This window comes from Mesorhizobium sp. M8A.F.Ca.ET.202.01.1.1 (assembly GCF_004791595.1).
GTDB lineage: Bacteria > Pseudomonadota > Alphaproteobacteria > Rhizobiales > Rhizobiaceae > Mesorhizobium.
Window position 1 is genome coordinate 1 of sequence record NZ_SRUN01000002.1, and the last position, 56,841, is coordinate 56,841.

The window sequence follows — 56,841 nt, forward strand, 5'->3', positions numbered from 1 at the left end:
GGTATCAACGGCCGCAGCCGTTTGGAACACAGCCGCTCCGATGCCTCCCACAAACACCACGAGCGCTTCGCGAACATCGCCGCCGTAGCGAAGGCTGTGCCTCTTGTTGCCAGGTATCTTCGACGCGCGTTGACGGAGCACTCGGATCGCATGCTTGCGCAATGAGATCGAAGCGCAGGCCGACGAGCTGTTGCGGCACAGCCAGGATTATCAGCTCCTGCGACAAATCCCGGGCATTGGACCGATCAACGCATTGACCATCATTGCCGAAGCCGGCGATCTTCGCCGTTTCGCTCATCGTCGCCAGTTTCTAAAGTTCTGCAGGCTGGACCTCTCGACACAGCAGTCAGGCCAATATCGGGGCCAGACCCGCCTTTTCAATTCGGCAATGCTCGGCTGCGCCCTACCCTGTGGATCGCCGGACAAGTCGCGATCCGCCAGCGGGAGAATGGCTTCCGTCATAAGTTCGAAGGCTACATTGCGAGCGATCGCGACAATCCCGATCTACGCCGCAAGGCAATGACCGCTATCACCGCCAAGATGGCCCGCGTCGTGCACGCTGTCGTCAAAGGTGGTTCCGACTTCCGGCCCTTCGTCGTTGAAGGGCGGGTGCCAGGTGGAAGAACCTCTGTCAGCTAGCCGTAAGGGCATCGCTTCGATGACCCTGTAGATAATCTCGGGTCTTCCGCCTGGATCAGAAGCTCGTATCGAGGACGGTGAGGGCCGCTTTCCTGCGGCATCACGAGAAGACGCCGGTAGCCGAACCGGCGACGCTCCTGCGCGATCGCCTTCATCCGCTCGCGAAGCTCGCGGTCGTCCGGCCTGCTGGTCTCGTAGCGAACCGTCATGCGGCAACAGCCGATGGCTTTACACGCCCGCCGTTCGCTCATTGCCCGCTGAAGCGACGGCGCGCTTCGCAGCTGAGACATGCTCAGAGGGGCCTATCTTTGTGTCGGCTCACCGCAAGACCAGAGTGTTCGCGAAGAAGGCGGTAAATCCGCGTCGATTATTCTCCGAATGAATAATTCCAATTAGAGCAAAATTTCGGGAAATCGTTCTGCAGAAAGCGTTGTAATGAATTCTGCGCCGTTCTTTGTCACCACGGCAACCTCCTCCAACTGGAATACTCCACCGCACATTTCGTATTTCGGCTCGACGTGGATGATCATCCCCTCATGAATCACCTCCTTCGAGGTAGCCGCGATCGAGGGTGGCTCCGTCAGGTTGCGTCCGGACCCATGGCCGATCCGGGACGCAGTTGCGCTCGGCAACCCCAACTCAGTTTGCTTGGCAAACGCTTCGAACGCGCCGTAGACATCGGCACCGGTCATGCCCGGCCTAATTGCAGACAAGGTCGCGGTTGTTATGTTTCGAACCTGAGTGTAAATGCTTTGCTCTTCGTCGGTGACGCGGCCGGCCTTCGCAATCCGATTGACGTCTGAAGTCGAAGCCAACATGCAGCAACCGATATCAACCCAAATGAAATCATCTTTTGCCAGCGCCCGATCGCTCGGCGGCAGGCTATAAGCGAAATCCTCTCGTCCAAAACGCACCGGGAGCCACGGAACCGAATCGGCGCCACGTTCGATCAGCTCGAGGGTCAAGGCCTTGGCGAATCGTTTTTCCGTCGTGCCCAGCGTCAAATTGTTCAAGCAATGGTGGAACGCGCCATGCGCGATCCCGAGCGTAAGCCGCTTCTGGGCAATTTCCGCCGGCGTCTTGATCATTCGGATGGGCCAAATGAAATCTGCACCTTCCAAGAGCTGTGCTGCACGAAATTGGGCGTTTAGCTTGTCAAGCAAACTGAGGGAACCGAGGCCGAAACTCTCGAATCCATAATCAAGCGCAATTCTGCGAAGGTCGGCCTGCCCGAGAACTTCGACCACTTTATCAACCGCACCCTCGATGAAGCCGGAATACTGCCGGTGCATCACACCTGCAGGCAGCTCGGGCGTTTGAGAAAATGTCTTCGCTTCGGCAGCGGCTGCCACGACCATCACCGTGTCGCTCTCTTTCAGAACGACCAGAAAGTACGGCCGAGCTTTAGAGATCCAGAACAGGGACTTGTAGCCTGTAAAATATTCAAAGTGGTCTTGGTCTGAGATCACAAACGCATCAAGAGATTGTTCTGCCATGCACTTCCGGAGTGCGTCGATGCGTCTCGCGTACTCATCACTGCGCACGAGTAGTCTATCGGACATGTGTCTCACCTCAATTAAAGGGGCCGGCATTTATACCCGTCTTTGCGCCGCAGCTTGGCGGCCGCCGCTTCCGCCTTGTCAGCAAGCGCTACGCCATACGCCTGCCCAAGGGCAGCAAACCGAAATGGCCCGGCCATTTCCTCCAGATCGACGCCGTCTAGCCGTGTGTTGTCCGCTTCCTCCACTCCGTTCGTCAGCTCAGGGATAGCTTGGCGACCACTTGGCCAGCCATGCTGCGAGATCGCGTCGGTCATAGACCCAGCGCACACTTCCTACATGCAATGCGCCATGCTCCCTACACAGGTGATCGAGCCCTTTTCGGTTGTGTGCGTCAAGTTCTGCAAAAAGGGGCGGCCATGAAGCTGGTCATGCGGCTTGGCGCAAAGCGAGCTTCTTGTGCTCGCGCAGTCGTCCATGTTGATGTAGCGGTTGGCCTCCATCCAGTTTTCGTTGGTTTCGACGGCCAGCGACCTGACCAGGCGCAGGCAGCTTTCGGCGTTCGGGAAGATGCGCACGACATAGGTGCGCCGGCGGATTTCCTCGTTGAGGCGTTCCAGCATTTTGGTGGACTTCAGGTGCTTGTGGTGCTGGCGCGGCAGGCAAAGAAGGTCAACGTGCATTCGATGGTCTCCTCTACCCAGCTCGTCAGGCGCGGATAGCGGCCCGACCATGTGGCAAGCCATGCGGCGAGATCGGCCTTGGCCTCGGCGAGATCGCGCCGGTCGTAGAGCCAGCGCAACTCCTGCAGGCAGTCGTCGCCGTGCTTTCTCGGCAGGTGATCGAGCGCGTTCCTGAGGAAGTGCACGTAGCAGCGCTGCCAGGCGGCTTCGGGGATCACCCCGCCGATCGCCGCGACCAGGCCGGCATGGTCGTCAGAGACAACCAGCTCGACGCCCTTGAGGCCGCGCGTCTTCAGCGCGACGAGGAAATCCCTCCAGGCCGAGCGGCTTTCGCGATTGGCCATTTCCACTGCCAGGATCTGGCGCCGCCCGTCCCAGTCGATGCCGACCGCGATCAGCACCGCCTGGCTCGTGACGATGCCGGCCTCGCGCACCTTCTCGTAGCGGGCATCGAGGATGAGATAGGCAAAGGGCTCCTGAAGCGGGCGCTCGGCAAAGGCCTTCAGGCTCTCGTCCAGCCGCTTGTTGATGGCCGAGATCGATGAGGCCGAGAACGCATGGCCGCACAGCTCTTCGGTGATCGCCTTGACCTTCCGGGTCGACACGCCCTGCACATACATCTCCGCAAGCGTGGCCACCAAGGCCCGCTCGGAACGCTGGTAACGCTCGAAAAGTTCGGTCGAGAAGCGGCCCGCCCGGTCCTGCGGAACCCGCAGCTCAAGCTTGCCGACACGCGTGACAAGGGTACGGCCATAGTAACCCGAGCGATAGCCGAGACGCTCCGGCGTGCGCTCGCTCTTCGAAGCACCCAGCGCCTCGTCCATCTCGGCCTCGAGCACCTCCTGCATCACCGCGCGGATCACCTCGTGCAATCCATCCGGGTTCGAAAGCAGAATGTCTTTGACGGCAGCGCTGGCGGTCTTACTTTCTGTCTTGGTCATGGTGGCGTTCCTTCGCGGGAATCGGTGACGTGAACAATCACCAGCCTGCCATGACCGCCCTCTCTCAGCCGAACCCTCAGCACGCTACCCCTTTCTCCGTTGAAGAGGTCCCTGCCTACCGTTTCAATTAGGAAGTGTTCTATCTTTGCCCACTCGGGTCACCGCCGTGAAGGACAGCTTGGCAGTTCGCATTGAGGAAATGCACCTAAGGGTTCGTTGGTTCTCCGGAGCGCTTCGAGATGCTGAGACGGCGAACCTTTGCTGCACCGGGTCAGCGCGCTGGGGCGACACACGGTTCCACGGATCTCTGGGCGCACAAGGCGGGCCTGGGCGAATGCTTCGCTTAGCCGAGCCGACGTAAGCTAGATCCAGATCAGGAAAGCCGTTGCCCCCAAGCAGCCGTGCTCGGAAATGAGTTCGAACCGGACCCGCTATCATCATAAACGGCCTCTGAAAATGCCAGGCACGAAGGCCTTTATCAGAGCCACGCGACTACGCCCTCATTGCCTCAGATACTTCTTGTATCAGAGGCAGCAATCACAGAAGGCACAACTTACTATTCAGGAGCAATTCAGACGAACGATGCGACAATTGTCGGGTTTGTCGCGGCTGTGACAGGCTTGTTTGGCCGATGGCTCATTTTTCATCCGCAGGTAGACGGCGCAAACTGGTCGAAAATTCTTCGCACCAGTTCGATAGACAAGTTGGCACGATTTTTGAAGCCTTTCTTCCAAGGCAGCGCGCCGGCTGGGCTGCCGGGGCTCATAGCGAATGGCCCGATGTAAGAAGTCAACAACGCAGTGGAGTAGAAGATGGAAGTTACGAGTAGGCGGTCTTTTGGAAGCTTTTCCGAAATAGCGAAGTTTTATCCTGCGTTCCCTCCGTTTTCCCGGCGAGTCCTTCAATCTCTTCTCGATGAAGTAAAGCACTCCGCCGAGCGTCCGATCTTCGGGGATATCGGCGCAGGTACTGGCCAAATTGCCTATGCCTTAGCTGACATGGGACTTTCAGGGTATGCTGTGGAACCTGATAGTCAGATGGTTGAGGTGGGGCGAAAGCTAGGCCCAACTTATCCTGCCGTTTCCTGGATCAATGCACCGGGAGAAAGCACGGGCCTCGCCGACGCATCGCTAGATTGGGTTTGCTACAGCCTGTCGTTCCATTTGACGAACGCGCGCGAAGCACTTCGCGAAAGCATGCGAATCTTGCGGCCTCGCGGGTTTTTCACCATTGTGACCCTTCTTGCAGATCTTGAGAGGGATCCCTTTCAACTTGAAATCGAAAATAGGATACGCGATATGGCACCCGCTTTGCGACGGGCGGTTACTACACTCGTCGGTCAAATGGGAACCTACGAACCGCTCCTCAATCAATATCCCAATCTGGGCAACTGCATCTCTCTCGCTAGCACCGAAGCTGTATCCATGAGCGAAGAGCGGTTTGTCAAGTTTTGGGCTGGGAGACATGATATCCCGAGTCAAGTCTCACCTGAGCATTGGAATTCCATACTGCAAATGATTGCGGAGACGTTTCGAAGGTGGCAGCCGGCCAGCCTGCGATTTCGCTCTATCGCATGGCATGCTCAACGCGGGTGAGGTGATCACATAAAGCTAATCGATTTCGTCATGGAGCCTGGGCTTAGTCAAGAGGTAGAGATGACAAGCTGTATGAACCGCGCCAGGTTTCGGAGGCTGTTTGCTTTGAGACGCGCCGCCATGGCTAGCTTTTCGAGTATGGCCTAGTAGCGTTCCCCTAAGGGCCGGCGGGATGTTGCTGATAAGCTCCAGCAGCCGGCGATTACTGGACCAGTCGATCCATTCCAGCGTCGCGAACGCCACGGCCTCGACGTAACGCCATGGTCCGCATGGAGGGATCACCTCGGCCTTGTGTAGAGCGGTAGTCGTTACGACAGAGCGTTGTCAAGGAAATTGCCGACGCTCCCAACCGAGGTCTCGACGCTGGTCTCCGCCGAGCTCTCAGTGAATTCGATCAAGGCGTATTGGCGAGTTCGAGCGATGGTTCGCAATATCGATTGTGTTCACCCAAAGAAACCGTCCGAGGCGAGAAAAAAGGCATGATCGCATACAAATTGACTTCTCTGATCCTATCGCGGGCCTGATCGCAAAGGACATCACAATGTCCTTAATCCGCCAATAGCTGGGGTATATCTTGCGCCTTGCGGGACAGTTTGGCTCTGCCCTCTAGTGGCTTAAGAAAATGAATCTAAAACAGCTACGTAGCAGTAGGAGTTCTAGATTGGCGCGACCCTTGCTTCGTTAGCACGTATACATAAATTAAAAAATGAAGAGGAAAGCAGAATGTCACGACAAATGAAGTTCGTAGCGTTTCTCATGGCCGGGCCAACTTTCCATCATCACGGCATGTGGCGTCATCCAGAAACAGAAAACAGGTTTCTCGACCCGGCATTCTGGGAAACGCTGGCTCGAACCCTTGAGGTCGGCAGATTTGACGGATTATTCTTTGCCGATACCCTGTGCTTCCACAGCGAAAACGCTATGGCTCGGGGAGGGCAGATGTCGCTACTTGATCCTGTCCCTCTTATCGCGATGATGGCGCGAGCGACGTCGCGCATTGGACTCGGCGTGACCATTTCCACAAGCTTCCAAGAGCCCTATGCGATAGCCCGAGTGCTTTCATCGCTCGATGTGCTGAGCGGCGGCCGCATCGCTTGGAATATCGTGACTTCCTCATACCACCGGGCGGCGCAGAATTTCGGCAAGGATGCGCTCCCGGGGCGCGACGAACGCTACGACCGCGCCGAGGAGGTCCTAAATGTCTGTCTTGACATGTGGACGGGTTGGTCCGATCACGCCCTCGTCATCGATAAGGAAAGCGGCGACTTCATTGACGAAGCGAAGATGCGCCGCACCGAGATCGCCGGGAAGTTCGTCGGTGCGAGTGGCATGTTCACCGTTCCACCGAGCCCTCAGCGGCATCCGGTCATCATGCAGGCCGGATCGTCACTGCGCGGACGCAAATTTGCCGCCACCTACGCCGAGCTCGTCTTTACGCTCCAGCATTCGTTGCCGGACATGCAGGAGTTCTATGCTGACATGAAGCATCGCCTCGACAGCGGGGGGCGGAATCCGGACGATTGCTCTATCTTGGTCTCGGTGGACCCGATCGTCGGCGAAACGGAATCGATTGCGCGCGAGAAGCAGGCTTACATCAATGAACTTGTCGAACCTCGCATCGGGATCCCCTTAATGTCAGCCCATACCGGACTCGACTTGTCACAATGGCCGATAGACAAGCCGATTAGCGACATTCCGGCAGAGGCCGGCTCTCGTGGCTCCTTCGATGTCATCCTGCAGGGGACCAAGGCCGGCAATCTCACGCTCGGAGAGGCGGCGAAGCGCTTCGCCACAAGCGAGCTCTGTCCTCAACTCGTCGGCACGCCCGAGAGCGTGGCCGACCAACTCCAGGAATTTTTCGAGAAGAAGGGCTGCGATGGGTTCATCGTCACGCCCACTGAAATGCCCGGCTCTTTTGAGGCCTTCACTCGATCAGTCGTGCCCATCCTCCAAAAGCGTGGACTCTTCCGCAGGGAGTATCCGGGCTCGACACTCAGAGAAACGCTTAAGGTGTAAGGCCTCCCAAGGGCACCGCAACGTTAACTGAAAACTGAGGGAAATCTGCGGTGTAAAGCGATTCCTCTGACTCTCTGATCCCTGAAAACTGGATCGTTCAAAGTGGAGTTTCCGCGGTAACATCCCTTGGCTGGGAGGAGCTGAAGGCGATGGAGGCATCGAAGTTCTCGGACGCGCAGTAGGCGTTCATTCTGAAGCAGGGGCCGGACGGAATCCCCGTCGCGGAGATCTGTCGTAGGGCGGGATCAGCCAGGCGACGTACTTCAACTGGAAGAGGAAATACGACGGACTGCTGCCCACCAAGATGAAGCGGCTGAAGCAGCTTGAGGACGAGAACTGCAACCTCAGGAAGCTGGTGGCCGATCTGTCCTTGGACAAGGAGATGCTGCAGGACGTCAATCGAACACTGTGAGGCCTGGTCGCAAACGCGAGCTGGTGGCCGAGACGTGTGATGAGTGGAACGTGTCGATCCGGCGAGCATGCCGGGTTCTGGAGTTCGACACGTCAACCTATCACTACAAGTCCCGCCGCCGCGATGTCAGGCCGGCATCGAAGCTCGGATCAAGGACATCTGCGCCACACGGGTCCGCTAGGGATACCGGCGCGTGCACGTGATGCTCACGCGCGAGGGCTGGGACATCAACATGAAGCGAACCTATCGAACTTGCAGGGACTTGGGTCTGCAGCTCAGGAACAAGACGCCGAGCCGGCGTGTGAAGGCGAAGCTGCGGGAAGGCCGGGAGGAAGCCGTCGGGCCGAACGACGTCTGGGGATGGACTTCGTCCAGCTCGCGACGGGCAAGAAGATCCGTGTGCTGACGGTCGTCAACACGTTCTCCCGCCATGTGCCTGTGCTCGACCCGCGGTTCGGCTATCGGGCGGAGGATGTGGTCAGGGCACTGGAACAGGTCTGTCCGAAGATCGGCTATCCGAAGACGATCCGCGTCGACCAAGGCTCTGAGTTCGTCTCCCGCGACCTCGACCTATGGGCTAGGCGAAAGGCGTGACGCTCCACTTCAGCAGGCCGGGAAAGCCCACCGACAACGCCTACATCGAAGCCTTCAACGGCCGCTTCAGGGCGGAGTGCCTGAACGCCCACTGGTTCCTGACCCTTGCCGACGCGACCGAAGGATTGGCGCAGATACTACAACGAGGTGCGCCCGCATGTGGCGATCGGGCACAAGGCCCCGATCTCGTTGCTTCATGCCAATGGCGCCGCCAGCCCGCCATCGTGAGAAAGCCGGGAAACTCTACCTTAAAGGGCTTTCTCGGCGCTTCTGGTGCAGGCATGTATTCGGCCTTTGAGTGCGGCTCGTTCATGTCGCTGGCCCTGATGTAGTCCGCTGATCGGATCCCAGACAGGTTAACGCGCTTTCAAGCGGCACCCACTGAGCGGGTTAGTCCGACCCCGGCTCGACGGTTCGCCATCACACCATCAGCACCTCACCAATCTCTGAATCCTTCGCGACCGGGAGCCTCAAAGCGTTGGCCGGTCGCCATCAACGCCCTGACGGTCCTCGCCATCTTGTTCGCTAAGGCGACGGCGACGACGTTATATGGTTTCTTCGCCAGCAGTTCGGTAGCCCAGCGGGTAGACGCCACTTTGCTTTTTGCGCTGAATCGGAGCACGGCGTGGGCACCGACCACGAGTAGACGACGGAGATATGGATCGCCCTGCTTGCTGATCCTGCCGAGGCGGTCTTTACCACCCGATGAGTTTCGCCGCTACGGTCGCAGCGATCGCTTGCAGTGATTGGACCTATTCGAGGAGTTGTATCGAGCAGACGGCTCAACCGCTTCGCAGATCGCCTCGGGATCCATCGCCTCATTCTTCTGCCTCTTCACATTGACGTACGACGCCGGCATGAGCCGAACCTCGTGACCCAGCGCCATTAGGACCCGAGCCCAGTAGTGTGCGGTCGCGCACGCCTCGATTCCGATCAGGCACGGCGGCAACACCTTGAAGGAACCAGCGACATCGTCACGACGCAGCTTTCGGCGGAGGACTGCCACGCCCAACGCTTCTACGCCGCGGATCTGAAAGACGTGCTTGGCTATATCCAAACCGACTGTGCTAACCTTCTCCATGGACGGCTCTCCCTTATGTGACTTTCGACAGCCACACTTTGGCACATTGCGATGCCGGGAGCGGAGGCCGTCCACCGCATCAGGTCACGATGTTGAAGATTGTTCGAGATCCGCTCTATCGCCGCCATCGTTTTCCTGGCGAGATCATTGCGCATGCAGTTTGGCTGCTACTTCCCTTCTCCAACTGAGCCTTCAGTTAATGATGTCACGGTTCCCGATTGAGATCACTCGCGCGTTTTTGCTCTCCAGTTCATCCAGATAATCGGCCCACCATTGCATCATCTTGACCCGCTCTTCCCAGTGCTCTGCCCGGGCATACGCACGACGAACGTCGTTGTTCTCAATATGGGCCAGCTGACGCTCTATGGCGTCCGGATGCCATTTCCCGCATTCGTTTAGCAGAGTTGATGCCGTTGCTCGAAAACCGTGCGCCGTAGCTTCTTCCTTGCCAATGCCCATACGGCGCAGGGCGGCGTTAAGCGTATTGTCGGAAATCGGACGCGAAACCGATCGAACACTAGGAAACAGCAGCGATCCACCACCAGAGATTTCTTTAAGTGAGGTCAGGACGCTGACGGCCTGCCTTGAAAGGGATACGCGGTGCGGCCGTCGCATCTTCATCCGTCCTTCAGGGATGGTCCACACCGAGCTTTCGAAATCGAACTCGTCCCATCCACTCGCGCGCAACTCGCCGGGCCGGGGAAACAGCAGCGCCATCAGCTTCAGGGCGGCTCGGGTTGTAGCCTGTCCGTCAAATGTATCGATCGCCCTCAGCAAGCCTCCCAAGGCCTTAGGATCGGTAATTGCGGCACGCGACGTGACTGTCGGGCTGATGAGTGCGCCCCTCAAAGCGATAGTCGGATCTGCCTCGGCGCGTGCGGTCGCGATTGCGTACCGCAACACGCTCCCGACGGTGGAGCGCAGTCGCCTGGCCGACTCGTATCGACCGCGAGCTTCCACGCTCCTTAGAGCGGTAAGAATTGTGGCCGAATCGATCTCCCGGACGCCTTTGTCGCCAAAGGATGGATAGGCAAAATCGAGCAACCATTTGACTTTGGTGATGGTCCGATCGGCACGTCCTTCCATCTTCAGCTTGTCGACATATTCCTCCGCGATTGAGCGAAACGTGTCCTTTGCCGAATGGAACTTTTGCAACTTACGCTCCTGTGCCGGGTCGATGCCACGAAGGAGTAGGCGTTTGGCCGTATCGCGCGCCTCGCGTGCCTCAGCGAGGGAGATTAGGGGATAGCTGCCCAACGCCAGAAGTTTCTGCTTGCCGCCAAAACGATAGGCGAGGCGCCAAAGGCGAGATCCGGTAGGCTGCACCCAAAGCTGGAGCCCACCACCGTCAGACAATTTCATGAGCTTGGAAGTGGGTCGGGCATTTCGGCATTTCACATCGGAAAGGGCCATTTTCGGGGCTCCATTTGGCTGGACGATACCATCAGAATGTCCAATACCAGCAGAAATACCAGCCCTCCGCCTCGTTGGACCAACTACCCCGAAATTCTACAAGACCCGACCAACTGCACCTTGTGTGCCAAAATCGGCAACGATTTCCGCTGCTTGCAGAAACAGAAGCGTAGAAGCTTCGGCGAAGGAGATTATCGGGAGAACAGGGGATGGTGCCCAGAGGCGGATTCGAACCACCGACACGCGGATTTTCAGTCCGCTGCTCTACCAACTGAGCTATCTGGGCCTGCTCCGGCTAACGAAAAGTCGTGTTCCGGATTTCATGAAGGCACCGTGGGCGCCCCTTGAAAGCGCGTGGGTTATAGCACGGGAATTCGGCCTGTCCAGCGCCCAGGTGTGGATTTCCCGCAGGAAAAGAAATGCCGCCCGATGGGCCGGTTTGCATGCCGTGCGCCCGCCTATCTGGCGCCTGCCAGGCCTTTGCGGAAGTCGGATGGGGTCATGCCGGCCAGCTTGCGGAAGGATTTGTTGAAGGCGCTGAGCGAGCCGAAGCCGGAGTCCATGGCGACGCGCAGCACGTTGGCGTCCTGGTGCATCAACAGTGCCTGCGCATAGCTCAGCCGCAACAGGTTGACATATTCGTTGAGCGTCATGCCGGTCGATTTCTTGAACAGGCTCATGGCGTATTTGGGGTGGATGTCGGCGGCCGCCGCTATGTTCACGCAATCGATGTCGTAGAGGAAATTCTCGGCGATGAAATCGCACATGCGCCCGACATTGCGCGACGATTGCTGGTCGAAGGGGTTGCCCGCTTCCTGTCCGGCGGTGTTTACCGGCACCAGCCGGTAGGGCTCGAACCTTACCCGTTCCAGCCGCAGCAGAAGTTCGTTGACGGCATGCTCGGCCTTGGCCGGATCGCCCGAGCGGGCATAGCGGTTCCAGCGGGCGAAATTGTCGTTGTCGGATTGATCGGTGGCGCTGGTCACCAGCGTCGCACCCGTCATCAGCCGGTGGCGTATGTCCGCGGGCAGGTGCAGCCGAAAGAAATGCACCAGCGGCAGATGCGCGCCGGCATAGACGGCGTCGTCGCTCAAATCGTCCATCCGGTGCGGCAGGCCACCCCAGAACAGGCACATCTCGCCGGCCGAAAGCGATATTTCGTGCTCGTTCATGCGGTAGTGGACGGAGCCGCGGACGATGAAATTCACCTCGACCTGGGCATGCCAATGCGGCTTCAGCATCACCAGCGGGTTGGTGTGGAACATCTGCAGCAGCAACGGCAGGCCTTCCACGCTGCTGGCACCAGGCTGGTAAAACGGCCGTTCGGGCATCTTACTTTCCGCCAATTTCGTATTCCCTTTGTCGGGGACAGGCCCTTGCCGGTGCCTAGTCTAGCCAGGCTCGCAGAGAGAGCAAATGAAATGGGAGGATTTCAATGCGCATCACACTGTCCTGCGCCGTGCTCGCGCTTGCCTTGGGCTCAGCCCCGGCCTTCGCGCAATCCGGCGAAATCACGATCTGGAGCTGGAATGTCGCCGCCTCGTCGCTGAAGGCAACGGTTGCCGGTTTCAACAAGCTGCATCCCGACATCAAGGTCACCGTCCAGGATCTCGGCAACCAGCCGACCTATGACAAGTCGATCGCCGGATGCGCGGCCGGCGGCGTTGGCCTGCCCGACGTCGTCACCATCGAGAACGGCGAGGCCGAGAATTACTGGAGCCAGTTCCCCGACTGTTTCGTCGACCTGCACACGCTGGGCTACACGGCCGAGGACCAGAAGAAATTCCCCGATTTCAAGCGCACCGAACTCGAAGTCGGCGACAAGGCCTATGCCATGCCGTGGGATTCCGGTCCGGTCGCCGCCTTCTATCGTCGCGACTTCTACGAGAAGGCCGGCGTCGATCCGGCATCGATCAAGACCTGGGACGATTTCATCGCCGCCGGCAAGAAGATCCAGGCCGCCAATCCGGGCGTCTCGATGACCAATGCCGATTTCAACGGCGACAGTGAATTCTTCCGCATGATCGCCAACGAACAGGGCTGCGCCTATTTCGCCGAGGACGGCCAGTCGATCACGGTCAACCAGCCCAAATGCGTCGACGCCATGACCAAGCTCAAGGAGATGAAGGACGCCGGCATCGTCTCGTCGGCCGACTGGGGCACCAAGATCACCAACAACACCGCCGGAACCGTCGCCACCCAGGTCTATGGCGGCTGGTACGAGGGCACCATCCGCACCGAATCGGCGGGCGAAAACGGCAAATGGGGCGTCTACCTGATGCCGAGCCTGACCGCGGACGGCCCGCGTGCGGCCAATCTCGGCGGCTCCTCGCTCGCCATCACCTCGGCGTCGAAGAACAAGGAAGCTGCCTACGAGTATTTGAAATACACGCTCGGCACCAATGAAGGCCAGATCACCATGCTGAAGGAGTTCGGCCTCGTCCCCTCGCTGGTCTCGGCGCTGAACGACCCCTATGTCGGCCAGGGCCTGCCCTACTGGGGTGGCCAGGCGGTGTGGAAGGATATTCTGGGCACCTTGCCCAAGGTTGTTCCGAGCCGCGGCACGCAGTTCCAGAGCGATGCCGAGATCATCGTGCGCGCGGTGCAGACCAAATATCTCGCCGGCGGCTATCCCGACGCCAAGGCGGCACTCGACGATGCCGCCAGCCAGATCGCCTCGGCGACCGGGCTGCCGGTCAAGTCCTGAGGTGCTGACAGCTTCCTTCTCCCCGTCACTATACGGGGAGAAGGTGCCGGCAGGCGGATGAGGGGCGGCGCCTACTTCGGCAATTGCTGCCTCACTAACCGGAAAAACAGAAAGGAGGAGGAGAAAAGATGCGCAACCGCAATGCGACGGCCTATCGCTTTCTCACGCCCTATCTCCTGATCTTCGCCATCTTCTGGGTGTGGCCGATCATCTCCTCTTTCCTGATCTCGTTCCAGGCGACGCGCACCGTGCCCTGGCGCTTCGCGCCCGGCTTCAACTGGGGCCGGCTGATCGGCGACCCCGCCTTCTTCAACGCGCTGAAGAATACGCTGCTCATCCTGGTCATCCAGGTTCCGGTGATGATCGCGCTGGCCATGGTGATGGCGGTGCTTCTGAATTCGCCGCTGCTCAAGGCGCGCGGCCTCTACCGCTTCGCCTTCTTCGCCCCGGTGGTGGTCGGCGAGGTCGCCTATTCCGCTGTGTTCCGGCTGATGTTCAGCCTCGATTTCGGCATCGTCAACAAGCTCCTGAACAGCATCGGCCTGCCCAAGGTCGACTGGTTCTCCAACGTCACGCCGGCCATGGCGCTGATCATGATCGCGGTCACCTGGCGCTGGGCCGGCTACAACGCCATCATCCTGCTGGCCGGCATGCAATCCATTCCCGAGGATGTCTATGAGGCGGCGACGCTCGACCGGGTGAGCAAGCTCAAGCAATTCTTCCACATCACCCTGCCGCTGTTGAAGCCGGTCATCGTCTTCTGCGCCGTGCTGTCGATCATCGGCACCATGCAATTGTTCACCGAGCCGTTCCTGATCACCGAGCGCGGCGGGCCGGGCGGCGGCACCGAGACGCTCGGCCTGCTGCTTTACCGCCAGGGCTTCCGCTCGCTCAATTTCGGCTATGCCTCGGCCGTCGCCTACACCATGGCGGGGCTGGCGATCGCCATCACGCTGGTGCAGCTGTGGCTGACGAGGGAACCGAAATGAGCTCGCTCTCATCGGCAAGACTGAAACGAAGCATCGCGCTGCACCTCTTCCTGACGCCGCTGGCGCTGATCTGGCTGTTTCCGCTGTGGATGATGGTGGTGTTCTCGACCATGCCCGACAATGGCATCTTCAGCCCCGGCATCGAACTGTTGCCGCACGGCAATTTCATCGACAATTTCAACAATCTGCAGCATGACACCGACTTCGTCGGCGCCATCATCATCTCCGTTTGCGTGGCGGTGACCTATACCGTCCTGTCGGTGCTTTTGACCTCGATGGCCGGCTGGGCGCTGGCCCGCTACCAGTTCTTCGGCAAAAGCGTGGTCGTCGCCATCATCCTGGGCACCATCACGCTGCCCTATGCGGTGGTGCTGATCCCGCAATTCATCATGGTGGCGCGCGACTTCAAGCTCGCCAACACGTGGGTGGCGCTGATCGTGCCGCCGCTGTTCAATTCGCTTGGCGTGCTGTTCATGCGCCAGAGTTTTTCCATGATGCCCGATGACCTGTTCGATGCCGCCCGCGTCGAGGGCGTCAAGGAGTGGCGCATCTTCGTCTTCATCGCTTTGCCGTTGGCGCGGCCGATGCTGGCCGCGCTCTGCATCATCCTGTTCCTCGCCTCCTGGAACAATTATCTGTGGCCGCTGCTCATCAACAGCCAGCCGGGTTCGATGACAGCACCCGTGGCGCTCGGCACGCTGATCGGCCTGACCAAAGTCTCGTGGGGCGGCATCATGGCGGGCGCGGTGATGCTGACCGTGCCGATGCTCGTCGTCTTCGTGCTCCTGCAGCGTCATTTCATCGCCGGCATTGCCGCCGGCGCGGTCAAATAGGGAGCAGAATGGCAACCGTCACGCTCACAAACGTCGCCAAGCGCTTCGGCGCCTTCGAGGTCGTCCACGGCGCCAACATCGACATCGCCGATGGCGAGTTCGTCGTCTTCGTCGGCCCGTCAGGCTGCGGCAAGTCCACGCTGCTCAGGATGATCGCCGGGCTCGAGGACATCAGCGGCGGCGAGATCGCCATCGGCGGCAAGGTGGTCAACGATGTCGAGCCGGCCGATCGCGGCATCGCCATGGTCTTCCAGTCCTACGCGCTCTATCCGCATATGAGCGTCGAACAGAACCTCTCCTTCGGGCTGCGCATGACCGGCAACCCCAAGGCCGACACCGAGCGGCGGGTGAAGCGCGCGGCCGAGATCCTGCGCATCAGCGAATTGATGGACCGCCGCCCAAAGAAACTCTCCGGCGGCCAGCGCCAGCGCGTCGCCATCGGCCGCGCCATCGTGCGCGAGCCGCAAGTGTTCCTGTTCGACGAGCCGCTCTCCAATCTCGACGCCGAACTGCGCGTCCAGATGCGGGTCGAGATCTCAAGGCTGCACAAGGAACTCGGCGCCACCATGGTCTATGTCACCCACGACCAGACCGAAGCGATGACGCTCGCCGACCGGATCGTCGTGCTGCGCGGCGGGCATGTCGAGCAGATCGGCCGGCCGCTCGATCTCTATGACAATCCTGACAATATTTTCGTGGCCGGCTTTGTCGGTTCGCCGAAGATGAACTTCATCAAGGCCCACATTGTCGGGCGTGATGCAAAAGGCGTCGTGGTCGAGCTGGCGGGCGAGGAGAAAACCCGCATCACGCAGCCCCTGAAGGTTGCCGCGCCTGAACCTGGGAGCAAGGTCATCGTCGGCGTGCGGCCCGAACATTTTGGCAGCGCCGGTGAAGGCGATGCCGACCTCACCGCCGCCATCGACGTGGTCGAGCACCTCGGCGGCACGAGCTTCCTTTACGCCAGGACGACCCATGGCGAGGACGTGGTGATCCAGCGCGACGCGGCAAGGGTCCCCGAGACATCGGAGGTCACCGTTTCCATCCGCAAATCCTACCTGTTCGATGAAAAGGGGCTGCGGCTGCGCTGACTGGCCGCCCCTTTCCAAGCCCGCAAGGAGAATGACATGACTGAATCAACGCCCATTCGCTGGGGCATCCTCGGGCCGGGGGGCATTGCCAAGGCCTTTGCCGGCGGCGTCGCCGGGTCGCGCACAGGGACACTGGTCGCCATCGGCGCCCGCAACCCCGGCAAGCCGGGCCTGGCCGAGAGCTTCCCTGGCGCCCGCATCCTCGAAGGCTATGAAGCGCTGCTTGCCGATCCGGAAATCGACGCCATCTACATCGCGGTACCGCATCCCGGACACGCGCAATGGGCGATCAGGGCCGCGGAAGCCGGAAAGCACGTGCTGTGCGAAAAGCCGCTCGCGCTGACCGCCTTCGAGGCCGACGCCATGATGCATGCGGCGCGTAAAGCCGGCACCTTCCTCGGCGAGGCCTTCATGTACCGGCTGCACCCGCAGACGCTGCAACTGGTGGACCTGGTCAAGTCGGGCGCCATCGGCGAGATCCGGATGATCAAGTCGAGCTTCGGCTTTGCCATGCCTGATTTCATGCCGGGGCATCGGCTCTATGCCAACGATCTTGCCGGCGGCGGCATCCTCGATGTCGGCGGCTATCCCGTCTCGATGGTGCGCCTCATTGCCGGCGCCGCCGCGGGAGAGCCATTCGCCGAACCCGACAAGGTCGCCGGCACCGCCCATCTTGGTCAATCCGGCGTCGACGAATGGGCCTCCGCTGTCCTGCATTTTCCAGGCGGTATCGTCGCGGAAGTTTCCTGCAGCATCTCGCTCAACCAGGACAATGTGCTGCGTATCTTCGGCACAAAGGGGCGTATTGAGGTTCCCGACTTCTGGTTCGCCGGCGGCGACCGCGATGTCGGCCTCGGCCGGATCGACGTGATCGGCGCCGACGGTACGCGCGAGACCATCAGCGTCAACGAGAAGCGCCACGTCTATTCCTTCGAGGTCGATGCCGCCGGCGAGGCGATCCGCGCCGGGCGGCAGGAATTCGCCTGGCCGGGCATGGGCTGGGCCGACAGCCTCGGCACCTTGCGCGTGCTCGACAGATGGCGTGCGGCCGTGGGACTGGAATATGAGATCGAGAAGGCCTCGCTGCGCACCAACACCATCTCAGGCCGGCCCTTGCGTTCGGGCGGCACGGCGATCGGCAAGCGCACCATTCCGGGCGTGGCGAAGCCGGCTTCGGTGGTGGCGCTCGGCTTTGAGGATTTCCGCAGCTTCTCCTCCGGGTCGATCCTGCTCGACGCCTTCTTCGAGGCCGGCGGCAATCTGTTCGACACCGGCTATGTCTATGGCGGCGGCTACACCGAGACGTTGCTCGGCCAATGGCTGAGAAGCCGTGGCGTGCGCGAGCAATCGGTCGTTATCGCCAAGGGCGCGCATTCGCCGCTCTGCTATCCCGACGTGATCGGCAAGCAGCTAGCCCAGTCGCTCGACCGTCTGCAGACCGACCATGTCGATATCTATTTCATGCATCGCGACAATCCGGACGTGCCGGTCGGCGAGTTCGTCGACGCGATGGATCGCGAGGTCAAGGCCGGCCGCATCCGGGGACCGTTCGGCGGCTCGAACTGGACGATGCAGCGCATGGACGAGGCGATTGCCTATGCCGAGCGCACCGGCAAGCAGAAGCCCGGCGCGCTTTCCAACAATTTCTCGCTGGCCGAAATGCTGGAGCCGATCTGGGCCGGCTGCATCACCTCCTCTACCGATGACTGGAAGGCCTGGCTGACATCCAGGCAGATGCCGAACTTCGCCTGGTCGAGCCAGGGGCGCGGCTTCTTCACCGACCGCGCCGGGCGCGACAGGCTGGAGAGCGAGGAACTGGTACGGGTCTGGTACTCCGAGCGAAATTTCGGTCGTCGCGACCGCGCGATCGAACTCGCCGCCCGGCTGCGCAAGAGCCCAATCCACATTGCGCTGGCCTATGTGCTCAATCAGCCTTTCCCGTCGGTTCCCTTGATTGGGCCGCGCACGCTGGGCGAACTGGACGACAGCCTGCGGGCGCTGGACATCGCGCTTTCGCCCGCCCAACGCGAGTGGCTGGACGGCGGCAGCCTGCACGCGGCCTGATGGCACGAGGCTCGAAGCGGCGTCAGATCTCGTCGTCCGACAGTCTGGCGCCGCGCCTGGCCGGGGTTTGCAAGCTGGCATACATGCCGGTGGTGCGGAACTGGCTGGGCGTCGTGCCGTAGAGCCGGCGGAAGACCTTCGAAAAGTAATTCGCGTCCTCGAAACCGCACAGGATGGCCACTTCCTTCACCGGCAGGAAGTCCGCTTTCGTCAAAAGCTTCGCCGCCCGTTGCAGCCGCTGCTGCAGCACGAACTCGGCGGGCGGCAGGCCTTCGCTCTCGGCGAAGCAGCGCGAGAAATGAGCCCGGCTGAGCCCGCTGATCTGGACGAGGTCCGCCACCGGCAGGGCTTTGTCGAGATTGGCGTTGATGTGATCGATGACCGGCTGCATGGCGCTCTGTTTTTCGGCAAAAGCGTGCGAACCGAACACATCGTCATAGAGCGCCATCGCCGCCTCGTAGGCGATGGCCGAAGCGGCACCTGGCGAAGCGGCCCCCTTGATGAGACGCAGGCTGCAATCGGCGAGATGGTCGATCGTCGCCGGCTGCAGCCGAAAGACCGGCCCCGACACGTCGAGGATCGATTTGTGGATGCGCAACGCCTCCTCGCCGTTCATCGAGATCCAGAAATATTCCCAGCGCTCGTCCTTGGCCAGCCAGTAGCGGTGGTTGTGCGGCACCAGCACCAGCAGCGTGTCGTTCGTCTGCAGGCGGTAGTCGCGGTTCTCGTAGCGCAGCCGGCCGGTGCCGCTGATCGTGTGCTGGAGCACGGTGAACGGCGTCTGGCCGCGCTTGCGCCCATCCCAGTCATAGGTCACGTCCTCGCGTAACTCATAGCCTGTGCTCGTCGGCATGGCATGCAGGCGCTGGCGGCCGCGCGGCAGCGAGACCGTCCGCATCGATTGTCCGTTGGCGATCAAATCACGCAGCACAAAATTACCCCTGAAAGCATAATCCTTCTCTGGCCGTGACCGCGAATAAGCGCATAATCCCGCCTCGAAGAACGCGAACAACCCGCGATCGAGGAGCGGGCGGGAGGAAAGAAAGCCGGATTCCGGCTTGAATGGCATGCACACCAAGGCGTGTGGCCATTTTCCTCCCTTGCTGCTCCTTGCCTAGCATTCGATTGGATCGAGGTGAAGGTGATGAGTTTCAAAATCGCTATTATCGGCGCCGGCAGCGTCGGTTTCACCAAGAAGCTGTTCACCGACATTCTGTGTGTGCCGGAATTCAAGGACATTGAATTCGCCCTGACCGACGTCAGCGAGCACAATCTGGGGATGATCAAGGCGATCCTCGACAGGATCGTCGAGGCGAACGGATTGCCGACCAGGGTGACCGCGACAACAGACCGCCGCAAGGCAATCGAGGGCGCGCGCTATATCATCAGCTGCGTGCGGGTCGGCGGCCTCGAAGCTTATGCCGACGATATCCGCATTCCCCTGAAATACGGCATCGACCAGTGCGTCGGCGACACGATCTGCGCCGGCGGCATCCTCTACGGCCAGCGCAACATTCCGGTGATCCTGGATTTCTGCCGGGATATTCGCGAGGTTGCCGAGACGAACGCGAAATTCCTCAACTACGCCAACCCGATGGCGATGAACACCTGGGCGGCGATCGAATACGGCAAGGTCGACACGGTTGGGCTCTGCCACGGCGTCCAGCACGGCGCCGAACAGATCGCCGAGGTGCTGGGCGCGAAATCGCCTGGGGAACTCGACTATGTCTGTTCCGGCATCAACCACCAGACCTGGTTCATCGAGCTCAGGCTAAACGGGCGTGAAATCGGTAAGGACGAACTGGTCGCCGCCTTCGAGGCGCACCCGGTCTATTCCCGGCAGGAAAAGCTGCGCATCGATGTGCTGAAGCGCTTCGGCGTCTATTCCACCGAAAGCAACGGACATCTCTCCGAATATCTGCCCTGGTACCGCAAGCGTCCCGACGAGATCACCCGCTGGATCGACATGTCGGACTGGATCCACGGCGAGACCGGCGGCTACCTCCGTTATTCCACGGAAACCCGCAACTGGTTCGAGACCGAATATCCGCAGTTCCTCGAAGCGGCGTCGAAGCCGATCGATCCGCAAAAGCGCTCCAACGAGCATGCCAGCCACATATTGGAGGCGCTGGAGACCAACCGCGTCTATCGTGGCCACTTCAACGTCAAGAACGACGGCGTGATCACCAATCTGCCACGCGACGCCATCATCGAGTCGCCCGGCTTCGTCGACCGCTTCGGCATCAACATGGCCGCCGGCATCACGCTGCCGGAAGCCTGTGCCGCCACTTGCATGGCCTCGATCAACGTCCAGCGCATGTCGGTCCATGCTGCCATATCTGGCGACATCGATCTTCTGAAGCTTGCCGTGCTGCACGATCCGCTGGTCGGCGCCGTGTCGACGCCCGAGGAGGTTTGGCAGATGGTCGACGAAATGGTCGTCGCCCAGGCGCAATGGCTGCCGCAATATGCCCATGCGGTTCCGGCGGCCAAGGAGCGACTGTCGAAATCCGCGGTCAAGACCCGCGAATGGGCGGGTGCCGCGCGGCGAAGCGTGCGTTCGATCGAGGAATTGCGCGCCGAAAAGGCCGCGCTGAAACAGGCCGGCTGAAAACCGGGCGCGGCGGCGGATCCAGGGAGGCAGGTCCACCGCAGTCAGCCGTGCCGGAGCAATTCCAGGAGAAGTGTGAATCTTCGTCCGGAATTGCGTCGAGGCCTAGACAGGACGAGCAGCAGCAGACGTCTGAACACGAGGGAGGAGACAATGAGGAACCTACGCAGCATTGGCATTGCCGCTGGACTGGCGCTGAGCGTCTCCGTTCCGGCGCTCAACGCTTTCGCTTCCGAACCGACCGTCCCGCCGGTCCCGGCGACGTTTCCGGCCGAGGGCAAGATCAAATACGTGGCGCGCGACTCCGTCCTGGAGTTCAAGGCGCTGCCCGAGTATCACGAGCCCGGCTGGGTCACGGAAAAATACGTCAAGACCGGCAAGCTGCCGCCGGTGAAAGACCGGCTGCCGAAAGAGCCGCTGGTCTTCAAGACCGCCAACATGCCGGACGGTATCGGCGTCTATGGCGATACCATGCGCCACGTCATCGGCGGCCGGCCGGAAGGCTGGAACTACGGCGCCGGCCAGACCCAGGGCTGGGGCGGCATCGACATCGGCCTTTCCGAGTGCCTGACGCGCACCGCGCCGTTGTTCCAGGTCGAGGCCAAGGACACCGAGCCTCTGCCCAACCTCGCCAAAAGCTGGGACTGGTCTAAGGACGGCCACAAGCTGACCATGCATCTCGTCGAGGGCGCCAAATGGTCCGACGGCGTGCCATTCAACGCCGACGACGTCATGTTCTACTGGGACGACGAGGTCATGGATCCCAACGTCTCGCCGCTCAATGGCGCCACCCAGGAAACCTTCGGCGTCGGCACGACGCTCAAGAAGATCGACGACTACACCGTCGAGTGGACATTCAAGGACGCCTTCCCGAAACAGCACCTCTATGCAATGGCCTATGGCACGTTCTGCCCCGGTCCCGCGCACATCTTGAAGCCGCAGCACCCGAAATATTCGAAGAACACCTACGACCAGTTCAAGAACGCCTTCCCGCCGGAATACATGAACATGCCTGTCATGGGCGCCTGGGTGCCGGTCGAATATCGAGCCGACGACATCATCGTCATGCGGCGCAATCCCTACTATTGGAAGGTGGACGAGAAGGGCAACCAGCTGCCCTATCTCAACGAGCTGCATTACAAACTGTCGACCTGGGCCGACCGCGACGTTCAGGCGGTCGCCGGCGCGGGCGATTTCTCCAATCTCGAGCAGCCGGAAAATTTCGTTGCCTCCCTGAAGCGCGCGGCCGAGCCGAATGCACCGGCGCGTCTGGCCTTCGGCCCACGGCTGATCGGCTACAATCTGCGCCTGAACTTTTCCGCCAATGGCTGGGGCAACCCCGACGAGCGCGGTCAGGCGATCCGCGAACTGAACCGCAACGAGGATTTCCGCAAGGCCGTCACCATGGCGCTTGACCGCAAGGCGTTGGGCGATTCCCTCGTCAAGGGGCCGTTCACCGCGATCTATCCAGGCGGCCTCTCCTCGGGCACCAGCTTCTACGACCGCAAATCCACTGTCTACTATCCTTTCGACCTCAAGGGCGCCAAGGCCGAACTCGCCAAGGCCGGTCTGAAGGACACGGACGGCGACGGCTTCGTCAACTTTCCAGCCGGCACCGCCGGCGGCAAGAACGTCGAAATCGTGATGCTGGTCAACAACGACTACACGACCGACAAGAGCCTCGCCGAAGGCGTGGTGGCGCAGATGGAGAAGCTTGGCCTCCGGATCGTGCTCAACGGGCTTAACGGCACGCAGCGCGATGCCACCCAATATTCAGGCCGCTTCGACTGGCTGATCCGGCGCAATGAGCAGGAGCTGACCTCCGTGGTGCAGAACACCGTGCAGCTCGCTCCAGTCGGCCCCAAGACCAGCTGGGATCATCGCGCGCCGGAAAGCGGCGAGGTCGATCTGATGCCTTTCGAGAAGGACCTCGTCGACATCGTCAACAAATTCGTCTCGTCGGCGGATAACAACCAGCGCGCCAGTCTGATGCGGGACTTCCAGAAGATCTCGACCGAGCACGTCTACAATATCGGCCTGACGGAATATCCCGGCGCCTTGATCGTCAACAAGCGCTTCTCGAACATTCCGCAGGGCACGCCGATCTTCATGTTCAACTGGGCCGAGGATTCGATCATCCGCGAACGGGTCTTCGTCGCGGCCGACAAGCAGGCGAATTATGAATTGTTCCCGGAAGAGCTTCCCGGCAAGCCTGGAGACAAGGGTCCAATGTAAGATTAAAGGCCCGATGTAAGTTTACCTCCCTGACTGAGAGAAACCCGGCCGCGCCGCTGGCGCGGCCGGGACAAACCAACCCTCCGAGCGCCCCTCCAGGGGAGCGTCCGGCGAGATGAGGAAGCGGACCGTCGATGTTGCGATTCCTGCTCACGCGCATAGCGTCGGCAATACCGGTTCTCGCTATTCTGAGCCTCGTCACCTTTGCCATCATCCAGGCGCCGCCTGGCGACTACGCCGATTACATTCGCTCGCAGCTGATCAACCAGGGCGGGGCCTCGTTCGCCGAGGCCGACGCTCAAGCCCAGGCCTATCGCGTCGAACACGGCCTCGATAAGCCGCTGCCCGTCCAGTATCTCAACTGGATCGGCGGCATCGTCACCCGCGGCGATTTCGGCTACAGCCTCTATTACAACAAGCCAGTGGCCGAGGTCGTCGGCGAGCGCCTGCCGCGCACGCTGCTGCTGGCGCTGGTCTGCCATCTGCTCGCCTCGGTGCTGGGCATCACCTTCGGCATATGGGCGGCGACCCGGCAATACACCTGGATCGACTCGACGCTTTCGGCCATCTCTTTCCTCGGTATGACGGTGCCGCGCTTCCTGATGGCGCTGATCATCGTCTATCTCCTCGTCTTCCAGTTCAACGTCTCGGAGATCGGCTCATTCTTCTCGCCGCAATATGGCGGCGCGCCATGGTCGTGGGCCAAGTTCGTCGACCTGGTCAAGCATGTCTGGCCGGTGGTGGCGATCGCCACCTTCGGCGGCCTCGCCTACAATATGCGCGTCATGCGCGGCAATCTGCTCGACACGCTCAACGCGCAATATGTCGAGACAGCCAAGGCCAAGGGCCTGACCGGCAGCGCCGTCGTCATGCGCCACGCCGTGCCCAACGCACTGCACCCGCTGGTCATGTATCAGGGCGTGGTGCTGCCCTATATGCTGACCGGCGAGATCGAGACGGCGATCATCTTCGCGCTGCCGACCGTCGGTCCGGCGATCGTCGGCTCGATGGCGGTCGGCGATGTCTATGTCACCGCCACCTTCATGATGGTGCTGTCGGCGACGCTGATCGTCGGCAACATCATCGCCGACATGCTGCTGGTCCTGCTTGATCCGCGCGTGCGCCAGTTCGGGGAGGGCTAGATGCTGGCGCGCGACCCTTCACCGCCACTCTTGCCGCCCGAGCGAGCCACAGTGGCACCCGCGCGTGGCAATGAGAGCTACATGGCGCTTGTCTGGCGCAGGCTGAAGCGCTCCTGGACCGGTATGGCCGGGCTTTGGCTGGTTGTGCTGCTCCTGGTCATGGCCGCGTTCGCCGAATTCCTGGCGCCGATGGATCCGAAGGCGACCGATGTCGGCTTCGCCCCGCCGCAGCTGCCTTCCTTCCACGACACGGACGGCAATTTCGTCGCGCGGCCGAGGGTCTATGCGCTGGCCGATTCAGCCGACCTCGATCCGGTCACCTTTCAGCCCATCGTCGGTCCCGACTACGACCACCCAAGGCTGCTTGGCTTCTTCGTCGAGGGCGCGCCTTACAGGCTCTTCGGGCTGATCCCGGCGAACCGGCATTTCTTCGCTTCGACGGACGGCCAGCCGGTGCATTTCCTCGGCACCGATAAATTCGGCCGCGATGTGCTGTCGCGCGCCATCCACGGCTCGCGCGTTTCGCTGATGATCGCGCTGACGGTCGTCTTCATCATCACCGTCATCGGCACCACAGTCGGCATGGTGTCAGGCTATTTCGGCGGCCGGTTCGATGTCTGGATGCAGCGCTTCGTCGAATTGGTGCTGGCCTTCCCGCAACTGCCGCTCTATCTCGCGCTGACGACGCTGATCCCGGTCACCGCGCCGACCAATGTGTTCCTCGCCTTCGTCATCATCGTCATGTCGGCGCTCGGCTGGGCACAGATGTCGCGCGAGGTGCGCGGCAAGACACTGGCGCTGGCGCGCATCGAATATGTGCGCGCCGCCATGGCGGTCGGGGCCACCGACCAGCGCATCATCCTGCAGCACATCTTCCCCAATGTGATGAGCCATGTGATCGTCGCCGTGACGCTGGCGATCCCGACGGTGGTGCTGCTGGAATCCTTCCTCGGTTTCCTCGGCTTCGCCGTCAAGCCGCCGCTGATCTCCTGGGGCCTGATGCTGCAGGACACCGCGACCTATTCGGTCATCGGCACCTATCCCTGGATCCTGTCACCGGTCGGTTTCGTGCTCGTCACCGTGTTCGCCTTCAACGCGCTGGGCGACGGCCTGCGCGACGCCGTCGATCCGTATTGAGGGGACCGGGATGACCATCGTACTCGCCGAGCCCTTCGCACCAGCCTTCCGCCTCGACCATGATGGGCGCCAGGGAGAGCCCGTCATCGACGCCCGCAACATCGAGGTCGCCTTCAAGGTCGAACACGGCGTGGTCGAAGCGGTCAAGGACATCTCGTTCCAGCTCTATCGCGGCGAGACGATCGCGATCGTCGGCGAATCCGGTTCCGGCAAGTCGGTGACGGCGCGCACCGTCATGGGCCTGCTGTCGCGGCGGGCCACCGTGTCGCCGAAATCGAGCATCTGTTACGACGGACAGGACATCCTGAAATTCCCCGAGAGCGCCCGGCGCAAGCTGCGCGGCAACCGCATCTCGATGATCTTCCAGGAGCCGATGAGCTCGCTCAACCCGATCTATACGGTCGGCAGCCAGATCGTCGAGGCGATCAGGGTGCATCGCAAGGTGAGCCGCAAGCAAGCCTGGGCGCGGGCGCTCGAACTTTTGCGGCATGTGCAGATCCCCGAACCCGAAGCGCGGCTCAAGCAATATCCCCACCAGCTCTCGGGCGGGCAGCGCCAGCGCGTGATGATCGCCATGGCGCTCGCCAACAATCCCGACGTGCTGATCGCCGACGAGCCGACGACCGCGCTCGACGTCACGGTGCAGGCCCAAATCCTCAACCTGATCCGCAATCTGCAGAAAGAGCTGCGGATGGCGGTGATCCTGATCACCCATGATCTCACCGTGGTGCGCAAGTTTTCCGACTATGTCTATGTGATGCAGCATGGCGAAATGTGCGAGCACAACGTCACCGAACGGCTGTTCGCCGATCCGCGACATCCCTATACCCAGCGGCTGCTTGCCTCGGAGCCAAGGGGACGCCCGCAACCGTTGCCGGAGGGCTCAGGCACCATCCTCGAGGCGGATGGCGTGCGCGTCTGCTTCATGCTGCGCCATGGCACGTTTCTCAAACCGGACTGGCGTGAACTGGTCGCGGTCGACGATCTCGATCTCAAGCTTTGCCGCCACGAGACGCTGGGACTGGTCGGCGAATCCGGTTCCGGCAAGACCACCTTCGGCCAGGCGTTGCTGCGGCTGACCGACGCCAAACGCGGCGAGATCCGTTTCGACGGCCAGCCGATCCATGGCCTGTCGCGGACGCAGATGCGGCCGCTGCGCTCGCGCATGCAGATCGTCTTCCAGGACCCGTTCTCCTCGCTCAACCCGCGCATGACGATCGGCCAGATCATCGAGGAAGGGCTGATCGTCAACAGCATCGGCGCCACGTGGCGCGAGCGGGTCGAGCGGGTGCGCGAGGCGCTGGTCAGCGCCGGCATGCCGGGCGATATCCTGTCGCGGTTTCCGCATGAATTCTCCGGTGGCCAGCGCCAGCGTATCGCGATTGCGCGGGCCATCGCGCTCGAACCCGAATTCATCCTGCTCGACGAGCCGACATCTGCGCTCGACCTGTCCGTCCAGGCGCAGATCATCGATCTCTTGCGCAAGTTGCAGGACGAGCGCGGCTTGAGCTACCTGTTCATCTCGCACGACCTGAAGGTGGTGCGCGCGCTGTGCCACCGCGTCATCGTCATGCAGCACGGCAAGATCGTCGAGCAGGGACCCGTCGACGAGGTCCTCACCAATCCCAAGACCGCCTACACCGAACGGCTCGTCAGGGCCGCTTTCGACGTGGCCTGAACACATGCCGGAGGTTAACGTGGCAAGACATCCCAGGATCACTTTCATCGGCGCCGGTTCGACGGTGTTCATGAAGAACATCGTCGGCGACGTGCTGCAGCGGCCGGCGCTTTCGGGCGCCACGATCGCGCTGATGGACATCAACCCGCAGCGGCTGGAAGAAAGCGCGGTCGTCGTCAACAAGCTGATCGCCACGCTTGGCGTCAAGGCGAAGGCCGAGACCTACACGGACCAGCGCAAGGCGCTGGCGGGCGCCGATTTCGTCGTCGTCGCCTTCCAGATCGGCGGCTATGAGCCCTGCACCGTCACCGATTTCGAGGTGCCGAAGACGTACGGCCTGCGCCAGACCATCGCTGATACGCTCGGAGTTGGCGGCATCATGCGCGGCCTCAGGACCGTGCCGCATCTGTGGAAGATCTGCGAGGACATGCTCGCCGTCTGCCCGCGGGCGATCATGCTGCAATATGTCAACCCGATGGCGATCAACACCTGGGCGATATCGGAGAAATATCCCGAGATCCGGCAGGTCGGATTGTGCCACTCGGTGCAAGGCACGGCGATGGAGCTGGCGCACGACCTCGACCTTCCCTACGACGAGATTCGTTACCGCTCGGCTGGTATCAACCACATGGCCTTCTACCTGAAATTCGAGCATCGCCAGCCGGACGGATCCTACCGCGATCTTTATCCCGACCTGGTGCGCGCCTATCGCGAGGGCCGCGCGCCGAAGCCCGGCTGGAACCCGCGCTGCCCCAACAAGGTACGCTACGAGATGCTGACCCGGCTCGGCTATTTCGTCACCGAAAGCTCGGAGCATTTCGCCGAATACACGCCCTATTTCATCAAGGACGGCCGCCCCGATCTGATCGAGAAATACGGCATTCCGCTCGATGAATATCCCAAGCGCTGCGTCGAGCAGATCGAGCGCTGGAAGGACCAGGCACAGGCCTACCGCTCGGCCCAGCGCATCGAGGTCGAGGAGTCCAGGGAGTATGCCTCCTCGATCATGAATTCAGTCTGGACCGGCGAGCCGTCGGTGATCTACGGCAATGTCCGCAACAATGGCTGCATCACCTCGCTGCCCCGCGATTGCGCCGCCGAAGTGCCGTGCCTGGTCGACGCGTCCGGCATTCAGCCGACCTATATAGGCGACCTGCCGCCACAACTGACGGCGCTGATCCGTACCAACATCAATGTCCAGGAACTGACGGTGCGGGCGCTGATGACGGAAAACCGCGAACACATCTACCACGCGGCGATGATGGATCCGCACACGGCGGCCGAACTCGACCTCGACCAGATCTGGTCGCTGGTCGATGATCTCCTGGCCGCCCACGGCGACTGGCTGCCGGCCTGGGCGCGGACAAGCCGCAAGACCCACGCGGCCTGAGCAGGGCAACTCCGGGAAGACCTCACCGGCGGCGCTTGTACAGACGTTCCCTGCGCATGTGATCAACCGCCACTGCGCAGATAAGGATCGCGCCGATGATGATGCTGTTGTATTGGGGCGGCACGCTGGCAACGATGAGGGCGTTATCGATCGCCGATAGCAGGAGGGCCCCGACCGCAACGCCGGTGATTGTGCCCAAGCCTCCGAGCAAGCTTATACCCCCTATGAGCACGGCCGTGACGACCGAGAGTGTGACCGCGGGTCCGCCGGCGGCAACTTGGCCACTTCCAACGCGCGCCGCGTAGATGACACCGGCAAGGCCGGCGGTGGCGCCGGCGGTGACGTAGAGGATCGTATCGAGCCTGTTGACCTTGAGGCCGTTGGCGATCGCGGCCTTGCGATTGCCACCCAGCGCGCGTGTCTCGACACCGAACGGCGTCTGCTCGAGCACGAACCAGAAAAGCAGTCCCAGCGCGATGGCATAGACAACGATGTAGGGGACGCCGAGCACGGCTCCCTGACCCAGGGCCTGAAACGTTTCGGGCAGCGGGACAATGTCTTCTCCGCCAGTGAATTGGACACATAGCCCGCCGACGATGAAGAATGTGCCGAGCGTCGCTATGATCGGAGGCACGTGCAGCCGCTCGATGATCACGCTGTTGACGTATCCGACGGCGGCACCAGCCGCCACGCCCGCCAGGACGGCGAGCGGCCAGGGCGCTCCCCACACCAACAACCACGCGCAGATGATGCCGCCAAGCGTAAAGACGGCGCCCACGGAGAAATCGAGCCCGCCTCCGATCATGAGCAGTGAAGCGCCGCAGCCCATGACGAAATAGATCACCGCCGCGCGGGCGATGTCGGTGAGATTTGCCGGGTTGAGGAATGCGGGGTTGCGAAGCGTGGCAACGATCCCAACCGCCACGATGACCGCCAGCAATGTCGTTTCCTGACGCAACATCAATTCCGAAAGGACACCTTGAGAGGCTGTCGAAGATTGGTGTTCTGCCTGTTCGCTGGCCACGGTCTGGTTCCCTCGTTCAGGCAAAAGTTGGATCGGAACTGGCAGTGTCGCCCTGGATCGCACCTGTAATCAGTCCGATGATTTCATCACGGCTGGTATCCTTGGTGCGTCGCGTCGCGACCGAGCGCCCCAGCCGCATGACAGTGATGCTGTCGCTGTTGCGGAACACGAAATCCATGTCGTGGCTGATGCAGATGACGGCTTTCCCCTGCTGCCGGAGTTCGCCGAGGATTTCTCCCACATGGGCCGTCTCCCGGACTCCCAGTGCCGCAGTCGGCTCGTCGAGAAGCATGATCGGAAGATCCATCCGAACCCCACGGGCTATGGCGACGATTTGACGTTCGCCACCAGAAAGGAGCCCGATCTGCGTGCGGACCGAGCCGACCCTTATCTTCAGGTCGTCCAGCACCTTGGCGGCTTCCGTCTCCATGCGGCGACGGTCCAGCCGGAAGCGCCCCCTGCGCGGAATGGCTCCCAAAGCCATGTTCGTGGCGATGTCCAGGCATTCGACAAGGGCGAGGTCCTGATGAACAACCGAGATGCCGAGGTGATGGGCCGCCGACGCGTCCCGTATCTCAACCGACTTTCCGCCCAGTCGCAGTTGCCCCTGATCCGGACGGAAAATCCCGCACATGATCTTGAGCGTGGTCGACTTGCCCGCGCCATTGTCGCCGACAATGGCATGGATTTCGGCCGCCCCGGCGGTGATATCGACATTCGACAACGCCTTGACGTTGCCGAACGACTTGCCCACCCCGCGCATCTCCAGCGCGGGTGCCGGAATGTCCGGCTGGGCGATTGCCATCACTGCCATCCCTTGGCGAGATACGCCTTGTAGTCGCTCGCGTCGAACATGCGCACGCCAACATCGATCTGCGGCTGAACCGCCTCGCCGCGAGCGATGGCCGCGACGGAATCGACCATTTTGGAACCCGCCGTGCAGAGATCCTGCAGCATCAACTTGTAGACGGTGCCGTCGGCAAGTCCTTGCTCGCCCCCACCTGCCGTCCCGTTGGCGACGAATACGACCTTGCCGGTCAGGCCTTTTGACTTGATGGCAGCGGTCCCGCCCTGCGTGGCGGTTCCCATATGCGAGGCGATGACGTTGACCTCGGGATGCGCCGTCAAAAGGGCATTGGCCTGGTCAAGCGCCTTGCTGGCATCGTCGTTGGTGTAGACCACAGCGGACACGGTGACGTTCTGGGTCTTCGCGGCCGCCGCGGTGAACCCGTCGACGAAGGCTTTGGCCGCGCCGCTTGGTCCCTGCGCCATCAGCCCGACATGCTGCGGCCCCTCGCGCTTTGCTATCGCTTCGACAAAGATTTCGCCGACCCGTGTGAAGTTCGCACCGATGTTCACGTTCGAACCGGATTCCGTTCCGGAAGCACCATAGAACGTGCCGACCATGATGCCGGCCTTCCCCGCCTGCTGGAGCACGGGAACAAATCCCGCCGTCGCCGGAAAAGTCAGTATCGCTCCCGCCTTGTTGGCGATGCCCTGCTGAATTTGCTGAATCATGACGGTGGCATCGAGATTGCCGGTGGTCGGACCGGATTCGGTCGTGGGAATGTTCAGCTCCTTCGCCCGATTGGCGACGCAGTCGCCGATCAGCCGCCACGCCGGATATTTGGGCAGCGGGTTGACGAAAAGGATCGAGGAAAGGTCCGCCGCTCCAGCAGCCGCTGGTCCGAAGGCGGTGAAGGCACTCAATGTGCATGCCAGCGCTATGCGCGACAACCGCAGACTATTGGTTCGCATGAAATCCTCCCATTGACGCTTGCAGTCACGGCTCGCCAGCGTTCGAGGACGTTATGCAACAAACAATGGCGGGTGTCAATAATAAGTCATAATGACTTACTAATTGTTCGCCTATTCGAACAGGGCCATGTCGATGGCTTGCGCCATGGCCCTGTAGCCTGCATCGCTCGGGTGGATGTGATCGCCGCAATCATAGGCTGGGAGAAGCCTGGTTGGCCGGCCGGGATCGCGAACGGCGGCATCAAAGTCGACAAAGCCGTAAACGCCCTCGGCCTTTCGGATCCATGCATTGACGGCGCCGCGAACCTTCTCTTTCTCGGGCGTGTAGAAATCGCCGACCGGCGATTCCGATGTTGTTCCTTCGAATGGGGTCAGGGTCCCCAGTATGACGCGAATGCCGGCAGTCTCGGCGCGCACGGCAAGCTGCCGGATCGCCGATATGATTTGTTTTGCCGTTACGGCCTCATCGGCGCCCGCAAGCGCGGTGTTGGGCCAGCCTATGTCGTTGACGCCCTCCAGAATGATGAGATGCGACACCCTGGGCAGGCTGAGCACATCGCGGTCGAACCGCTCCAAAGCCTTCGTGCCGCGGCGATTGCTCAGAAGCCGGTTGCCGCCGATACCAAGATTGAGCACGGCCAGGTCCTGCGTCGCGGTGCCGGCGCTGAGCCGCTCGCTCAGAATGTCCGGCCACCGCCTGTCGCCGTCTATCTGCGAGCCGTAGCCGTCGGTGATGGAGTCGCCGAAGCAGGCAATCGCGCGCGATCCTTCCTTTGCGTCGACATAGATGGCTGAAGCGAAGTAGCGGCTGGTGGTGGTTTGCTGAAGCGGCAGGAGTTCGGAGGCGGCGAAATTCCCCGGTATGGATATGAATGCCGTCTGCTGCGCCTCGTAATGATGGGTTTCCACCGGAAGATGGCCGCTCACATAGAAACTCAAGGCAAGCCGGGACAGCGCGGGCGTTGCCAGTTCCACGGGATCGCTGAACAGTGGAGCGCCCGGCGCAATCGAGGCGGTCGCCTCGCCGCCAAAGGTGAGGGGGCGGCTTGTCAGGGGCTGGATGGCTCCGTCCTCGCCCGCAAGTGCGACGTGCGCCGCGTTGATGACGATCGGTGCGCTGCCGAACTCGTTCGACACCCGTATCCTTAACCGCCGGCCTCCGACGCTGATGCGGGCAATCTCGCGAACCGTCTGGTTGTAGAACCCTGGGATCACCATGTCGGCGCCCCAGACATTCATAGGGCTGGCAGTCCATGTTGCGATCCAGTCGCCGCGTATCATCTTCGCTTCCCTCGTCTTTGGTCCATGCCAGCTACTTTCAGGTCGCACACCAAGTCAATAGGTAATTTCGATTGACTTATTTGCCCTCCTCCTGCAAATCCTTGCCAAGGGTCGTATCTGCGTCCGCCAACACCAAGGTCGGCGGGCGCGTCCTTATTGGGGTATCACTGTGACCGGACGTATAGGTGGCGCAAGCTCTGCCCGAACGAGCCCGAACGGTATTTATTCAGGTTACAGGGGCGCGAACCAGGTCGGCCTCCGCGCGTCGAATGAACGTCTTGCCCTGTCGCTGATCAGGATACACGGTCAACTGTCCAAAGCTCAGATCGCCGAGATCACCGGGCTTACCAAGCAGACCGCGTCCGTCATCGTCCGCTCCCTCGAGGCGGAAGGACTGCTGGTGGCGGGAAGGCCCATCAAAGGCAAGGTCGGACAGCCGTCGGTCCCGATGTCGATCAATCCCGAGGGAGCGCTGTTTCTAGGCCTGCGGCTGGGGCTGCGCCATGCGGACATCGCACTGGTCGATTTTGTCGGCGGGGTCCTGGAGCAGCGAAGGCTGTCGTACGGCGCGGGCGAAATGGGTGAAATAGCACGCATCGCATATACAGCGATTGCCGAGATGCGCTCGCGCCTGACCTCAGCCCAGCACGCGAGGCTGGAGGACATCGGCATAGCGGTAGCTTCGGATATTCTTGCGGCGGTTGCCAACGGCAAGGGCACGGACGGTCCGGAGAGCGCGTGGGCCGAGTTTGAGGACCTGGCCCTGCAGATGGGCAAGGAAACACATCTATCGATCTATCTCGACCGGGATGCGGTGGCGGCATGCAGCGCGGAACTGGCCTATGGGCTGGCCGGAGGCGCGCCCGACTTCCTCTATATCTTCATCGGGCATTCGCTTGACGGAGGCATTGTCCAACATGGTCGGCTCGGCTTCTCGCGCCGCGATGCAAGGCCTGGGATCGGACGTATCCTGGTGCCATCTGCGACCGGCGGCGTGGCACCGCTCGGCACATCGGTTTCGGTTGACGATGTCGGCCTGGCGCCAGGGTCTCGCGCCCCTGACCCGCAACTCAGGAAATGGATTGAGGCAACCTCGTCCAGCATATCGCTGGCGGTCCATTCGGCGTCGGCGCTTGCCACATTCAGGGGCATTGTTCTGGACGGCCTCATGCCGCAATGGGTGAGAGCCGAGCTGGTGAGGGAGATCAGGGAAAAGCTCACGGCCATCGGCGCCAGCGATCTTGCGTCTCTCTTCGTCAGGGAGGGCACGTCGGACCGGCAGGCAGCCGGCCTTGGGGCGGCCTGCATTCCCCTCCTCGACAGATTCTTTTTGCAGTCGGACTCCAATGGCCCTGCGGGCTCGCCAGAAGCCTGATCGAAAGTCTGGCCCGCGCTGATGGCCTGGCCTTATTTTGGCTCGTCGGCGTCGGGTTCTTCCTCGTCGTCGCGGGCCGAGATGACATAGGCGCCCTTCAGCCAGCGGTTGAGGTCGATGTCCTTGCAACGCTTCGAGCAGAACGGATAGGTCTCGCGCGCCGACGGCTTGCCGCATTCGGGGCACGGGCGCTTGGGCCGCAGCGGCGTGACTTTGTCGTCCAGGCTCATGGTCGCGCGGACGACCAGTTTTGATGGGTCCTGAAACCTTCGCCCGACAGCAGCGCCGCCGTCTCATAGAGCGGCAGGCCGACGATGTTGGTGTAGGAGCCGACGAGCTTGACGACGAAGGAGCCGGCGAGGCCTTGCACGGCATAGCCGCCGGCCTTGCCGCGCCATTCGCCCGAGGCGACATAGGCGTCGATCTCCTCGCGCGGAAGCCGCTTGAAACGCACCCGCGTCTCGACCAGCCGCTGGCGCAATTTGCCGCCCGGCGTGATCAGGCAGATGCCTGAATAGACCCGGTGAGAACGGCCGGACAAGAGCCCGAGGCAGTTGGCGGCATCGTCCAGCGTTTCGGCCTTGGGCAGGATGCGCCGTCCAACGGCAACCACCGTGTCGGCGGCCAGCACGAAACTCGGCGCATAGTCGGTCTCGGTCTTCAGCGACGCAAACGCCTTCTCGGCCTTTTCCTTCGACAAGCGCTTGGCCAGCGAGCGCGGATGCTCGGCACGCAGCGGCGTTTCGTCGATATCGGCTGGCAGGATACGGTCAGGCTCGATGCCGGCCTGCTGCAAGAGTTCGATGCGGCGCGGCGAACCCGAGGCAAGCACCAGCTTCTGCAAAATGCTCATCGCGCTCGGGTCTTGATCTTACTTGAAACGGTAGGTGATGCGGCCCTTGGTCAGGTCGTATGGTGTCATTTCGACCAGAACCTTGTCGCCGGTCAGCACGCGGATGCGGTTCTTGCGCATGCGGCCGGCCGTATGGGCGATGATCTCGTGTTCGTTTTCGAGCTTCACCCTGAACATCGCGTTGGGCAACAATTCCGTGACGATACCCGGAAATTCGAGGACTTCTTCCTTCGGCATTCGATACCTTTGCTTGGATGGCAGTTTCGGCGCCTAGAGCATGATGCCGAGAAGTGTGAAGCGGTTTTCGGATCATGCTCTACTTCCGACTCTGGCCGGAATTTCGGCGGAACCTATATGATAATCGTTCGCTTGTGAACACGCTTAATCCGTCGCGTTTTTTGCTCCTGGAAGCAAAAAACGTCGGCCTATGCGCAACTTCAGCCGCTCGCGGACGTCGCGATAGCTGGCCATGATGTGTTCGCGCGTGCCGCCGGCATCGGTCGGGTCCGGCGTCGGCCAGTATTCCACCTCGACGGCAAGCGAGCGGGTGAGTTCGAGCGCGGCATGGTGCGCCTCCGGCGCCAGTGTGACGATCAGGTCGAAATAGTCGTCCTCGAGATCGTCCAGCGTCCGTGGATGACGTTCGCCAAGCGTCAGGCCGTCCTCGGCAAGCACGGCATCGACGAACGGGTCGCGTTCGCCGGCGCGCACACCGGCCGAGGCGACGAAAATGGTGGGGGGCAGCATCCGGCGCGCCAGCTGCTCGGCCATCGGCGAGCGCACGGCATTCATGCCGCACAGGAACAGGACCGAGCGGGGCAGGGCGCCGGGGGCCAGGGTCAGCCCCGCCAGTGCAGCACGCAGACCAGCGTGAACAGCCGTCGCGCCGTGTCGAAGTCGATGTCGATCTTGCCGGAGAGCCGATCCATCAGCGTCTGCGAGCCCTCATTGTGCAGGCCACGGCGGCCCATGTCGATCGCCTCGATATGGCTCGGCGTCGAGGAGCGGATGGCGTCGTAATAGCTCTCGCAGATCATATAGTAGTCCTTGACGATGCGCCTGAGCGGCGTCAGCGACAGGATGTGGGTGACGACGGCGGCGCCGTCCTCGCGTGCCACGGCAAAGACCAGACGGGACTCGGCCAGCGACAGCTTCAGCCGGTAGGGACCCGTGCCGCTGTCGTTGACGGGCTGAAAATGGTTCTCCTCGATCAGGTCGAAGATCGCCACCGCCCGCTCATGCTCGACATCGGGCGTCGAACGGCCGATCGATTCATCGAGTTCGACATCGATCAGTTTTGCGCGGGTTTGATCGGAGCCCGTCATGCCGGCCTACATGTTCAGCCGGATAGTGACGGAGCGGCCATGCGCGTCGAGCCCTTCCGCCCGCGCGAGTGCGATCGCCGCCGGTGCCAGCATGCGCAACTGTTCCGGCCCAAGCTTCAGGACCGAGGTGCGCTTGACGAAGTCGAGGACCGACAGGCCCGACGAGAAGCGCGCCGAGCGCGCCGTCGGCAGCACATGGTTGGAGCCGCCGACATAGTCGCCGATGGCTTCCGGCGTGTGGCGGCCGAGGAAGACGGCACCGGCATTGCGCATCTTCGCGAGGAAGCCTTCGGCATCGTCGATGGCCAGTTCGACATGCTCGGCCGCGATGCGGTCGACCAGCGGCAACGACGCTTCGATCGTCGGAACCAGGATGACGGCGCCGAAATCGCGCCAGCTCTGCGCCGCCGTATCGCCGCGCGAGAGGCTTTGCAACTGACGCTCGACCGCCCGTTCGACCTCCTCGCCGAATGCCGGATCGTCGGTGATCAGGATCGACTGCGCCGACACGTCATGCTCGGCCTGGGCAAGCAGGTCCGCCGCGATCCACTCTGGATCATTGCCGCCGTCGGCCACCACAAGCACTTCCGACGGCCCGGCGATCATGTCGATGCCGACCGTGCCGAACACGCGCCGCTTGGCCGCGGCCACATAGGCATTGCCGGGACCGACGATCTTGGCCACCGGCTTGATCGTCTGCGTGCCATAGGCAAGTGCGGCGATCGCCTGCGCGCCGCCGACGCGGTAGATTTCGGAGACGCCTGATATATCCGCCGCCACCAGCACCAGCGGGTTGACGACACCGTGCGGTGCCGGCACGACCATGACGATGCGCTCGACGCCTGCTACCTTGGCCGGCACGGCGTTCATCAGCACCGAACTCGGATAGCTTGCCGTGCCGCCCGGCACATAGAGTCCGACCGCCTCGATCGCGGTCCAGCGCGAGCCGAGCTCGACGCCGGCGGCATCCGTGTAGCGTTCGTCCTGCGGCTTTTGCCGCTGGTGATGGGACCGGATGCGGTCACGTGCGAATTTCAGCGCCTCGACCGTGGCCGGATCGGCCTCGGCATAGGCGCCGGCGATGTCTTCCGCCGAGACGGCAATGCCTAGCGCGGCGAGGTCGCCTCCGCCGAATTTCTGCGTGTAGTCGATCAGTGCCGTGTCGCCCTCGGCGCGCACGCGCGCGATGATGTCGCGCACCACGGCGTCGACATCGGCCGATACCTCGCGCTTGGTCATGAGGAAGGCGGCGAAACGCTGCTCGAAATCGGCGTCGGACTGGCGAAGCGTGATGGCCATTGTATGCTCAAGCCCTGTGGATGGGGCGCGACGTGGCTTCCCACGCACCGCCGATATCGGCAAGGCGGGCCTCGATGCATTCGACGTCGAGCATGATGGTACCGCCACCCGAGAAGATCAGTTCGACGATGCCGGCCGGCTTGCTGATCTCGATGAAGCTGATCGCCAGCAGGGAGAGGATTTCGGCCGGCTTGTCGCGGGCAATGCCGTTGGTCTTGGCGCCCAGCACCCGGTCGAAATGCAGCACCGCCTGCCGCCGCTCATTGTGCTGGCGAAACAGGCCGGATTTGGCCTCCCACACGAAACGGTTCATGGTCAGCACGAACCGTTTGGCCTTGGGCAGGAATTCGAGGTCCGAGACCTTCATCACGGCGTCCTGGAGATGGGCCGAGACGATGCTCAGATCCTGATCGTCGAGCGCAATGAGTTTTAAGGCCATGCGGATTTCACACCCAGAGGTTGGCAATCAGCCTTTCTGTTAGGCGGTCTTTCCGATCGGTGCAACCGCGACAGGAATACCGCCAGAGGCATTTGCCGCAGGTTTTGCGCACCCCTCATTGTCCCTGCCGGGCACTTCTCCCCGTATGGTGACGGGAGAAGGAACGCTTTGCAGATGATTTCGCCAAGCGACCGCGGATCGTCAGGCAGAAATCCGCTCGATCACCGCGCCGCAATTGGAAAGCTTTTCCTCCAGCCGCTCGAAGCCGCGATCGAGATGGTAGACGCGGTTGACCGTGGTCTCGCCTTCGGCGGCCAGACCGGCGATGACCAGCGAGACCGAAGCGCGAAGATCGGTCGCCATGACCGGCGCGCCCTTCAGCTTCGCCACGCCGTCGACGATCGCAGTCTGGCCCGAAAGCGTGATGTGGGCGCCGAGCCGCGCCAGTTCCTGGACGTGCATGAAGCGGTTTTCGAAGATCGTCTCGGTGATGCGCGACTTGCCCTTGGCCATGGTCATCAGGCCCATGAACTGTGCCTGCAGATCGGTCGGGAAGGCCGGGAAGGGCGCCGTCGTCACGTCGACCGGCGAAATCCCGGCGCCATTTCGCTTCACGCGGATGCCGGAATTGGTCTGCGTGATCTCCGCGCCCGTCTGCGAAATCACGTCGAGCGCGGTCTGCAGCAGCTCCGGCCGTGCGCCTTCCAACACGACGTCGCCGCCGGTCATCGCCACGGCCATGGCATAGGTGCCAGTCTCGATGCGGTCGGGGATGACGCGCACGCGCGCCCCCGACAGCGCTTCGACGCCGTCGATGGTGATGGTCGGCGTGCCGGCGCCGGAAATCCTGGCGCCCATGGCGTTGAGGCATTCGGCGAGATTGACGATCTCGGGCTCGCAGGCGGCGTTTTCCAGCACCGTCTCGCCCTTGGCGAGCGATGCCGCCATCATCAGCACATGGGTTGCGCCGACCGAGACCTTGGGGAAGATGTAACGGTTGCCGACGAGGCGGCCATTGCGGGTCTTGGCGATGACATAGCCGGTGTCGACATCGATATCGGCGCCCAGCGCCTGCAGGCCTTCGAGGAACAGGTCGACCGGGCGCGTGCCGATGGCGCAGCCGCCGGGCAGCGACACCTTGGCCTCGCCCATCCGGGCCAGCAGCGGCCCGATCACCCAGAACGAGGCGCGCATCTTGGACACCAGCTCGTAAGGAGCTGTCGTGTCGACGATGTTGCGGGCGGAAAAGTTGATGGTGCGCGAATAGCCCTCATTCTGCTTCTCGCGGCGGCCATTGACCGAATAGTCGACGCCATGATTGCCGAGGATGCGGATCAGTTGCTCGACATCGGCCAGATGCGGCACGTTTTCGAGTGTCAGCGTGTCGTCGGTCAGAAGCGAGGCGATCATCAGCGGCAGGGCGGCGTTTTTCGCGCCCGAGATCGGAATGCTTCCGGCAAGCTTGTTGCCGCCGACGATTCTGATGCGATCCATTGGAGAATGTCCCTCTCGGCCAGAAAAGGCCGGTTCAATCGTTTGAGTGTCGGCCCGTCTAGACCATTGGCCGGTATGGTTCAAGAAATAGGATTTCCGAGCATCCCGTCCAAGAGTGGCCGATTTGAGTTAATCTTTCTGCATTTCCTTTGCCGCGCCGAGCCCGTCGGGCCGCTGGTCGGCCTCACCGGCGCGCCGCTTGTCGGCGTCGCCACTACGGCGCGAGCGCGACTGCGCCTTGCGCTTCTGGAGATTGGCTCGCAACTGCTCGGCGAGCCGGTTCTTGCGGGTCGTTCCGCTGTTTTTCGGTGGATTTGTCTTGTCGTTCATCGTCCTGCCCCGGCTGGCAGCCAGCCAACCCGCCATTCAGGGATAGCCAACATTGTGGCACCGCCATGTCATAGAAAGCTATCCGGCAAAGGCTTTCACAGAAGCGTTGTTCTTGGCCTTGCGCTTGCCGGTTCGATATGGCAGAAGCCCCGCCATCGGCGGCTGCGGTAGCTCAGTGGTAGAGCACTCCCTTGGTAAGGGAGAGGTCGAGAGTTCAATCCTCTCTCGCAGCACCAGTCTATCCCATTGATTGGGAACCCCTACCTTGGTCTTTTTGCCGCCTGGTACGCCGGGTGGTACACATAAGCTTGACATTGTCAGCACGGCGAAGGCGATCAAAACCAGCGTCGCCACCAGCTCTAAATCAGGCTCGATCCTTCTTGAACTCGAATAGCTCGATAACGTTGCCGGAGGGATCTTCGAGCAAGATGGCGCGGCCGGCACCGCCGTCGCTGATCTTGCCGCGGAATCTTGCGTCAGTGCGGCGCAACCGCTCGATGAGGACATCGATCTCGGTCGTAATGATCATAAATCGGTTCCACCCGCCCGGCTTTGGATCGCCGCCCGCCTGACCACCGCTCCCCGCACCTGGGGCGCTGAGATACAGCGTCAAGTCGTCGCGCAACAGCGCGGCGAACTTGCCCGGATTGTGCTTGTCGGTCTTGAAATCGAGATTGTCTCGATAGAACGCGACCGCCTTGTCGACGTTCGAAACGATGTACCGGACGGATGCCATTCAACTTCTCCTCTCTTCCAGCTACAACGGCCAACTTGCATGAAAGGTTTCCTGTCGGTCGGCCTGCCTGTGTTGGCGCGTTCAGCCGGAAGACAACGTGGCTTTCCCCAAAGGCGGGGGGCGGCAACCTCCAGTCGAAAAGCCGCCTGACACGATTCGTTAACCAAGATGCTGTTCTTCGACATGACGTGTTGTGGAATGGCTGGCCTGTCCGCCTGGTCAAGTCTGGCCTGTCCGCCTGGTCAGCAGCGCCGGGAAGGGTGCTGAAAAGAAGGCTCCGCCTCCGGCGAGGACGTCAAATCGCCCGAAACAGGAACGATGTGCAAGGCATGAACGTGATTGAAAGCCAACAGAACGCGCCCGGCGGTTTCCGCTTCTGGACCCGGTTGCAGGCTTTCATGGCCGCTTTCTTTTGCATGTGCATCACCGATGCGTTCGCCGAAACGCGCGCCCTGCGAATTCAGCATCTCCATACGGGCGAGAAGGCCGAGATCGTCTTCAAGCGCGACGGGCGTTACGATCAGGCGGGCCTGAAGAAGATCAACTTCATGCTGCGCGACTGGCGCCGCAACGAGCCGACCAGGATGGATCCGCGTCTGCTCGACCTGGTCTGGCAGGCTTATCGCGCCAGCGGCTCGACCAGCTATATCCATGTGGTCAGCGCCTATCGCTCGCCGGCGACCAACGCCATGCTGCGCGGCCGTTCGAAAGGGGTGGCCCGCGAAAGCCAGCACATGGTTGGCCGCGCCATGGATTTCTTCCTGCCGGATGTGCCGCTGAAGAAGCTGCGCGACATCGGCCTGAAGATGCAGGGCGGCGGCGTCGGCTATTACCCTACTTCCGGTTCGCCCTTCATCCACATGGACGTCGGCAATGTGCGGCATTGGCCGGGCATCAGCCGCCAGGAACTGGCCAGGGTCTTCCCCAACGGCAATACGCTCCATGTGCCGAGCGACGGCAAGCCGCTGCCCGGCTACGATCAAGCGTTTGCCGCCTACAAATCGCGCAAGGCCGCCGGCACGCCCAACATCGAACTGGCAAGCGCCGACGGCGGCCAACGCAGGCCGGCGCGCGGCCTGCTGGCGTCGCTGTTGGGTGGGCGCGGCACGGACGAAGCCGACGATGCCGCGGAAGTGGCGCCTGCGCCACGCAAGCCGGCGAAGCCGGTTGACTCCAAGACGGCCGGTGACCCCAAGACGGTCGTTGAACCGAAGCTGGCCGGACAGGGCATCGCTATCGTGGCGCCGGAGGCAGCCCAGCGGGCGGACATTCAGATGGTTTCCCCCGAAGAAACGCCCGCGAAGACGCCCGAAGCGATCGTCATGGCGATGGCGCCCGGCACGGTGCCGGTACCCGCTTTCGCACCGCGCACCGGGCTCGCTGCAGGCATTCCAACCCCGCAAACCGTGCCGCTCGGCGTAGCCAGCGCATCTCCGGCGCGGGCTGAACCGGCGGCCGGCGCCGAAACTGCCTCGGGCAAGGCTGGCGCCGCTCTCGCGATTGCCGGTCCGGACATGGTGGCGCTCAACATCCCTGTCCCGACATGGCGGCCCGAAGGCCGGACGGGGCCTGCGCGACAGCCGGAGGCGGCCAAACCCGCCGATGCAATCGGCGCCTTGCTCGCCACGCATCACGCCGATGACAATCTCGATCCGCTGGCTGGCCAGCCGATTGCGGTCCCGGCGTCGAAACCCGAAGATCGTGCCAGGACAAGCCCCAAGGCCGACCGTGTCCAGCCACGTCTCGACCCCAAGGGCACCGCCGTCATTGTACCCGCGGCATTGACCGGCCGTCCGCGTGAAAGCGGTCGCGGCAGCGCAGGAGCCGGCTCGATGGCGGCGCCCGTCATTGCCGCCAATTTCATCCGCACGGCGCCGGAGCAGGTTTATCTCGATGGATTCCAGCCACGAGGAAAGACGTCCGATCACCGCCGCTTCACCGGCTCCGCGGTGAAATTCCTGCCCATCGCCAGCTTCAGATAGGTCGACTCTGCAAGCCTGTAAGATATTATCCAAATTTGACAATCAGGCATGAAATTGTAAGATAATCGTCTTTCCCCGGCGAGAGGCGATGACCATGTCGATCCGCGAAGAACTGGCCAACGCCACCTTGGCGTTCACGTCGGCGGAAGAAAAGATCGTTCAGGTCCTGCTTGCCGATTATCCGATGTCGGGGTTGGGAACAGCGACCCGGCTGGCGCGTCGCGCCGGCGTCAGCGACCCGAGCGTGACGCGGCTGATGACCAAGCTCGGCTATGTCGGCTTTGCCGATTTCCAGGCGCGGTTGCTCACGGAAGTGGAATCCCGGCTGCATTCGCCGCTGCTGATGATGGAGGCCAAGCGCCCGGGCGGCTCCAGCGAAGGCACGGCACTGGCCTATTTCCATTCGGTTTCCGACAGTCTGGAGCGTACGCGAACGGCGGTGCCCCTGCAGGCCTATACGCGCGCCGTCAACCTGCTGCTCGAGACCAAGGGCCAGGTCGTGCTGCTGGGCGGCCGTTTCAGCCGCCATATCGCCTCCATGCTTGCGGGTTACCTTCTGCAGTTCCGCTCCGGCGTGCGCGACATCGGTTCGTTGAGCCCCGCCGATTTCGACCTGTTGATCGATCTTGGCAAGCGCGACCTTCTCGTCGTGTTCGACTACCGGCGCTACCAGTCGGACGTGGTGAGTTTTGCACAGCAGGCGAAAGAACGCGGCGTCTCCGTCCTGCTGTTCACCGATGTGTGGCTGTCGCCGATCGCTGACGTGGCCGACCTGACCATGGTGGCGGCGATCGACGCCAACTCGCCCTTCGACACGCTGGCGACCGCCGTCGCGCAGATGGAAACCGTTTTTGCCCATGCGTTGGAAGGCCATGGCGCCGGGGTACGCAAGCGCATCGAGGACATCGAGAAGATCCGCAGCGCCAATGCCGTTACCCTCGATGCCGGCCTGTCGCCCTTCGACACCGAAACCACCAAACCAAGAACCCCGAGGAAATAGCGTCGAAGCGCCCGGCGCGGCGATGCGAGGAAGGAACAATCATGGCCGATATCCAGACCATCATCGATGCCGCGCAGGCTGAAATCGAGGCCGACCGCGACTGGCTGATCGGCCTGGTCCGCGACATGGTCCGCATCCCTTCGGTCAATCCCAAATTCGAAGCCAATCCGGCGATCAATCGCGAGGCGGACGTCCAGGCGCTCTTGGAGCCGATCTTGAAGCACGATGGCTTCAAGACCGAGCAGTGGGACGCCTTGCCCGGCCGGCCAAATCTGGTCGGCGAATGGGCTGGAAGCGAAGACCGCAGCCTGATCCTGTGCGGGCACATCGATGTCGTGCCGGTCGGCGAGATGAAGGACTGGTCGGTCGATCCGTTCGGCGGTGAGATCACTGACGGCCGGCTCTATGGCCGGGGCGCGGTCGACATGAAGGGCGGCGTCGCGGCTTGCGTCGCCGCCGCGCACGCGATCCGCAAGGCAGGCATCACGCTGCAGGGGCGGCTGGCGATCCACTCCGTCGTCGACGAGGAGGCCGGCGGCTTCGGCGCCATGGATGCGGTGAAGAAGGGCAAGCTCGCCAAGGCGGTGCTGGTCGCCGAGCCGACCTGGGGCGATGTCCTGCCGGTCGAGGGCGGGCTTGAGTGGGCGCGGGTGACGATCCGTGGCCGCAACGCGCATTCGGCGCTGCGCTACAACGAAATCTATCCGCAGAGGCACGACAAGGGCCGGCTGAAGCCGGGCGTCAACGCGATCGAGATCGCGGCGCGGTTCATCGCCGCCGTCCGCCAATATGAGTTGGACCGGACACGGGCGAAGTCCCATCCGCTGCTGCCGGTCGGCATGAACACGATCAACATCGGTGTCATGCATGGCGGAACGGGCCTTGGCGAACATGGCCTGCCGACGGTGATGACCAATCCGGCCATCATTCCCGATGTCGCGGTGCTCGACCTCGACATGAAATTCCTGCCGGACGAAAACTCGTCGGAATACCGCCGCGACTTCGAGGAGTTCGTCCATCATTTCGCCGAGGCCGACGCCTGGCTGCGCGACAACCCGCCTGTCATCCAGTGGGAACTCGGCGGGCTGCATTTCCCGCCCATGAACACCCCGGTCGACCATCCGCTGGTGAGGTCGCTGATGAAACGCAAGGCCGCTATCGGCAAGACGCCGAAGGCAAGCGGCTTCGTCGCCGTGTGCGATGCCGCGCATTATGCCGGCGCCGGCGTCGACGGCGTCATCTTCGGCCCGTCGGGCGACGGCTTCCATGGCGCCAACGAATATGTCGAGGTGGAATCGGTGGTCGAGACCGCCAAGGTGATTGCCGCTTCGGTGATCGACTGGTGCGGCGTGCGCTGAGCGGAGCTATTGTTCCAGGCAGTCAGGCCGGGCGTTTGATCCGCCCGGCGACCGCACCCCATGCCGACCTGATCATGCCTGCCAGTCCGCTGGGATAGGCCAGCATGACGCCGATGATCAGCACCGCGGTGATGATCGGGCGCCATGCCCCGAAATCGGCCATCCACTCGGCGAAGATCGTCAGCACGAAGGAGGCGACGACGGCACCGTAGATGGTGCTGGTGCCGCCCAGCAGCACCATCGACAGGATGATGGTCGCCAGGCTCATGCCGAACACGTCGATCGAGGCATTGCGTTGGTAGGCGGCGTAGAAGGCGCCGGCAATGCCGGTGAAGAAGGCGCTTGCCGCCAGCGTCAGCATGCGCTGGCGAACGATCGAGACGCCTCGGCTGATGGCATATTCCTCATTGTCGCGCAACGCCACGATGCTGGCGCCGGCGCGCGAGCGCACGAACACGCGCAGAAACAGCGTGCTCGCCACCAGCAGCGCCAGCGCGATGTAGAAATAGGCGAATTTGGCGTCGCGGACCATGTTGTGGTCGAACCAGTAGAGGCCGGGGATACGCACGATCCCTTGCGTGCCACCGGTGATGTCGGACTGGCTGAGGATCACCTGCATGACCAATTGCGCGAAGCCGAAGGTGACCAGGATGATATAGATGCCCTTCAGGCGCAGGATCGGGATGGTCACCACGATCGCGGCAAGCGTGGCGATGATGCCGCTGGCAAGAAGCGCGATCCACGGGTCGAACCCGGCCAGCTTGGTGAGCAGGCTGTAGGCGTAGACGCCAATGCCGAACAGCGCCAGATGGCCGAAATTGAAGACGCCGCCATAGCCGAGGCTGAGGTCCCAGTTCGACGCCACGATGGCGTAGATGAAGGCCATGATCAGGATGTGGCGGGCATAGGTGTCGCCAAAGACGAGCGGCAGCAGCGCCAGCACGACGAAACCGAGCACGAAGCCGACGGCTTCGTGCTTCCACGGCGTGCGGCCGGGTGCGATCGGGGTTGCCGCCGCTGTACGGATCTGGGTGATCGGTGAGGTCATGTCGGTCATGCGAGGCCTCGTGAGCGGCTGGCGAAAATGCCCTCGGGGCGCACCATCAGGGTCAGGATCAGCACGCCGAACAGCAGCGCCGGCGTCCAGTAGAGGCCGAAATAATAGCTGCACGCGGCCTCGAAGAAGCCGATCAGATAGGCGGCGAAAATCGGTCCCGATATGCTCGATATGCCGCCGAACACGACGACGATCAGCGCCTTGAGCAGCGGGTCGCTGCCCATGACGGGCGACATGAAACGATAACCGCCCATGAAGATGCCGGCGAGCCCCGCCAGCGATGCGGCGATGGCGAAGGCGAGCCCATAGAGCGCGGTGACGTTCAGCCCGACCAGATGGCTGGCATCCTCGTTCTGCGCCACCGCACGCAACGCCAATCCGAGCCGCGTGCGGTTGAGGAACATCCACAGTGCCGCCAGGATCAGCGGCGTGATGACGATGATGGCGATCTGGTGGAGCGAAACGCCGACGCCGCCGATGGTGGCGTTGCCGTCGATCAGCGCCGGGATCTGCTTGGAACGCGGCCCCCAGATGGTGAGCGCTCCGTTCTCGATCAGAGATCCGGCGGCAAGGGTGGTGATGACGACGACCAGCACGATGTTGGGCCGGCCGATCAGCGGCCGCACGACGCTCGCCTGCAGGATCCAGCCGACGCCGGCCATGACGACGACAGCGATCGGAAAGGCCACCGCCGCGGGCAGGCCGAGCTCGACCAACTGCCAGGCGATATAGGCGCCCAGCATCATGAACACGCCATGGCTGAAGTTGAACACGCCGATCGTCGTCCAGACCAAAGCCAGACCGACCGCCATCATGGCGTAGAGCGAGCCTTGGAACAGGCCGCCGAACAGGATTTCCGCCAATGCGCTCATTCGACGTTCCTAGTGTCCGAAATACACCGACATGATCTCGCCGTGGTCGAGGCTTTCGCCCGGCTTGATCTCGGTCGCCACCGCGCCATGGTTGACGAGGTAGAGTTGCTGCGTCAGCTCCAGCAGGAATTCGATGTCCTGCTCGACGACGATGAGCGGCACGCCGCCGCGCGAAATGTCCATGACGGAGGCGCAGAGCTCGTCCTTGATCTTGGGCGCCAGCCCAAGCGTCGGCTCGTCGAGGATCAGCAGGCGTGGATGGCTCATCAGCGCCGTGCCGATCGACACCATCTGGCGCTCGCCGCCGGACAGCGTGCGCACGCGCTGGCGCCAGCGTTCCGCCAGTTTCGGGAACAGCCTGATCACCTTCTCGCGGTTCTCCGCCTCATGTGGGCGGGCACGCGGCGAATAGGCGCCCAGCTTCATGCAGTCGGCGATGGAGAGGTCGGGAAACAGCCGGTTGCCTTGCGGCACATGAATCAGGCCGGTGCCGACGATGGCGCGGGCGCTGAGGCCTGATATGTCTTGCCCGTCGAACAGGATGCGGCCGCTCTTCGGCCGCAGGAGACCGGAGATGGCGCGCAGCAGCGTCGTCTTGCCATGGCCGTTCGGGCCGAACAGGCCGACATTGCCGAAGCGGCCGGCCTCCATCGAAATGTCGTGCAGCACGGTGACGCGGCCATAGCCGGCGGTGACGCCTTCGACGGTGAGGATGGGATTCACGCCACCGCCCTCCGGGTTCCGAGATAGGCTTCGATGACGCGCTGGTTCGCAATCACGCTCTCCGGTTCACCGGCGGCGAGCACGCGACCATTGTTGAGCACCAGAAGGTGCCGCGACAGGCTCATCAGGAAGGTCAGCACGTGCTCGATCAGGAGAATGGTGATGCCGCGCTCGGCGGTGCGGCGGATCAGCCCGATCGACGTCTCGATCTCGGGCTTGGTCAGGCTCGACGCCGGCTCGTCGAGCAGAAGCATGCGGGGCTTCATGGCGATGGCGGTGGCAAGCATTAGGCATTTGCGTTCGAAGACGGAAAGCTCGCCGGCCAGCCGCCCGAAGGACGCAGGCCCCAGCCCAACGAATTCCAATGCCTCGGCCGCCGCGTCTCGGGCGGCGGCCGCCGCTTTCTCCTGCCGGCCGTAGCTGGCGCCGATCAACGCGTTCTCGAATACGGTCAGCCCGTCGAAGCTGGTCTCGCGCTGAAAGGTGCGGGCAAGGCCAAGGCGCGCGATGGCATGTCCAGGCTTGCCGTTGATCGCGGTCCCGTCAAAACGGATGTGGCCCCTGTCCGGCCCGAACGGGATGCCGGTGATGATGTTGAACAGCGTGCTCTTGCCGCTGCCGTTCGGACCGGCGATGCCAAAAATTTCGCCGGCCTCGACCTTGAACGACACGCCGTCGACGGCCTTCAGCGAACCGAAGGCCTTCGACACGTCGTCCAGTTCAAGCAGAGCCATGCCTCACTGCATCCAGGGCTGCGGCTTGAAGGCGCCGGTGGCGTATTTTTCCGGCGAGATCAGCGTGCGTTGGCCGTCCCAGATCTGAAAGAAGGTGATCGGGATATAGTCGTCGCCCTGCGTCGCGAGATGCGTGGCGGGATCAAATTTCAGCCGGCCTTCAGCGACTTGCTTGTCGGTCTCCGACAGCGCCTTCATGATCGTCGCATGGTCGGATGCGCCGCCGACCTTCTTGACCGCGTCGAAATAGACATTGGTCATTTCATAGAGGCCGACACCATAGGTGCCGCTTTCGACGCCGTATTTGGCCTTGAATTTGGCCGCTACCTCGTCGGCGCGCGGGTTCTTCGGCGTCGTCAGGGCACCGCCCAGAAGATTGTAGATGACACCGTTCGACTTCTTGCCCGTGAGTTCGACGAACTCCGGAACGCTCGGCGCATATTGCAGGAAGACCAGGCTCTTGGTCGGCTGCTCGAGGAACTGGTTCAGGAAGGACGCCGAATTGCCCGGCAGATAGTCGGTGTTGATGACGACGTCGGGAACGTTCTCGCGCACCTTGGCCAGGATCGGGCGCCAGTCGGTCACTTCGCCGAACGGCACGATCTCGTCGACCGTGATGGTCCAGCCCTTCTCCTTGAAGGTCTTCTTCATGCCTTCGGAGATGGTCTTCGAATAGGCATTGTCGGAGGAGATGATGGCGACCTTCTTGGTCGGCAAGGTGATCTTGCCGTCGGCCGCGAGCTTCTCGACGAACAGGGTGACGTCGGTATTGTAGGCGTCGAAGGATGGCGTCAGGGACCAGCAGCACATGTATTTGTCGGGGCTCGGCGCGATGATGTCCCTGGTCTGCTGAGAGGTGGCCGCCAGCATGTAGGGCATCTCGGCCTCTGCCATGTTGTCGATCTCGAAATTCGTCAGGCTGGCGTAGCCGGTGAGCATGAATTGCACGCCGGGATCGCCAAGCAGGCGTTCGACCGCGCTGGTGACGTTGCCGGCGGACTGATCCTTGACGTCGCCGACCACCAGTTCGAACGTGTTGCCGGCAACGCCGCCGGCGGCGTTCGCCTCATCGATCGCCATCTGCACGCCGCGTTGGAATTCCTGGCCGTCCGCCGCGGCAGGGCCGGTGATCGGCGCCAGCAGGCCGATCTTGACGACATCGGCGAAGGCCGGTGCGCTCGCCGTGGCAAACGCTGCGATCAGCGCTGTGCTCATCAGCATATGGCGGATTCTGTTGCCTGCGGATTTGGATTTCATCGTGCCGTTCCCTGTTTTCCTCCCGTTCATCGGGAGTTGGATAATTGACAATCTACGCATAATTGTTCTTATTTGAAAAGGATTTTTCAACGGCATGAGACCGGGAAAATGTTATGGCAGGGCTAGGGGAGGTGGCGGCGCTTTGTTGTGCAACTGCCTCGAAACAGGGCAATTTCAGACGGAGCCAAAGATGACGATCTCGCAGAACACCCTTGAAACCAGCCACGGCAGGATCGCCGTTCGCGAGACCGACGGCAAAGGCACCGCCGTGCTGCTGATCCACGGCAATTCGTCTTCCGGCGCGGTCTTCCGCAACCAGCTCGAGAGCCCGCTCGGCGAGCGCTACCACCTCATCGCTCCCGATCTGCCTGGGCACGGCGCGTCCGGCGATGCCATCGATCCGGACCGCTCCTACAGCATGGAGGGCTACGCCGACGCGATGACCGAAGTGCTCGGCCTGCTCGGTGTCGGCCAGGCCATCGTCTTCGGCTGGTCGCTCGGCGGCCATATCGGGCTGGAGATGATCGACCGGTATCCTGGCCTGCTCGGCCTGATGATAACGGGCACCCCGCCGGTGTCGCCCGAGGAAGTCGGCAACGGCTTCAAGCCGAGCCCGCATATGCACCTTGCCGGACAGGAGGTCTTCACCGCCGCCGACGTCGAGGCTTATGCGCGCAGCACCTGCGGCGAACCGTTCGAGCCGTTCCTCATCGACACGGTCGCGCGCACCGACGGGCGGGCGCGACGCCTGATGTTCGAGAAATTCGCCGCCGGCACCGGCCGCAACCAGCGCGAGATCGTCGCCGGCAAGACACCGCCGATCGCCGTTCTGAACGGCATCGACGAGCCTTTCGTCAACACCGATTTCGTCGCGGCGGTCAAGTTTTCCAACCTGTGGGAAGGCAAGGCGCATTTGCTCGACAAATCGGGCCATGCGCCGTTCTGGGATTCGCCCGACCGCTTCAACCCTGTCTTCGCTCGTTTCCTGGCGAGCGTCGATCAGGCATAAGTCGTCGGGATCCTGGGGAGGCAATGACTCGGCCCTGGTGTCAGAGGGCACGAAACCGACTTCGGTTTCGAAGTGATGGCGCAAGCAATCGCCAATGTGCAATGTGTCGACGTTTGCGCCGGTGGCTCGCCTGTGATCCAAGGCGCACTGGATGCGGGTCACCCTGCAGTTGGAGCGCTGAATGACCCTAATCACACGCCGCAGGCTTTTGAAAACCGCCGCCATCGCTGGCGCGAGCGGTGTCGGGCTTGCCGCGGTCGGCAGGATTGGCGGCTCGGCCGCGGCCACGCCCGAGCCGGTGGTGCTGCGGACGGCAAAAATCCAGGCCAAGCTGATGGATGTTGGCCCGACCAGGGATGTACTGACCTATGGCAACGCTGGAATGCCGCCGGTGCTGAGGATGAAGAAGGGCGAGCCCTTCGCCGCCCGCCTGATCAACGCCATCGACGATCCGACGACAATCCACTGGCACGGCATTCGCCTGCCGAACAAGATGGATGGCGTGCCCTTCCTGGTGCAGCCTTACGTCTACACCGGCGATCATTTCGACTACGCCTTTACCCCGCCCGATGCCGGCACCTTCTGGTATCACCCGCATTGCAATACGCTGGAGCAGATGGGGCGCGGCCTGACTGGCGTGATCGTGGTCGAAAACCCGAACGATCCGAAATTCGACGCCGAATTTGTCCTCAATCTGCGCGATTGGCGCCTTGGCGACGACGGCCAGTTCATCGACCAGTTCCGGCCGCGCGATGCGGCGAGAACCGGCACCTACGGCACGGTGCGCACCGCGAACTGGCTCGACCAGCCGCAATATGACGCGCCGGCCGGCGGGTTGGTGCGGCTCAGGCTGGCGATCACTGATGTGACCCGGATCTATGCTTTCCGCGTCGACGGCGCCGAGGCCGATGTCATCGCGCTGGACGGCAATCCGGTGCCGCTGCGCTTTTCGCCCGATGCCTTGCTGCTGGGGCCGGGCCAACGCATGGAACTCGCCATCCGCATGCCCGACGAAGAGGGCGCGATCGTCAGCTTGCGAGACGTCAGGGGCACCAAGCCCAAGGTGCTCGCGACGTTGCGCGCGACGGGCAGTTCGCTGAAGCGGGATGTTCGCGATCTCGCACCGCTGGAGGTCAATCCGGTGGCCGAGGTCGATCTCACCGCTGCCCGGCATATTTCGCTGACGCTCAGCGCCACGGCGGAGAACGTCCCGAGCGACGGCATATGCGGCTCGCTCGGCTACAGTTTCTGGGCGATCAACAAAGTGCCGTGGCCGGGCGATACATCCGATCCGACCGCGCCTTTGGCCGAATTGAAGCTCGGCAAGAGTTACATCATCGACATGGAGAACCTGACGCCGCAATCGCATCCGATGCATCTGCACGGCATGAGCTTCAAGGTGCTGTCGTCGTCGACGCGCGCGGTTCAGCCGCTGATTTCCGACACCTACCTCATCCAGCCCAATGAGAAGGTGAGCCTTGGTTTCGTCGCCGACAATCCCGGCGACTGGCTGCTGCACTGCCACATCATCGAGCACCAGAAATCAGGCATGACGAGCTACGTCAGGGTGGTTTGAAGCCAGGCCATCGAAGGCCGCGTTGTCCGCGCCCTACTTGCGCAGTTGTGCCTCGATCTCGTCGAGCACCTTGTCCTTGCCGATGCCGGTGAGGAAGGCGAGGCCCTTGATCACCGGCTTGGTCACCGAAGCCGAGATCGGCGTGGTGGCGACGATGAAGTCGACGCTGTCGGCCAGCCCCGGCACTTCGGTCGCCTTGGCCTGCTGCGCGTTGAAGGTAAGACCGCGCTTCTTCATCGCTTCGGTGACGGCGACGTTGACCGCCGTCGAGGTGGCGATCCCTGTACCGCAGGCAAAGAGAATGGTTTTCTGTTTGGACATTTGCTGCTCCTCCTTGGTTATCAGCCGAGCACGGCACGCACGTCGTCGAGGTTGCTGGCCGACCTCAAGCCGTCCAATGCCTGCGGGTTCTGGATGGTCTCCATGACGGATTGCAGCGCTTCAATCTGCTTGTCCCTGTCATTGATGGCAAGCAGGAAGACGAAGCCGACCGGCAACTTCTCGTCGGGATCTTCCATGTTGGCGAAGGTCACCGGTTTTCTCAGCGTGCCCATTGCGATGCCGGGCTTCAGCACATGCTCGGGATCGGTGTGCGGCACCGCGACATTGTCGGCGCGCTCCAGCGGCAGCCCTGTCGGGATGGTCATTTCGCGGCGCACGACCGCGTCGGCATAGGAGCTTTTGACATAGCCAAGCGCCTCGAGCCGCCCGGCGAGGATGCGGATGATCTCCTCATTGGTCGAGGCATCGGATCCGAGCACGATCGCCTCGGGATCCAGAAGCTGCATGAGGCCGTCGGACATGTCTTGCTCCGTCGATGAATCGTGCGCCCCGGGAGGGCGCACGATCGTTTCAGATTGAAGCCGCCAAGGCTCAGGCGGTGTGTTCGGCCGGCTCGTCCTCGGCGCCTGCCGCCCGCTCCCAGCCGAGCGTATTGCGCCGGTAGAGCACGAACAGCGCTGCGATGACCACCGCGATGATGATGATGCCGATAAGGCCAAGCCCCTGGATCGCCTCGATGATCACGTAGGGCACCCACAGGAAGCCGTCGACCACCGAGGTGATCTGCAGCGCATCCGCCGGCAGCTTGAAGCCCGATGCGACGGCGGCACTGGTGAACAGCGGCGCCAGCGCGTTGGCGACATAGAAGCCGATCGCCAAGGTCACCGTGCCGATCACCACCATGCGGAACACATTGCCTTTGACCAGCGGCGCGGTCATGGCGACGATGAACGGGATGACCGCCAGGTCGGCGAACAGGATGACGCGGTTGCCGGGCAGGATCACCGACAGGATGATCGCGATCGGCACCAGGATCAGCGACGACGAGATCGCCGCGGGATGGCCGATCAGGATCGCCGAATCGAGGCCGACCAGAAGCTCGCGGTCGCCGGTGCGCTTGCGCACGAATTCCTGCGCCGCGTCGGAAACCGGAAGCAGGCCTTCCATCAGGATCTTCACCATGCGCGGCAGAAGCAGCATCACCGCGGCCAGCGTCATGCCGGTGCCCAGCACCTTGGCCAGGACCACACTGAGATCGCCCGCATTGTAGAAGGCGATGGCGCCGAGCACGAGGCCGATGATGAGGCCGAGCACGACCGGTTCGCCGAACACGCCGAAGCGGCGCTCGATGGTTTCGGTGTTGATGTTGATGCGGTTGATGCCGGGAATGCGATCCATGATCCAGTTCAGGATGATGGCGATCGGCAGGATCTGCGCCGAGGCGAGATGCGGCACCGAAATGCCGGGAACGCCGTAGAACTGCTGCACCGCGCGCGCCGACCAGTCGGCGAAAAGCAGCGAAAGCGCCGCGACGAGCGCCGCGATCGCAATGCCGTAGGCCAGATTGTCGGTGGCGGCCACGACAAGCGAGCCGACGAAGGCAAAGTGCCAGAAATTCCAGACGTCGACATTGAGCGTGCGCGTCATGCGCGTCAGCAACAGCACGATGTTGACCAGGATGCCGACCGGGATGACCCAAAGCCCGACCGATGAGCCGAAGGCGATCGCGGCCGCCGAGGGCCAGCCGACATCGATGATGTCGCGATGGATGCCGGTGTTGGTGACGATGGCCTTGGCCACGTCGCCGATCGACGTGAACATCAGGCCAAGCACGAGGTTGATACCGATGAAGGCGACGCCGATGGTGACGGCGGCGCGAAAGGCCTTGCTGACCTTGGCGCCCAAAACCACGGCGATGATGAAAATGACGATCGGCAGCAGGATTGTCGCGCCGAGCGTGTCGATGGCCCCCTTGAGGCCAGCAAGTAGAGTATCCATTCTTCCTCCCCTGGAGCCACGGGCTCTGCCCGAGGATGCTCCGTTGTCTCGTCCACGCCTTTGCCGCCTTGGCGCAAAGGCCTCCCCAAATCTAACGAGAGGCGAAATGCTCGTCCGAGCGGTGTTTCGGAGTGAACATTTGCCTTTGCTAGAAAACGAATGTTTTATTGTGGCTGTTCACGACAATGTCAATTGGCAACCCTTTGGGCCAATAATTCGCGGCGAATGCGCCGTTTCCCGGCGATTCCATTGGAAATCGCCGGCCGCGAGCGGTTTCATTGGCACAGCGGACCCGTCCCTGCTAATCCGGCCTCGAATCAAGAAGCTGTGGACATCCCTGCATGACCAATGTCGCCTTGACGGGACTTGCCAGCGATCTCGCCAGACGCGCCGCCGAGGGCCGCCCCGTGCGCATCGGCGTCATCGGCTCCGGCGAAATGGGCACCGACCTCGTCACGCAAGGCATGCTGATGCCGGGCATTGCGGTTTGCGCCGTTTCGACTCGCCGCCCGCACACCGCGCGCGATGCCATCCGCATCGCCTATGGTGACGAGGCGATGGCGGTCGAAGCCGATGCCGCTTCGAAAGTCACTGCTGCGATCGAGGCGGGAAAAATAGCCATCACCTCGAACGAGATGCTGGTCACCAATCCACTGATCGACGTCGTTATCGACGCCACGGGAAAGCCCGGCGTTGCCGCCGATTTCGACCTGATGGCGATGGAGCATGGCAAGCATCTGGTGATGATGAATGTCGAGGCCGACGTCACCATCGGCTGCTATCTCAAACAGCAGGCCGACCGGCTTGGCGTCGTCTATTCGGTCGGCGCCGGCGATGAGCCGTCGAGTTGCATGGAACTGATCGAATTCGCCTCCGCCCTCGGCCTGACCATCGTCTCGGCCGGCAAGGGCAAGAACAACCCGCTCAACCATGATGCGGTGCCCGATGACTATCGCGAGGAAGCGATCCGTCGCAACATGAACCCGCGCATGCTGGTCGAGTTCATCGACGGCTCCAAGACCATGGTCGAGATGTGCGCCATCGCCAACGCCACCGGGCTGGTGCCCGACGTGCCCGGCATGCATGGTCCCAAGGCCGACCGCGACGACCTCGTCAAGGTGCTGATCCCGCGCGAGGACGGTGGCCTCCTGCTGAAGAAGGGCGTCGTCGACTACACCATCGGCAAGGGTGTGGCGCCCGGCGTCTTCGTCATCGTCGAGGCGACGCATCCGCGCATCATCGAACGCATGGACGACCTGCATATCGGCCACGGCCCTTATTACAGCCTGTTCCGGCCTTACCATTTGACGTCGCTCGAAGTGCCGCTCACCGCCGCCCGCATCGTGCTGTTCGGCAAACCGGACATGGTGCCGCTGCCGCGGCCGGTTGCCGAGGTCTGCGCCGTTGCCAAGCGCGATCTCGCCGTCGGCGAGACCTTCGATGCGATCGGCGAAACTTGCTATCGCTCCTGGACGATGACCGTTCGCGAAGCCCGCGCTCAGCGCGCCGTCCCGGTCGGCCTGCTCGAGGGCGGCAAGGTGCTGAAACCAGTCAGGAAAGGTGATCTGCTGACGGCCGACAATGCCGCGCCCGACCAGACGACCAGGCTGTTTGCGCTGCGCCGTCTGCAGGATGAAATGCTCTACGGAAGCTAGCCTCGCATTGCCGGGAAAGCGGTAACCGCAACTTCGTCATCCTGGGGCGAAGCAAGGAGCGTAGCGACGCGGCGCAGACCCAGGATCCATGCCGTGATTTAGAGGCGTTGCAGCGGTGGCAGAATTTTGCTCCGCTGCGCCCTTCCATTGAGCTCCCGGCATGGATCCTAGGGTCTCCGCGACGGAGCTTCGCTCCTGCTTCGCCCTAGGATGACGACGTTAGGAACTACCGCTCAGGCTTCTATTCTGTCAAAATCATAGCGTCGAGGACCCAGATGAAACTCTACATCAGAAATCCGCGCGCACGCGAATTGGCGAGACGGCTTGCAGACTTGCGCAATACGTCGATGGCCAAGGCGGTCTTCAAAGCGCTTGAATCCGAACTGCAGCGAAAGCAACTCTCGCTCGCCAAAAGGCTTGCCATCATAGCTCACGATCTTAGAGCCAAGGCAGGAGCGGGTGGCCGAACTATGGATAAGGACGAGATCAGCGACATGTGGGGATATTCCTGACACACCCCGAGCTGTCCCCGCTTATTTCCCCAGTTCGATCGACCTTAGCCGCGCCGCTTCCACCGCGTCGGTGAGCAACTTGGTCAGCCGGTCCTCGCCCATCAGCACGCCAAGCGCGGCCGCCGTCGTGCCGTTGGGGCTGGTCACCTGCTGGCGCAGCACACC

Annotated in this window: 48 protein-coding genes, 2 tRNA genes and 8 pseudogenes (1 of these 58 only partly in view); 25 read left to right on the forward strand and 33 right to left on the reverse strand. The window is 62.2% G+C overall.

The genetic code is table 11. The features are described from left to right. Positions 1–157 precede the first annotated feature (157 nt). Positions 158–639: pseudogene (locus EN845_RS04820) on the forward strand (transposase); the annotation flags it as partial. A gap of 98 nt (positions 640–737) precedes the next feature. On the opposite strand, the pseudogene EN845_RS04825 reads toward EN845_RS04820, so the two are convergent. The 4 genes and pseudogenes from EN845_RS04825 to EN845_RS04840 form a co-directional block, all read right to left on the reverse strand. Beyond that, positions 738–890: pseudogene (locus EN845_RS04825) on the reverse strand (IS3 family transposase); the annotation flags it as partial. Positions 891–1,031: 141 nt separating this feature from the next. After that, positions 1,032–2,201: a Xaa-Pro peptidase family protein gene (locus EN845_RS04830; protein WP_164761741.1), complete on the reverse strand. Its 1,170-nt coding sequence runs from the start codon at positions 2,199–2,201 to the stop codon at positions 1,032–1,034. Between the two features lie 176 nt (positions 2,202–2,377). After that, positions 2,378–2,513 (reverse strand): annotated as a pseudogene (locus EN845_RS35975) (IS256 family transposase); the annotation flags it as partial. A 54-nt stretch (positions 2,514–2,567) separates the two neighbouring features. Continuing rightward, positions 2,568–3,762 (reverse strand): annotated as a pseudogene (locus EN845_RS04840) (IS256 family transposase). Between the two features lie 812 nt (positions 3,763–4,574). Between EN845_RS04840 and EN845_RS04845 the strand changes: the two are divergent. Then, positions 4,575–5,357, forward strand: coding sequence for a class I SAM-dependent methyltransferase (locus tag EN845_RS04845; protein ID WP_127310300.1), 783 nt, complete (start codon positions 4,575–4,577; stop codon positions 5,355–5,357). 143 nt (positions 5,358–5,500) lie between these two features. Here the strand turns inward: EN845_RS04845 and EN845_RS35980 are convergent. Further along, positions 5,501–5,764: pseudogene (locus tag EN845_RS35980) on the reverse strand (IS3 family transposase); the annotation flags it as partial. 316 nt (positions 5,765–6,080) lie between these two features. Between EN845_RS35980 and EN845_RS04850 the strand changes: the two are divergent. Together EN845_RS04850 and EN845_RS04855 are read left to right on the forward strand one after the other, a co-directional pair. Continuing rightward, positions 6,081–7,373, forward strand: coding sequence for an LLM class flavin-dependent oxidoreductase (locus EN845_RS04850; protein WP_245463608.1), 1,293 nt, complete (start codon positions 6,081–6,083; stop codon positions 7,371–7,373). 188 nt (positions 7,374–7,561) lie between these two features. Next, positions 7,562–8,607, forward strand: a pseudogene (locus EN845_RS04855) (IS3 family transposase). 208 nt (positions 8,608–8,815) lie between these two features. Here the strand turns inward: EN845_RS04855 and EN845_RS04860 are convergent. Then, positions 8,816–9,460 (reverse strand): annotated as a pseudogene (locus EN845_RS04860) (transposase). A gap of 89 nt (positions 9,461–9,549) precedes the next feature. On the opposite strand from EN845_RS04860, the pseudogene EN845_RS35985 reads away from it, so the two are divergent. Beyond that, a pseudogene (locus tag EN845_RS35985) lies at positions 9,550–9,627 on the forward strand (IS6 family transposase); the annotation flags it as partial. Between the two features lie 25 nt (positions 9,628–9,652). Here EN845_RS35985 and EN845_RS04870 read toward each other — a convergent pair. From EN845_RS04870 to EN845_RS04880, 3 genes are all read right to left on the reverse strand, one after another. Further along, positions 9,653–10,873: an integrase arm-type DNA-binding domain-containing protein gene (locus tag EN845_RS04870; protein ID WP_127310301.1), complete on the reverse strand. Its 1,221-nt coding sequence runs from the start codon at positions 10,871–10,873 to the stop codon at positions 9,653–9,655. A 210-nt stretch (positions 10,874–11,083) separates the two neighbouring features. Continuing rightward, a tRNA-Phe gene (locus EN845_RS04875) sits at positions 11,084–11,159 on the reverse strand. A gap of 172 nt (positions 11,160–11,331) precedes the next feature. Then, complete coding sequence (locus tag EN845_RS04880; RefSeq protein ID WP_127870822.1) at positions 11,332–12,204, reverse strand: helix-turn-helix domain-containing protein; 873 nt, start codon at positions 12,202–12,204, stop codon at positions 11,332–11,334. 104 nt (positions 12,205–12,308) lie between these two features. Between EN845_RS04880 and EN845_RS04885 the strand changes: the two genes are divergently transcribed. From EN845_RS04885 to EN845_RS04905, 5 genes are all read left to right on the forward strand, one after another. Continuing rightward, entirely contained in the window at positions 12,309–13,580 is a 1,272-nt protein-coding gene (locus tag EN845_RS04885) for an ABC transporter substrate-binding protein (protein WP_127276327.1), read from the forward strand. A gap of 128 nt (positions 13,581–13,708) precedes the next feature. After that, complete coding sequence (locus EN845_RS04890) at positions 13,709–14,569, forward strand: sugar ABC transporter permease (protein ID WP_127870823.1); 861 nt, start codon at positions 13,709–13,711, stop codon at positions 14,567–14,569. Further along, positions 14,566–15,402: a carbohydrate ABC transporter permease gene (locus EN845_RS04895; RefSeq protein ID WP_127870824.1), complete on the forward strand. Its 837-nt coding sequence runs from the start codon at positions 14,566–14,568 to the stop codon at positions 15,400–15,402. The genes EN845_RS04890 and EN845_RS04895 overlap by 4 nt, the downstream gene beginning before the upstream one ends. A gap of 8 nt (positions 15,403–15,410) precedes the next feature. Next, positions 15,411–16,490 (forward strand): sn-glycerol-3-phosphate ABC transporter ATP-binding protein UgpC, encoded by a 1,080-nt coding sequence (ugpC, locus tag EN845_RS04900; RefSeq protein WP_127870825.1) that lies wholly within the window; start codon positions 15,411–15,413, stop codon positions 16,488–16,490. A gap of 36 nt (positions 16,491–16,526) precedes the next feature. Continuing rightward, positions 16,527–18,554 carry an aldo/keto reductase gene (locus tag EN845_RS04905; RefSeq protein WP_127870826.1) on the forward strand — a complete coding sequence of 676 codons (2,028 nt, stop codon included), beginning with the start codon at positions 16,527–16,529 and terminating at the stop codon, positions 18,552–18,554. Positions 18,555–18,576: 22 nt separating this feature from the next. Here EN845_RS04905 and EN845_RS04910 read toward each other — a convergent pair whose 3' ends face one another. Further along, complete coding sequence (locus tag EN845_RS04910) at positions 18,577–19,632, reverse strand: AraC family transcriptional regulator (RefSeq protein WP_348630941.1); 1,056 nt, start codon at positions 19,630–19,632, stop codon at positions 18,577–18,579. 66 nt (positions 19,633–19,698) lie between these two features. On the opposite strand from EN845_RS04910, the gene EN845_RS04915 reads away from it, so the two are divergent. The 6 genes from EN845_RS04915 (at position 19,699) to EN845_RS04940 (ending at position 28,747) form a co-directional block, all read left to right on the forward strand. Beyond that, a complete protein-coding gene (locus EN845_RS04915) occupies positions 19,699–21,165 on the forward strand; it encodes an alpha-glucosidase/alpha-galactosidase (protein WP_127276824.1) in 1,467 nt (488 codons plus the stop codon). A gap of 153 nt (positions 21,166–21,318) precedes the next feature. Then, positions 21,319–23,400 carry an ABC transporter substrate-binding protein gene (locus EN845_RS04920; RefSeq protein WP_127870827.1) on the forward strand — a complete coding sequence of 694 codons (2,082 nt, stop codon included), beginning with the start codon at positions 21,319–21,321 and terminating at the stop codon, positions 23,398–23,400. 134 nt (positions 23,401–23,534) lie between these two features. Further along, positions 23,535–24,542: an ABC transporter permease gene (locus tag EN845_RS04925; RefSeq protein WP_127276820.1), complete on the forward strand. Its 1,008-nt coding sequence runs from the start codon at positions 23,535–23,537 to the stop codon at positions 24,540–24,542. Next, positions 24,543–25,679 carry an ABC transporter permease gene (locus EN845_RS04930; protein ID WP_127870828.1) on the forward strand — a complete coding sequence of 379 codons (1,137 nt, stop codon included), beginning with the start codon at positions 24,543–24,545 and terminating at the stop codon, positions 25,677–25,679. Between the two features lie 10 nt (positions 25,680–25,689). Beyond that, complete coding sequence (locus EN845_RS04935; protein WP_127276816.1) at positions 25,690–27,357, forward strand: ABC transporter ATP-binding protein; 1,668 nt, start codon at positions 25,690–25,692, stop codon at positions 27,355–27,357. 19 nt (positions 27,358–27,376) lie between these two features. Next, entirely contained in the window at positions 27,377–28,747 is a 1,371-nt protein-coding gene (locus EN845_RS04940) for an alpha-glucosidase/alpha-galactosidase (RefSeq protein ID WP_127870829.1), read from the forward strand. A 22-nt stretch (positions 28,748–28,769) separates the two neighbouring features. On the opposite strand, the gene EN845_RS04945 is transcribed toward EN845_RS04940, so the two are convergent. From EN845_RS04945 to EN845_RS04960, 4 genes are all read right to left on the reverse strand, one after another. Then, the gene (locus EN845_RS04945) at positions 28,770–29,771 is read right to left on the reverse strand and encodes an ABC transporter permease (RefSeq protein WP_127870830.1); all 1,002 of its coding nucleotides are present in this window, start codon (positions 29,769–29,771) and stop codon (positions 28,770–28,772) included. Between the two features lie 16 nt (positions 29,772–29,787). Further along, the gene (locus tag EN845_RS04950; RefSeq protein ID WP_210235354.1) at positions 29,788–30,576 is read right to left on the reverse strand and encodes an ATP-binding cassette domain-containing protein; all 789 of its coding nucleotides are present in this window, start codon (positions 30,574–30,576) and stop codon (positions 29,788–29,790) included. Then, entirely contained in the window at positions 30,576–31,529 is a 954-nt protein-coding gene (locus EN845_RS04955) for a sugar ABC transporter substrate-binding protein (protein WP_127276810.1), read from the reverse strand. The genes EN845_RS04950 and EN845_RS04955 overlap by 1 nt, the downstream gene beginning before the upstream one ends. A gap of 111 nt (positions 31,530–31,640) precedes the next feature. After that, positions 31,641–32,810, reverse strand: coding sequence for an SGNH/GDSL hydrolase family protein (locus EN845_RS04960; protein ID WP_127870831.1), 1,170 nt, complete (start codon positions 32,808–32,810; stop codon positions 31,641–31,643). Positions 32,811–32,979: 169 nt separating this feature from the next. On the opposite strand from EN845_RS04960, the gene EN845_RS04965 reads away from it, so the two are divergent. After that, positions 32,980–34,185, forward strand: coding sequence for an ROK family transcriptional regulator (locus EN845_RS04965; protein ID WP_127870832.1), 1,206 nt, complete (start codon positions 32,980–32,982; stop codon positions 34,183–34,185). 32 nt (positions 34,186–34,217) lie between these two features. Here EN845_RS04965 and yacG read toward each other — a convergent pair whose 3' ends face one another. The 9 genes from yacG to EN845_RS05010 form a co-directional block, all read right to left on the reverse strand. Beyond that, on the reverse strand, positions 34,218–34,415 hold the full coding sequence (gene yacG, locus EN845_RS04970; RefSeq protein WP_127870833.1) for a DNA gyrase inhibitor YacG: 198 nt from the start codon (positions 34,413–34,415) through the stop codon (positions 34,218–34,220). After that, on the reverse strand, positions 34,412–35,038 hold the full coding sequence (locus tag EN845_RS04975) for a Maf-like protein (RefSeq protein ID WP_127870834.1): 627 nt from the start codon (positions 35,036–35,038) through the stop codon (positions 34,412–34,414). Before EN845_RS04975 ends, yacG begins: the two co-directional genes overlap by 4 nt. 18 nt (positions 35,039–35,056) lie before the next feature. Further along, a complete protein-coding gene (gene infA / locus EN845_RS04980) occupies positions 35,057–35,275 on the reverse strand; it encodes a translation initiation factor IF-1 (RefSeq protein WP_006329283.1) in 219 nt (72 codons plus the stop codon). Between the two features lie 144 nt (positions 35,276–35,419). Further along, positions 35,420–35,890 (reverse strand): low molecular weight phosphatase family protein, encoded by a 471-nt coding sequence (locus EN845_RS04985; RefSeq protein WP_127870835.1) that lies wholly within the window; start codon positions 35,888–35,890, stop codon positions 35,420–35,422. Beyond that, positions 35,878–36,363 carry a UPF0262 family protein gene (locus tag EN845_RS04990; RefSeq protein ID WP_127279573.1) on the reverse strand — a complete coding sequence of 162 codons (486 nt, stop codon included), beginning with the start codon at positions 36,361–36,363 and terminating at the stop codon, positions 35,878–35,880. Before EN845_RS04990 ends, EN845_RS04985 begins: the two co-directional genes overlap by 13 nt. Before the next feature lie 6 nt (positions 36,364–36,369). Next, on the reverse strand, positions 36,370–37,662 hold the full coding sequence (gene hisD, locus EN845_RS04995; RefSeq protein ID WP_127279572.1) for a histidinol dehydrogenase: 1,293 nt from the start codon (positions 37,660–37,662) through the stop codon (positions 36,370–36,372). 7 nt (positions 37,663–37,669) lie between these two features. After that, complete coding sequence (locus EN845_RS05000) at positions 37,670–38,101, reverse strand: DUF2948 family protein (RefSeq protein ID WP_127279571.1); 432 nt, start codon at positions 38,099–38,101, stop codon at positions 37,670–37,672. A 201-nt stretch (positions 38,102–38,302) separates the two neighbouring features. Further along, complete coding sequence (murA, locus tag EN845_RS05005; protein WP_127279570.1) at positions 38,303–39,595, reverse strand: UDP-N-acetylglucosamine 1-carboxyvinyltransferase; 1,293 nt, start codon at positions 39,593–39,595, stop codon at positions 38,303–38,305. Positions 39,596–39,724: 129 nt separating this feature from the next. Further along, the gene (locus tag EN845_RS05010) at positions 39,725–39,925 is read right to left on the reverse strand and encodes a hypothetical protein (RefSeq protein WP_127279569.1); all 201 of its coding nucleotides are present in this window, start codon (positions 39,923–39,925) and stop codon (positions 39,725–39,727) included. A 161-nt stretch (positions 39,926–40,086) separates the two neighbouring features. Here EN845_RS05010 and EN845_RS05015 point away from each other — a divergent pair. After that, positions 40,087–40,161 (forward strand) — tRNA-Thr (locus EN845_RS05015). 128 nt (positions 40,162–40,289) lie between these two features. On the opposite strand, the gene EN845_RS05020 is transcribed toward EN845_RS05015, so the two are convergent. Next, entirely contained in the window at positions 40,290–40,661 is a 372-nt protein-coding gene (locus EN845_RS05020) for a VOC family protein (RefSeq protein ID WP_127279568.1), read from the reverse strand. A 329-nt stretch (positions 40,662–40,990) separates the two neighbouring features. Between EN845_RS05020 and EN845_RS05025 the strand changes: the two genes are divergently transcribed. The 3 genes from EN845_RS05025 (at position 40,991) to EN845_RS05035 (ending at position 45,001) form a co-directional block, all read left to right on the forward strand. Then, positions 40,991–42,643: a DUF882 domain-containing protein gene (locus EN845_RS05025; RefSeq protein WP_127870836.1), complete on the forward strand. Its 1,653-nt coding sequence runs from the start codon at positions 40,991–40,993 to the stop codon at positions 42,641–42,643. Positions 42,644–42,737: 94 nt separating this feature from the next. After that, positions 42,738–43,643 (forward strand): MurR/RpiR family transcriptional regulator, encoded by a 906-nt coding sequence (locus tag EN845_RS05030; protein ID WP_127870837.1) that lies wholly within the window; start codon positions 42,738–42,740, stop codon positions 43,641–43,643. Positions 43,644–43,684: 41 nt separating this feature from the next. Next, entirely contained in the window at positions 43,685–45,001 is a 1,317-nt protein-coding gene (locus EN845_RS05035; RefSeq protein WP_127870838.1) for an ArgE/DapE family deacylase, read from the forward strand. A 22-nt stretch (positions 45,002–45,023) separates the two neighbouring features. Here the strand turns inward: EN845_RS05035 and EN845_RS05040 are convergent, their stop codons facing one another. Genes EN845_RS05040 through EN845_RS05060 form a run of 5 tightly spaced genes read right to left on the reverse strand, consistent with a single transcriptional unit; the run spans position 45,024 to position 49,644 of the window. Beyond that, entirely contained in the window at positions 45,024–46,058 is a 1,035-nt protein-coding gene (locus tag EN845_RS05040) for a branched-chain amino acid ABC transporter permease (protein WP_127279817.1), read from the reverse strand. Beyond that, entirely contained in the window at positions 46,055–46,930 is an 876-nt protein-coding gene (locus EN845_RS05045) for a branched-chain amino acid ABC transporter permease (protein WP_027045159.1), read from the reverse strand. The genes EN845_RS05040 and EN845_RS05045 overlap by 4 nt, the downstream gene beginning before the upstream one ends. Positions 46,931–46,939: 9 nt before the next feature. Then, positions 46,940–47,653, reverse strand: coding sequence for an ABC transporter ATP-binding protein (locus EN845_RS05050; RefSeq protein WP_127870839.1), 714 nt, complete (start codon positions 47,651–47,653; stop codon positions 46,940–46,942). Then, complete coding sequence (locus EN845_RS05055) at positions 47,650–48,387, reverse strand: ABC transporter ATP-binding protein (RefSeq protein ID WP_127279819.1); 738 nt, start codon at positions 48,385–48,387, stop codon at positions 47,650–47,652. The genes EN845_RS05050 and EN845_RS05055 overlap by 4 nt, the downstream gene beginning before the upstream one ends. Positions 48,388–48,390: 3 nt before the next feature. Next, the gene (locus EN845_RS05060; protein ID WP_127279820.1) at positions 48,391–49,644 is read right to left on the reverse strand and encodes an ABC transporter substrate-binding protein; all 1,254 of its coding nucleotides are present in this window, start codon (positions 49,642–49,644) and stop codon (positions 48,391–48,393) included. Positions 49,645–49,834: 190 nt separating this feature from the next. Between EN845_RS05060 and EN845_RS05065 the strand changes: the two genes are divergently transcribed. Then, a complete protein-coding gene (locus EN845_RS05065; protein WP_127870840.1) occupies positions 49,835–50,653 on the forward strand; it encodes an alpha/beta hydrolase in 819 nt (272 codons plus the stop codon). A 181-nt stretch (positions 50,654–50,834) separates the two neighbouring features. Further along, positions 50,835–52,229, forward strand: coding sequence for a multicopper oxidase family protein (locus EN845_RS05070; RefSeq protein WP_127278919.1), 1,395 nt, complete (start codon positions 50,835–50,837; stop codon positions 52,227–52,229). A 33-nt stretch (positions 52,230–52,262) separates the two neighbouring features. Here EN845_RS05070 and EN845_RS05075 read toward each other — a convergent pair whose 3' ends face one another. From EN845_RS05075 to EN845_RS05085, 3 genes are all read right to left on the reverse strand, one after another. After that, entirely contained in the window at positions 52,263–52,550 is a 288-nt protein-coding gene (locus tag EN845_RS05075; RefSeq protein WP_127278918.1) for a PTS sugar transporter subunit IIB, read from the reverse strand. A gap of 20 nt (positions 52,551–52,570) precedes the next feature. Further along, positions 52,571–53,032: a PTS sugar transporter subunit IIA gene (locus EN845_RS05080; protein WP_127278917.1), complete on the reverse strand. Its 462-nt coding sequence runs from the start codon at positions 53,030–53,032 to the stop codon at positions 52,571–52,573. Between the two features lie 70 nt (positions 53,033–53,102). Next, on the reverse strand, positions 53,103–54,509 hold the full coding sequence (locus tag EN845_RS05085) for a PTS transporter subunit IIC (protein WP_127278916.1): 1,407 nt from the start codon (positions 54,507–54,509) through the stop codon (positions 53,103–53,105). A 341-nt stretch (positions 54,510–54,850) separates the two neighbouring features. Here EN845_RS05085 and EN845_RS05090 point away from each other — a divergent pair, with 341 nt between their 5' ends. Together EN845_RS05090 and EN845_RS05095 are read left to right on the forward strand one after the other, a co-directional pair. Beyond that, positions 54,851–56,164 (forward strand): NAD(P)H-dependent oxidoreductase, encoded by a 1,314-nt coding sequence (locus EN845_RS05090; protein WP_127278915.1) that lies wholly within the window; start codon positions 54,851–54,853, stop codon positions 56,162–56,164. A 275-nt stretch (positions 56,165–56,439) separates the two neighbouring features. Then, a complete protein-coding gene (locus EN845_RS05095) occupies positions 56,440–56,676 on the forward strand; it encodes a type II toxin-antitoxin system VapB family antitoxin (protein WP_127278914.1) in 237 nt (78 codons plus the stop codon). A gap of 21 nt (positions 56,677–56,697) precedes the next feature. Here the strand turns inward: EN845_RS05095 and proC are convergent, their stop codons facing one another. Continuing rightward, positions 56,698–56,841: the end of a pyrroline-5-carboxylate reductase gene (gene proC, locus EN845_RS05100; RefSeq protein WP_127870841.1), read on the reverse strand. The gene runs 672 nt beyond the window's last position; the window shows 144 of its 816 coding nt (coding positions 673–816); the start codon falls outside the window, past its right edge; it ends in the stop codon at positions 56,698–56,700.

Excerpts from the sequence above, each read along its gene's own strand:
- EN845_RS04830 (WP_164761741.1), bottom strand. The coding sequence starts at position 2,201 with ATGTCCGATAGACTACTCGTGCGCAGTGATGAGTACGCGAGACGCATC.
- EN845_RS04845 (WP_127310300.1), top strand. The coding sequence starts at position 4,575 with ATGGAAGTTACGAGTAGGCGGTCTTTTGGAAGCTTTTCCGAAATAGCG.
- EN845_RS04850 (WP_245463608.1), top strand. The coding sequence starts at position 6,081 with ATGTCACGACAAATGAAGTTCGTAGCGTTTCTCATGGCCGGGCCAACT.
- EN845_RS04870 (WP_127310301.1), bottom strand. The coding sequence starts at position 10,873 with ATGGCCCTTTCCGATGTGAAATGCCGAAATGCCCGACCCACTTCCAAG.
- EN845_RS04880 (WP_127870822.1), bottom strand. The coding sequence starts at position 12,204 with ATGCCCGAACGGCCGTTTTACCAGCCTGGTGCCAGCAGCGTGGAAGGC.
- EN845_RS04885 (WP_127276327.1), top strand. The coding sequence starts at position 12,309 with ATGCGCATCACACTGTCCTGCGCCGTGCTCGCGCTTGCCTTGGGCTCA.
- EN845_RS04890 (WP_127870823.1), top strand. The coding sequence starts at position 13,709 with ATGCGCAACCGCAATGCGACGGCCTATCGCTTTCTCACGCCCTATCTC.
- EN845_RS04895 (WP_127870824.1), top strand. The coding sequence starts at position 14,566 with ATGAGCTCGCTCTCATCGGCAAGACTGAAACGAAGCATCGCGCTGCAC.
- ugpC (WP_127870825.1), top strand. The coding sequence starts at position 15,411 with ATGGCAACCGTCACGCTCACAAACGTCGCCAAGCGCTTCGGCGCCTTC.
- EN845_RS04905 (WP_127870826.1), top strand. The coding sequence starts at position 16,527 with ATGACTGAATCAACGCCCATTCGCTGGGGCATCCTCGGGCCGGGGGGC.
- EN845_RS04915 (WP_127276824.1), top strand. The coding sequence starts at position 19,699 with ATGAGTTTCAAAATCGCTATTATCGGCGCCGGCAGCGTCGGTTTCACC.
- EN845_RS04920 (WP_127870827.1), top strand. The coding sequence starts at position 21,319 with ATGAGGAACCTACGCAGCATTGGCATTGCCGCTGGACTGGCGCTGAGC.
- EN845_RS04925 (WP_127276820.1), top strand. The coding sequence starts at position 23,535 with ATGTTGCGATTCCTGCTCACGCGCATAGCGTCGGCAATACCGGTTCTC.
- EN845_RS04930 (WP_127870828.1), top strand. The coding sequence starts at position 24,543 with ATGCTGGCGCGCGACCCTTCACCGCCACTCTTGCCGCCCGAGCGAGCC.
- EN845_RS04935 (WP_127276816.1), top strand. The coding sequence starts at position 25,690 with ATGACCATCGTACTCGCCGAGCCCTTCGCACCAGCCTTCCGCCTCGAC.
- EN845_RS04950 (WP_210235354.1), bottom strand. The coding sequence starts at position 30,576 with ATGGCAATCGCCCAGCCGGACATTCCGGCACCCGCGCTGGAGATGCGC.
- EN845_RS04955 (WP_127276810.1), bottom strand. The coding sequence starts at position 31,529 with ATGCGAACCAATAGTCTGCGGTTGTCGCGCATAGCGCTGGCATGCACA.
- EN845_RS04960 (WP_127870831.1), bottom strand. The coding sequence starts at position 32,810 with ATGATACGCGGCGACTGGATCGCAACATGGACTGCCAGCCCTATGAAT.
- yacG (WP_127870833.1), bottom strand. The coding sequence starts at position 34,415 with ATGAGCCTGGACGACAAAGTCACGCCGCTGCGGCCCAAGCGCCCGTGC.
- EN845_RS04975 (WP_127870834.1), bottom strand. The coding sequence starts at position 35,038 with ATGAGCATTTTGCAGAAGCTGGTGCTTGCCTCGGGTTCGCCGCGCCGC.
- infA (WP_006329283.1), bottom strand. The coding sequence starts at position 35,275 with ATGCCGAAGGAAGAAGTCCTCGAATTTCCGGGTATCGTCACGGAATTG.
- EN845_RS04990 (WP_127279573.1), bottom strand. The coding sequence starts at position 36,363 with ATGACGGGCTCCGATCAAACCCGCGCAAAACTGATCGATGTCGAACTC.
- hisD (WP_127279572.1), bottom strand. The coding sequence starts at position 37,662 with ATGGCCATCACGCTTCGCCAGTCCGACGCCGATTTCGAGCAGCGTTTC.
- EN845_RS05000 (WP_127279571.1), bottom strand. The coding sequence starts at position 38,101 with ATGGCCTTAAAACTCATTGCGCTCGACGATCAGGATCTGAGCATCGTC.
- murA (WP_127279570.1), bottom strand. The coding sequence starts at position 39,595 with ATGGATCGCATCAGAATCGTCGGCGGCAACAAGCTTGCCGGAAGCATT.
- EN845_RS05010 (WP_127279569.1), bottom strand. The coding sequence starts at position 39,925 with ATGAACGACAAGACAAATCCACCGAAAAACAGCGGAACGACCCGCAAG.
- EN845_RS05020 (WP_127279568.1), bottom strand. The coding sequence starts at position 40,661 with ATGGCATCCGTCCGGTACATCGTTTCGAACGTCGACAAGGCGGTCGCG.
- EN845_RS05025 (WP_127870836.1), top strand. The coding sequence starts at position 40,991 with ATGAACGTGATTGAAAGCCAACAGAACGCGCCCGGCGGTTTCCGCTTC.
- EN845_RS05030 (WP_127870837.1), top strand. The coding sequence starts at position 42,738 with ATGTCGATCCGCGAAGAACTGGCCAACGCCACCTTGGCGTTCACGTCG.
- EN845_RS05035 (WP_127870838.1), top strand. The coding sequence starts at position 43,685 with ATGGCCGATATCCAGACCATCATCGATGCCGCGCAGGCTGAAATCGAG.
- EN845_RS05040 (WP_127279817.1), bottom strand. The coding sequence starts at position 46,058 with ATGACCGACATGACCTCACCGATCACCCAGATCCGTACAGCGGCGGCA.
- EN845_RS05045 (WP_027045159.1), bottom strand. The coding sequence starts at position 46,930 with ATGAGCGCATTGGCGGAAATCCTGTTCGGCGGCCTGTTCCAAGGCTCG.
- EN845_RS05055 (WP_127279819.1), bottom strand. The coding sequence starts at position 48,387 with ATGGCTCTGCTTGAACTGGACGACGTGTCGAAGGCCTTCGGTTCGCTG.
- EN845_RS05060 (WP_127279820.1), bottom strand. The coding sequence starts at position 49,644 with ATGAAATCCAAATCCGCAGGCAACAGAATCCGCCATATGCTGATGAGC.
- EN845_RS05065 (WP_127870840.1), top strand. The coding sequence starts at position 49,835 with ATGACGATCTCGCAGAACACCCTTGAAACCAGCCACGGCAGGATCGCC.
- EN845_RS05070 (WP_127278919.1), top strand. The coding sequence starts at position 50,835 with ATGACCCTAATCACACGCCGCAGGCTTTTGAAAACCGCCGCCATCGCT.
- EN845_RS05075 (WP_127278918.1), bottom strand. The coding sequence starts at position 52,550 with ATGTCCAAACAGAAAACCATTCTCTTTGCCTGCGGTACAGGGATCGCC.
- EN845_RS05080 (WP_127278917.1), bottom strand. The coding sequence starts at position 53,032 with ATGTCCGACGGCCTCATGCAGCTTCTGGATCCCGAGGCGATCGTGCTC.
- EN845_RS05085 (WP_127278916.1), bottom strand. The coding sequence starts at position 54,509 with ATGGATACTCTACTTGCTGGCCTCAAGGGGGCCATCGACACGCTCGGC.
- EN845_RS05090 (WP_127278915.1), top strand. The coding sequence starts at position 54,851 with ATGACCAATGTCGCCTTGACGGGACTTGCCAGCGATCTCGCCAGACGC.
- EN845_RS05095 (WP_127278914.1), top strand. The coding sequence starts at position 56,440 with ATGAAACTCTACATCAGAAATCCGCGCGCACGCGAATTGGCGAGACGG.